The organism is Bradyrhizobium sp. 27S5 (genome assembly GCF_037217225.1).
Taxonomy (GTDB): domain Bacteria; phylum Pseudomonadota; class Alphaproteobacteria; order Rhizobiales; family Xanthobacteraceae; genus Bradyrhizobium; species Bradyrhizobium septentrionale.
On sequence record NZ_CP147714.1, the window covers coordinates 3034281 to 3090222 of the forward strand.

At 63.2% G+C, this 55942-nt stretch carries 55 protein-coding genes and 1 pseudogene (2 of these 56 only partly in view); 34 read left to right on the forward strand and 22 right to left on the reverse strand.

The window, feature by feature from the left end:
• Window positions 1-37: the beginning of a DUF3604 domain-containing protein gene (locus WDM24_RS14045; protein WP_338831654.1), read on the reverse strand. The gene continues 590 nt to the left of window position 1, outside the view; 37 of the gene's 627 nt are visible here — the first part of the coding sequence; its start codon is at window positions 35-37; the stop codon falls past the left edge of the window.
• Window positions 38-581: 544 nt separating this feature from the next.
• On the opposite strand from WDM24_RS14045, the gene WDM24_RS14050 reads away from it, so the two are divergent.
• Entirely contained in the window at window positions 582-1907 is a 1326-nt protein-coding gene (locus tag WDM24_RS14050; RefSeq protein ID WP_338698746.1) for a TAXI family TRAP transporter solute-binding subunit, read from the forward strand.
• Between the two features lie 54 nt (window positions 1908-1961).
• The gene (locus WDM24_RS14055) at window positions 1962-2375 is read left to right on the forward strand and encodes a hypothetical protein (protein WP_338831655.1); all 414 of its coding nucleotides are present in this window, start codon (window positions 1962-1964) and stop codon (window positions 2373-2375) included.
• A gap of 79 nt (window positions 2376-2454) precedes the next feature.
• Here the strand turns inward: WDM24_RS14055 and WDM24_RS14060 are convergent, their stop codons facing one another.
• On the reverse strand, window positions 2455-3141 hold the full coding sequence (locus WDM24_RS14060) for a Crp/Fnr family transcriptional regulator (protein WP_338831656.1): 687 nt from the start codon (window positions 3139-3141) through the stop codon (window positions 2455-2457).
• 655 nt (window positions 3142-3796) lie between these two features.
• On the opposite strand from WDM24_RS14060, the gene WDM24_RS14065 reads away from it, so the two are divergent.
• Window positions 3797-4000, forward strand: a complete 204-nt coding sequence (locus WDM24_RS14065; RefSeq protein ID WP_166293854.1) for a hypothetical protein — start codon at window positions 3797-3799, stop codon at window positions 3998-4000.
• Window positions 4001-4085: 85 nt separating this feature from the next.
• Complete coding sequence (locus WDM24_RS14070; protein WP_338831658.1) at window positions 4086-5531, forward strand: PAS domain S-box protein; 1446 nt, start codon at window positions 4086-4088, stop codon at window positions 5529-5531.
• A 146-nt stretch (window positions 5532-5677) separates the two neighbouring features.
• Here the strand turns inward: WDM24_RS14070 and WDM24_RS14075 are convergent, their stop codons facing one another.
• A complete protein-coding gene (locus WDM24_RS14075) occupies window positions 5678-6193 on the reverse strand; it encodes a nuclear transport factor 2 family protein (RefSeq protein WP_338831659.1) in 516 nt (171 codons plus the stop codon).
• A 113-nt stretch (window positions 6194-6306) separates the two neighbouring features.
• Between WDM24_RS14075 and WDM24_RS14080 the strand changes: the two genes are divergently transcribed.
• Both WDM24_RS14080 and WDM24_RS14085 read left to right on the forward strand, forming a co-directional pair.
• Window positions 6307-6813 carry a helix-turn-helix domain-containing protein gene (locus tag WDM24_RS14080; protein ID WP_338831661.1) on the forward strand — a complete coding sequence of 169 codons (507 nt, stop codon included), beginning with the start codon at window positions 6307-6309 and terminating at the stop codon, window positions 6811-6813.
• Between the two features lie 302 nt (window positions 6814-7115).
• Entirely contained in the window at window positions 7116-8078 is a 963-nt protein-coding gene (locus WDM24_RS14085; protein ID WP_338829190.1) for an IS110 family transposase, read from the forward strand.
• Window positions 8079-8308: 230 nt separating this feature from the next.
• On the opposite strand, the gene WDM24_RS14090 is transcribed toward WDM24_RS14085, so the two are convergent.
• The 9 genes from WDM24_RS14090 to WDM24_RS14130 all read right to left on the reverse strand — a co-directional run bounded on the left by WDM24_RS14090 (window position 8309) and on the right by WDM24_RS14130 (window position 17776).
• Window positions 8309-9277: a zinc-binding dehydrogenase gene (locus tag WDM24_RS14090; protein WP_338831662.1), complete on the reverse strand. Its 969-nt coding sequence runs from the start codon at window positions 9275-9277 to the stop codon at window positions 8309-8311.
• A 151-nt stretch (window positions 9278-9428) separates the two neighbouring features.
• Window positions 9429-10424, reverse strand: coding sequence for a nitronate monooxygenase family protein (locus WDM24_RS14095; RefSeq protein WP_338831664.1), 996 nt, complete (start codon window positions 10422-10424; stop codon window positions 9429-9431).
• Window positions 10425-10771: 347 nt separating this feature from the next.
• Window positions 10772-11206 carry a CBS domain-containing protein gene (locus WDM24_RS14100; protein WP_029082332.1) on the reverse strand — a complete coding sequence of 145 codons (435 nt, stop codon included), beginning with the start codon at window positions 11204-11206 and terminating at the stop codon, window positions 10772-10774.
• A 282-nt stretch (window positions 11207-11488) separates the two neighbouring features.
• Window positions 11489-12805 (reverse strand): oxalate/formate MFS antiporter, encoded by a 1317-nt coding sequence (gene oxlT, locus WDM24_RS14105; protein WP_029082331.1) that lies wholly within the window; start codon window positions 12803-12805, stop codon window positions 11489-11491.
• Between the two features lie 245 nt (window positions 12806-13050).
• Window positions 13051-14334, reverse strand: a complete 1284-nt coding sequence (gene oxlT, locus WDM24_RS14110) for an oxalate/formate MFS antiporter (protein ID WP_338831666.1) — start codon at window positions 14332-14334, stop codon at window positions 13051-13053.
• A 264-nt stretch (window positions 14335-14598) separates the two neighbouring features.
• The gene (locus tag WDM24_RS14115) at window positions 14599-14736 is read right to left on the reverse strand and encodes a hypothetical protein (RefSeq protein ID WP_166293866.1); all 138 of its coding nucleotides are present in this window, start codon (window positions 14734-14736) and stop codon (window positions 14599-14601) included.
• Between the two features lie 187 nt (window positions 14737-14923).
• Window positions 14924-15292, reverse strand: a complete 369-nt coding sequence (locus tag WDM24_RS14120) for an autotransporter outer membrane beta-barrel domain-containing protein (protein ID WP_338831667.1) — start codon at window positions 15290-15292, stop codon at window positions 14924-14926.
• Between the two features lie 78 nt (window positions 15293-15370).
• Window positions 15371-16666: a DUF892 family protein gene (locus WDM24_RS14125; RefSeq protein ID WP_338698778.1), complete on the reverse strand. Its 1296-nt coding sequence runs from the start codon at window positions 16664-16666 to the stop codon at window positions 15371-15373.
• A gap of 102 nt (window positions 16667-16768) precedes the next feature.
• On the reverse strand, window positions 16769-17776 hold the full coding sequence (locus WDM24_RS14130; protein WP_338831668.1) for an alpha/beta hydrolase: 1008 nt from the start codon (window positions 17774-17776) through the stop codon (window positions 16769-16771).
• A gap of 398 nt (window positions 17777-18174) precedes the next feature.
• Here WDM24_RS14130 and WDM24_RS14135 point away from each other — a divergent pair, with 398 nt between their 5' ends.
• From WDM24_RS14135 to WDM24_RS14150, 4 genes are all read left to right on the forward strand, one after another.
• The gene (locus tag WDM24_RS14135; protein WP_312022801.1) at window positions 18175-18408 is read left to right on the forward strand and encodes a DUF3551 domain-containing protein; all 234 of its coding nucleotides are present in this window, start codon (window positions 18175-18177) and stop codon (window positions 18406-18408) included.
• Window positions 18409-18576: 168 nt separating this feature from the next.
• Window positions 18577-18729: a hypothetical protein gene (locus WDM24_RS14140; protein WP_166293873.1), complete on the forward strand. Its 153-nt coding sequence runs from the start codon at window positions 18577-18579 to the stop codon at window positions 18727-18729.
• Between the two features lie 80 nt (window positions 18730-18809).
• Window positions 18810-19136: a hypothetical protein gene (locus WDM24_RS14145; RefSeq protein WP_338831670.1), complete on the forward strand. Its 327-nt coding sequence runs from the start codon at window positions 18810-18812 to the stop codon at window positions 19134-19136.
• Window positions 19137-19161: 25 nt separating this feature from the next.
• Entirely contained in the window at window positions 19162-19782 is a 621-nt protein-coding gene (locus tag WDM24_RS14150) for a general stress protein (protein ID WP_338831672.1), read from the forward strand.
• Window positions 19783-20041: 259 nt separating this feature from the next.
• Here WDM24_RS14150 and WDM24_RS14155 read toward each other — a convergent pair whose 3' ends face one another.
• Window positions 20042-20215 (reverse strand): DUF2147 domain-containing protein, encoded by a 174-nt coding sequence (locus WDM24_RS14155; RefSeq protein ID WP_338831674.1) that lies wholly within the window; start codon window positions 20213-20215, stop codon window positions 20042-20044.
• Window positions 20216-20606: 391 nt separating this feature from the next.
• Here WDM24_RS14155 and WDM24_RS14160 point away from each other — a divergent pair, with 391 nt between their 5' ends.
• Complete coding sequence (locus WDM24_RS14160; protein WP_338831675.1) at window positions 20607-23210, forward strand: MASE1 domain-containing protein; 2604 nt, start codon at window positions 20607-20609, stop codon at window positions 23208-23210.
• 124 nt (window positions 23211-23334) lie between these two features.
• Here the strand turns inward: WDM24_RS14160 and frc are convergent, their stop codons facing one another.
• The 3 genes from frc to WDM24_RS14175 form a co-directional block, all read right to left on the reverse strand.
• On the reverse strand, window positions 23335-24612 hold the full coding sequence (gene frc, locus WDM24_RS14165; protein WP_166293877.1) for a formyl-CoA transferase: 1278 nt from the start codon (window positions 24610-24612) through the stop codon (window positions 23335-23337).
• A 65-nt stretch (window positions 24613-24677) separates the two neighbouring features.
• Window positions 24678-26408 (reverse strand): oxalyl-CoA decarboxylase, encoded by a 1731-nt coding sequence (oxc, locus tag WDM24_RS14170; RefSeq protein ID WP_338831676.1) that lies wholly within the window; start codon window positions 26406-26408, stop codon window positions 24678-24680.
• A gap of 72 nt (window positions 26409-26480) precedes the next feature.
• Complete coding sequence (locus tag WDM24_RS14175; protein ID WP_050387017.1) at window positions 26481-27176, reverse strand: GntR family transcriptional regulator; 696 nt, start codon at window positions 27174-27176, stop codon at window positions 26481-26483.
• 217 nt (window positions 27177-27393) lie between these two features.
• Between WDM24_RS14175 and WDM24_RS14180 the strand changes: the two genes are divergently transcribed.
• From WDM24_RS14180 to WDM24_RS14210, 7 genes and pseudogenes are all read left to right on the forward strand, one after another.
• Window positions 27394-29523: an acetate--CoA ligase family protein gene (locus WDM24_RS14180; protein ID WP_338831677.1), complete on the forward strand. Its 2130-nt coding sequence runs from the start codon at window positions 27394-27396 to the stop codon at window positions 29521-29523.
• 270 nt (window positions 29524-29793) lie between these two features.
• Entirely contained in the window at window positions 29794-30591 is a 798-nt protein-coding gene (locus WDM24_RS14185) for a fatty acid hydroxylase family protein (RefSeq protein WP_338698792.1), read from the forward strand.
• Window positions 30578-30955 carry a hypothetical protein gene (locus tag WDM24_RS14190; protein WP_166293883.1) on the forward strand — a complete coding sequence of 126 codons (378 nt, stop codon included), beginning with the start codon at window positions 30578-30580 and terminating at the stop codon, window positions 30953-30955. The genes WDM24_RS14185 and WDM24_RS14190 overlap by 14 nt, the downstream gene beginning before the upstream one ends.
• A gap of 12 nt (window positions 30956-30967) precedes the next feature.
• Window positions 30968-31165 carry a hypothetical protein gene (locus tag WDM24_RS14195; protein ID WP_338698793.1) on the forward strand — a complete coding sequence of 66 codons (198 nt, stop codon included), beginning with the start codon at window positions 30968-30970 and terminating at the stop codon, window positions 31163-31165.
• Between the two features lie 28 nt (window positions 31166-31193).
• Window positions 31194-31502 carry a DUF6166 domain-containing protein gene (locus tag WDM24_RS14200; protein WP_338698794.1) on the forward strand — a complete coding sequence of 103 codons (309 nt, stop codon included), beginning with the start codon at window positions 31194-31196 and terminating at the stop codon, window positions 31500-31502.
• Window positions 31503-31538: 36 nt separating this feature from the next.
• Window positions 31539-32648, forward strand: coding sequence for a Zn-dependent alcohol dehydrogenase (locus WDM24_RS14205; RefSeq protein WP_338831678.1), 1110 nt, complete (start codon window positions 31539-31541; stop codon window positions 32646-32648).
• Between the two features lie 69 nt (window positions 32649-32717).
• A pseudogene (locus tag WDM24_RS14210) lies at window positions 32718-33493 on the forward strand (IS5 family transposase).
• Between the two features lie 123 nt (window positions 33494-33616).
• Here WDM24_RS14210 and WDM24_RS14215 read toward each other — a convergent pair.
• Entirely contained in the window at window positions 33617-34375 is a 759-nt protein-coding gene (locus WDM24_RS14215; RefSeq protein ID WP_338831679.1) for a GntR family transcriptional regulator, read from the reverse strand.
• Window positions 34376-34491: 116 nt separating this feature from the next.
• The gene (locus WDM24_RS14220) at window positions 34492-35904 is read right to left on the reverse strand and encodes an MFS transporter (protein WP_338831680.1); all 1413 of its coding nucleotides are present in this window, start codon (window positions 35902-35904) and stop codon (window positions 34492-34494) included.
• 365 nt (window positions 35905-36269) lie between these two features.
• Here WDM24_RS14220 and WDM24_RS14225 point away from each other — a divergent pair, with 365 nt between their 5' ends.
• From WDM24_RS14225 to WDM24_RS14240, 4 genes are all read left to right on the forward strand, one after another.
• The gene (locus WDM24_RS14225; protein WP_166293897.1) at window positions 36270-36677 is read left to right on the forward strand and encodes a hypothetical protein; all 408 of its coding nucleotides are present in this window, start codon (window positions 36270-36272) and stop codon (window positions 36675-36677) included.
• A gap of 153 nt (window positions 36678-36830) precedes the next feature.
• On the forward strand, window positions 36831-37604 hold the full coding sequence (locus tag WDM24_RS14230; RefSeq protein ID WP_338831681.1) for an NYN domain-containing protein: 774 nt from the start codon (window positions 36831-36833) through the stop codon (window positions 37602-37604).
• A gap of 208 nt (window positions 37605-37812) precedes the next feature.
• Entirely contained in the window at window positions 37813-38202 is a 390-nt protein-coding gene (locus WDM24_RS14235; protein WP_166203874.1) for a DUF1236 domain-containing protein, read from the forward strand.
• A gap of 193 nt (window positions 38203-38395) precedes the next feature.
• Window positions 38396-39457, forward strand: a complete 1062-nt coding sequence (locus WDM24_RS14240; protein ID WP_338831682.1) for a 2-dehydropantoate 2-reductase — start codon at window positions 38396-38398, stop codon at window positions 39455-39457.
• A gap of 140 nt (window positions 39458-39597) precedes the next feature.
• Here WDM24_RS14240 and WDM24_RS14245 read toward each other — a convergent pair whose 3' ends face one another.
• Window positions 39598-40200, reverse strand: coding sequence for a thiamine pyrophosphate-dependent enzyme (locus tag WDM24_RS14245; RefSeq protein ID WP_338831683.1), 603 nt, complete (start codon window positions 40198-40200; stop codon window positions 39598-39600).
• An 8-nt stretch (window positions 40201-40208) separates the two neighbouring features.
• Entirely contained in the window at window positions 40209-40757 is a 549-nt protein-coding gene (locus tag WDM24_RS14250; RefSeq protein ID WP_029082310.1) for a thiamine pyrophosphate-binding protein, read from the reverse strand.
• Window positions 40758-40930: 173 nt separating this feature from the next.
• Here WDM24_RS14250 and WDM24_RS14255 point away from each other — a divergent pair, with 173 nt between their 5' ends.
• The 4 genes from WDM24_RS14255 to WDM24_RS14270 all read left to right on the forward strand — a co-directional run bounded on the left by WDM24_RS14255 (window position 40931) and on the right by WDM24_RS14270 (window position 44660).
• Window positions 40931-41896, forward strand: coding sequence for a tripartite tricarboxylate transporter substrate binding protein (locus WDM24_RS14255; RefSeq protein WP_338831684.1), 966 nt, complete (start codon window positions 40931-40933; stop codon window positions 41894-41896).
• A gap of 4 nt (window positions 41897-41900) precedes the next feature.
• Window positions 41901-42797, forward strand: a complete 897-nt coding sequence (locus WDM24_RS14260) for an amidohydrolase family protein (RefSeq protein WP_338831685.1) — start codon at window positions 41901-41903, stop codon at window positions 42795-42797.
• Between the two features lie 15 nt (window positions 42798-42812).
• A complete protein-coding gene (locus WDM24_RS14265; protein ID WP_338831686.1) occupies window positions 42813-43862 on the forward strand; it encodes a hydroxyacid dehydrogenase in 1050 nt (349 codons plus the stop codon).
• 582 nt (window positions 43863-44444) lie between these two features.
• Window positions 44445-44660, forward strand: coding sequence for a hypothetical protein (locus tag WDM24_RS14270; RefSeq protein WP_029082305.1), 216 nt, complete (start codon window positions 44445-44447; stop codon window positions 44658-44660).
• A gap of 333 nt (window positions 44661-44993) precedes the next feature.
• Here the strand turns inward: WDM24_RS14270 and ilvD are convergent, their stop codons facing one another.
• The gene (gene ilvD, locus WDM24_RS14275; RefSeq protein WP_338831687.1) at window positions 44994-46838 is read right to left on the reverse strand and encodes a dihydroxy-acid dehydratase; all 1845 of its coding nucleotides are present in this window, start codon (window positions 46836-46838) and stop codon (window positions 44994-44996) included.
• Window positions 46839-47054: 216 nt separating this feature from the next.
• Between ilvD and WDM24_RS14280 the strand changes: the two genes are divergently transcribed.
• Genes WDM24_RS14280 through WDM24_RS14290 form a run of 3 tightly spaced genes read left to right on the forward strand, consistent with a single transcriptional unit; the run spans window position 47055 to window position 49012 of the window.
• A complete protein-coding gene (locus WDM24_RS14280; protein ID WP_166293918.1) occupies window positions 47055-47612 on the forward strand; it encodes a carboxymuconolactone decarboxylase family protein in 558 nt (185 codons plus the stop codon).
• Between the two features lie 4 nt (window positions 47613-47616).
• Entirely contained in the window at window positions 47617-48468 is an 852-nt protein-coding gene (locus WDM24_RS14285; RefSeq protein ID WP_166293920.1) for an SDR family NAD(P)-dependent oxidoreductase, read from the forward strand.
• Window positions 48469-48484: 16 nt separating this feature from the next.
• A complete protein-coding gene (locus WDM24_RS14290; protein WP_338831688.1) occupies window positions 48485-49012 on the forward strand; it encodes a VOC family protein in 528 nt (175 codons plus the stop codon).
• Window positions 49013-49017: 5 nt separating this feature from the next.
• Here the strand turns inward: WDM24_RS14290 and WDM24_RS14295 are convergent, their stop codons facing one another.
• On the reverse strand, window positions 49018-50013 hold the full coding sequence (locus tag WDM24_RS14295) for a LysR family transcriptional regulator (protein ID WP_338831689.1): 996 nt from the start codon (window positions 50011-50013) through the stop codon (window positions 49018-49020).
• Between the two features lie 91 nt (window positions 50014-50104).
• On the opposite strand from WDM24_RS14295, the gene WDM24_RS14300 reads away from it, so the two are divergent.
• From WDM24_RS14300 to WDM24_RS14320, 5 genes are all read left to right on the forward strand, one after another.
• A complete protein-coding gene (locus WDM24_RS14300; RefSeq protein ID WP_224741713.1) occupies window positions 50105-51130 on the forward strand; it encodes an ABC transporter permease in 1026 nt (341 codons plus the stop codon).
• Window positions 51131-51227: 97 nt separating this feature from the next.
• Window positions 51228-52250, forward strand: coding sequence for a sugar ABC transporter substrate-binding protein (locus WDM24_RS14305; RefSeq protein WP_338831690.1), 1023 nt, complete (start codon window positions 51228-51230; stop codon window positions 52248-52250).
• A gap of 159 nt (window positions 52251-52409) precedes the next feature.
• On the forward strand, window positions 52410-54548 hold the full coding sequence (locus WDM24_RS14310; protein ID WP_338831692.1) for an ABC transporter permease: 2139 nt from the start codon (window positions 52410-52412) through the stop codon (window positions 54546-54548).
• Window positions 54548-55669, forward strand: a complete 1122-nt coding sequence (locus WDM24_RS14315; protein WP_338831693.1) for a hypothetical protein — start codon at window positions 54548-54550, stop codon at window positions 55667-55669. The genes WDM24_RS14310 and WDM24_RS14315 overlap by 1 nt, the downstream gene beginning before the upstream one ends.
• Window positions 55666-55942, forward strand: the 5' portion of a protein-coding gene (locus tag WDM24_RS14320; RefSeq protein ID WP_338831694.1) for a sugar ABC transporter ATP-binding protein. Its footprint extends 1262 nt past the window's final position; 277 of the gene's 1539 nt are visible here — the first part of the coding sequence; its start codon is at window positions 55666-55668; its stop codon lies off the right edge, out of view. The genes WDM24_RS14315 and WDM24_RS14320 overlap by 4 nt, the downstream gene beginning before the upstream one ends.

A 55942-nucleotide genomic window follows, 5' to 3' on the forward strand; every position in this document is an offset into this window, starting at 1 on the left:
CGCTACCCAACGACGCAATCCGGCCACTGCGGTTCATGTCGGCGCTCCCTGTCAGCTCAATTGAATTCTAAAGCGATGGATCGCCGCGGCCGGCATTCCATCTCATGGCGCACGACGCGAAGATAGAAGCGGGATCTTTGGAATTAGATGCAATTAAGACAATTGGCAGAGGAGACCTTGACTACTTCCACGAGCGTGAAGCTTAGCACAAAACTCAAAGACCAGCCACGCAGCGCTGCTGCTGGCTTGCGATCATGCTAATTTGCTGATGATTTCATATGTCGTCAACGTTGGCACAAACTGCATAGCGCGCCGAAGGTCGCCTCGCCACTGGCGTTCACCGGTTCAGGCCCGGCACGATAAGCTTTACTTCGTCACCATCCTGCGTGTCGGCGTCACCGTGCTGGCGGGCGCCGTTGGCGAAATCGAGAACGTGCCGTCGGCGTTCCCGCCGACGGTCAGATTGCCCGCACACGCGTGATTGGCCTTCTCGCTTCGATTCTTGTGTGGGTCAGCTCGTATACAGCGTATCTTTGAGGCGGGAGCGATTGCACATCGCTCGACCAAACGGAGAGGCAACAGTGAATCTAACGTCGATCAGATTGCCGCTCTGGCTTCGTTTCGTCCTGATTGCGGGGGTTGTCATCCTTGCTGCCGGTGCAGGTCTCTTTGGCTACCGGTACTATACGCGTCCCGTAACCCTGACTGTGGCGGTCGGCTCGATCGACGGTGAAGCTGCCAAGGCAATGTCGACGATCGCGAGCCGGCTGGTCACGATCAACGCGCCGGTGCGGCTGACAGTCATCGACACCGGGACGGCGCTGGCAGCGGCCAAGACATTCGCTTCGGGCAAGGCCGATCTCGCTGTCGTTCGCGGCGATGTCGGTGATTTGTCGCAAGCGCAGGCCGTTGTTGTCGTCAGCCACGTCGTAGCGCTGGTGATTGCGCCGCCGGGCTCGTCAATCGAGGACATGGCCGGGCTCAAGGGCCATAGTGTTGGTGTGATTTCAGCAGAAACAAACTCCAAGCTCGTGGATGTCTTGAGCAATGAATATGGCCTGGTTCGTGCCAAGGTGTTCAAGGACGTTGCACTGGCAGACGCCCGGCGCGCGCTTCAATCGAAGGAGATCAGCGCTCTCCTCGTCGTGATTCCACTGTCACAAAAATATTTGTCGCTGGTGCGAGGATTCTTCCAGCAGGGTCCCAAAACGTTGCCGGTGCTCATATCAATCGGATCCGCCGGGGCGATCGCGGAAGCCGACCGCGCCTACGAGAGCTTTGACGTGCCAAAGGGCACGTTGCGCGGAGCCCCGCCGGTTCCTGACGACGATCTGACGACGCTGAGAACCGCATTATATCTGGTTGCAAACAAGAAGCTCGGTTCTGATCTGGTCACCAGCCTGACCCAGACGATCATGAACGTGCGCAGGGACCTCATGGTCGAGCAGCCGATCTTTGCGCAAATTGCGGCTCCCAGCACAGACGCGGATGCCTACCTCGCGCTCCATCCGGGAGCCGCCGCCTTCTACAACGGGACCCAGCAGAGCTTCATGGATGAATACGGCAACTGGATCTATCTGACGCCGATGATCTTGGGCGGCATGGCCACGGTGCTCGCGGCGGCCTGGAAATTTCTGGGAATCGGGCCATTCGCAAATGATGGTCCGCTCGACGCGTTGTATGCCCTGGTTCGGCGGATACGGAGTGCAGATAGCGAGGCCGAACTCGGTACGATCGAAGACGAGATTGACGATATCTTGCGGGCGCAACGCGCCAAGGCTGCGGCTGGCGACGAGAGTGCCGTGGATGCCGCAACCCTGAATGTCGCAGCGCACCGTCTGGAGAACTTGATTCACGATCGCCGGCAGATTCTCGCGAATGGACTCACGGTCGCTCGCAACGGGTAGCGGTCTGGTCGATCGAGCGTGCGCGACGCTATTTGCGATTTGGAAGGTCGGCTGATGGCCGGTCTTGTTGGCAAACCGCGTCGATGGATCGGTATGTCCAAAGTTCAGGTTTGGCAGGAAGGCAACACGGGTGTTTCTGCTATAGTTCGACATTCGAACGGGCGGCGGGTGTCTGCTTTAAGGGTTGAAATCATGCACAAAGCACCTGGATCACTACTGTTGGCCATCGGTCTTGTTCTTTTTAGTCCCCAGGCGCGGGCGCAGCAGATTCCGGCCGAAACGCCTCAGGGAATGCTGGCGGCCCAGATTCGCACACAAGGCTTCACCTGCGAGAAGCCGCTCGGTGCAAAGAAGAATACGAGATTGTCTCGACCAGATCGCGACGTCTGGGTTCTCAAATGCAGCAATGCCAAGTACAGGATTACGCGTGCCCCTGACATGGCGGCGAAGGTCGAACGGCTCCCTTAGCGAATGACCTTCTCTTGTCCTTTACGGAAAAGCCGGACCGGCCGGATCGAGTCCGCTCAGGCTCGCGCAATCGTGCGATCTATTGGGCGGGTTCTTCGTCTCTTTCCAGCTGAGGTTTTTCATACAGGACCGCGTTCAACAAGGAACGATGCACCTCGATCTTTCCGTTGTAGCTGATCAATCCCAGCTTGCGAAATTTGTTCAGGAAGTAGCTCACCCGGGATCGGGTCGTTCCGATCATCTCCGCCAAGGTTGCTTGATTGATCGAAGCATCGATTGGTGTTGGCTTTCCATCTTTTCCGAAATTGGCCAGCAGAAGAAGAAGGCGTGCGAGCCGCTTCTCGCTCGAATTGAACAGCTGGTCGATCAAGTCTTCTTCAATGCGATTGCTCCTGGTCACCAGGTAGGTCACGAAAAGTTCTGAAAATCGTGGCTCCTTGCGGAGCGCCGCCATCATCGCCTTCCGCGTGATTGAGGTGATAAGGCACCCCTCCATCGCCCTTGCGGTTCCCACGCGGACCGCCTGACCGTTCAGGCAGCCCTCGCCAAAAAACTGCGCAGCATCCAATATGCCGACGACGGCTTCCTTGCCTTGCTCGGAAACGACGGTCACCTTGACCTTGCCCGATTGGACGTAAAAGACCTTATCGGCCTCTTCGCCCTGGGCGTAGATGATCCGGCCTTTACGGTACTTCAATATCGTCTTGCCGGTCCCGACTTTGGCGAGAAAAGCCTGAGGATCGAACTGTCGCTTTGCAGGCTTCACAAGCCCCTCCTTCGGACCAGCGATCTCTAAATATTAAAACTGGTGTGTTGTGGTCAATATTGACCAGCGGACCAGTTTCCAAGGGGAGAAAATCACCCGGTCGGTGGCCGGTGTCCGGCAATGTAGTGGGCGCCCGCCCGATCCAGAGATGGTGCCCGCATGCTCGGCCTTCGCACGTTTCCAACCGGTCCGCCGCTGAGCGCCATCGAGCGCCCGCGCTGTCCGCTCTGCCAGACCCGCACGCGGCTGGCCTGCATTGCGTCGGGCGCAGTGGGTTACCAAGTCCGCACTTTCGAGTGCCCCAAGTGTGATCGTGCCCAGCGAACCTTGGTGGTCAGCGACCCCTTGAGCGGCGACGGCCGAGGGTGGCTTAGCGGCCACCTTAAATCCCCGGACTAGATTTTGGCAATCTCAATGGGAGATTAAAAATGGCCGATCAAACAGCTCCATCGCCACCCCGGTTCCAGTCGAACCCACGATGCCAGCGATGTGCGGGCGCCACCGTGGTGCAGCGCATTATGCCTTCGCGACCTGGGCATGAGCATTGGACGCTGCGCTGCAAAAGCTGCGGCCACGTCCATCAAATGCAGGTTGTATCGGGCCCGTCCCAACCCGAACCGCTCGACTGGTTTGAGGGAAATTCGGGATCACCGACATGAACCTCAAAAGGCGTAACAGGACGAAGACCACATTTCTGACGGCCGACCATCTGGACGAGCAGGCAGATGCGCGCGCCAGTGAGGCGAAGCAATTGCCGGAAGGCGAGGCGAGACAGAATGCGCTTCGTAACGCCGCACAGTTGAGGGTGTATGCCTTCATGAAGCGCGCGCTTGCACCACAAGCCGTCAAATCGAAGTAACAGATGCGGATCGGGAGAGTTGCGGCATGTCGGGTTCCGGCTCCGGGATAAACCAAATCACCAATCCGACTTGGATTACACCACAATGAGCAATGTACCTTCCGACGCGCGACGCTTCCGTCAGCGCGAACCCGTGAGAACCTCCAACGAGGTGGATGCAATTGCGAACGCTGCCGGCGTCGTCCTTGGTATGCGCGATGAGGAACCGGCCTTCGAACTGCCCGGGCGGTTGTTCGAGCAACTGCCGTTTGCCGTTTATGTTTGTGACCGGGATGGTCTTGTCGTTCGATACAACCGCCGTGCTGCGGAACTATGGGGCCGATTGCCGAAACTCGGCGATCCCGAGGAACGGTTTTGTGGATCGTATCGAATGTTTCGCCCCGACGGCAGTCTGCTCCTGCACCATCAATGCCCCATGGCCGATGTTCTGCGCACCGGTGTATCCGTGCGCCAGCAGGAAGTTCACATTGAGCGACCTGACGGTTCTCGCGGCATCGCGCTCGTTGACATCGAGGCAGTCAAGGACCGTGAGGGGAACATTGTCGGCGCCATCAACTGCTTCCAGGACATAACGGAGCGCAAACGCGGCGAGGAGGCCGCGCTAAGGCTCGCCGCTATCATCGAATCAAGCAACGATGCGATCGTCGGCAAGGACCTCAATGGCACCATCACGAGCTGGAACGGCGGCGCGGAACGCATTTTTGGCTACCTCGCCGAGGAAATCATCGGCCAGCCGATTACGATTCTGATTCCGCCAGATCGTCAGGAAGAGGAAACAGTGATCATGGGGCGAGTCCGGCGCGGTCAGCGCGTCGAACACTATGAAACTGTTCGGCAATGCAAGCATGGGCGCTTGATCGACATGTCCCTGAGCGTTTCGCCGGTCAGAAATGCTCAAGGCGCGGTCGTCGGCGCATCGAAAATCGCGCGCAACATCACCGAGCACAAGCGAAGCCAGGCGCAGGTCGTCAATCTCGCGCACGAGGCCGAGCATCGAACGAAGAACATCCTGGCCACCGTGTTGGCGACGGTGCGACTTTCCCATTCAGCTACGTCTGACGATCTCAAGGAACTGATCGAGGGGCGCATTGGAGCGTTGGCAAAGGTCCATACGCTGTTCGTGGAATCCCGCTGGGCGGGAGCCGAGCTTCACCGCCTGGTCACGCAAGAGCTTCTGGCTTACAGCGGGGAGAGAGGGGCGCGTGTGCGAATTGACGGCCCAGCCGTCATGCTGGAGCCGAGTACGGCTCAGACTGCTGCAATTTCCTTGCACGAGCTCGCGACCAACTCAGCAAAATACGGATCACTATCGGCGGCGGCTGGTTACGTTGAAATCACGTGGTCCCTTACGGCAGGCGGAAGGCTCAGCCTGCGCTGGGTCGAATCGGGTGGGCCAACCGTCACGCCGCCGACGCACCGCGGGTTCGGCACCCGCATTGTGGAAAACATGATCGGGCAACTCAAGGGTGAGGTGCGTTTTGATTGGCGCGCAAACGGGCTCAGGTGCGAAATCGCCTTGCCGCTTGCATAGGCCGGCCCGCGACGTGCCGTCACGGTGCAAGGATGGGTAGGGCGCACCGAAACCCATCATCTCATCGCGCTGCCGCTTGATCGGTATCGCTTCCGCCTTCGCTCTTCGAGCTACGGCGGACAAGTCGCTCCACCCATCCTGCGCGACTACTTCAACTGCGTGTTTGCGATCGGCATGATCGAGGCGACGTGCCAGCCGTTTGCATCGTGAATCAACGTCTGGCTGATCAGAAACTTGTTGTCTTGCGACGGCTGGCCTGGGAGGCCCCGCGTGAAAACGATCGGAACGAGGATCTGCATGACGTCGTCCGAGATCGCGGTGGCGCGAAATTGCGACATGTCGGGCTCGAGATGCCATGTGCCCTGGTAGTATTCCCTGAAGCGATCGGCGACGGCGTCGGGCCCTCTGGTCTCGACGCCTCGCCCGTACCAAAGCATGTCGGGCGAATTCCACAGCATGGCCTTCACGTCGCTGACGTCATGGGCATTTTGCGCAGCGACGAATTTGGCAAAGAACGCGCGTGCCTCGGCTTCACCGGCGGCGGCGGATACACGTCCGCCCGGGATGGTCGCCAATGCGATGAGGAGAAGCGCGGCGCTGACCGAGCGGCGGCGCAGGATGGCCGAGAGGTTGTGAGGCATGGTGTGCGGGCTCTTATTCATGACAAACATCATGATTGTATTCATGATGAGTGTCATGTATAGAGTCAAGCGGGTTCGGAGACGCGCACATGAAAGTGAGCAAGGAACAGGTCGCAGAGCACCGCGCACGGATTTTGGCCGTCGCCGCCAGCCTGTTTCGGCAGCGAGGCTTCGACTATGTCACCGTCGCTGATGTCATGAAGGAGGCGGGCCTGACGCACGGCGCCTTTTACGGACACTTTCCATCCAAGGAGGCGCTGGTCGCGGAAGCGGTTGGGCAAGCGCTGCCACCGGCTCCGGATACGGCCAGGCCGCGCCGCTCGGCGGCGGAATTTGCCAACGGCTATCTCAGCGTCAAGCACCGCGACAACCGCGCCACCTCTTGCCTGTTCTCAAGCCTGGGAACGGAAGCCGCGCGAGGGTCCGCCGATCTCCGGCAGAAAATGACGGCAGCCGTCCGCAGCCGGATCGATCATCTCACTGTTGATGCCGAAGGCGACGTGCCGAAGGAGAAACGGCGCGCAGCAATTGCCGCATGGTCGGCCATGGTCGGCGCGATGGTGCTTGCCCGTTTGGTCGACGATGAGAAACTCTCAAAGGAAATCCTGAGCGAGACGCGGGCGTCTCTTCCTTTCGCATAAGGAACAGGACCGTAGGATGGGTAGAGCGTAGCGAAACCCATCATCTCACCGCGCGGATATAATTGATGGGTATCGCTGCGCTCCACCCATCCTTGTATTAGCGCGCTGGGTTAGACTGGCCTCGTTCCGTGAGGAATGGCCCAGCTCGGGTAGCCGCCCGGGCTGGGCCGCTGATCGATCGGATCGTTACCCATCGAAGCCTTGAGGGCTGTCGTTCGTAGCAAGATCGCGATCGGCACTTCATCGGGACCCGCATGGTTGAACGAACTTTAGGTTCGCATCACAAGGGAGGGTCGAGGAAGATGGCCAAGCGTACCACAATCTGTGCCGGGATCGATACCGGCAAGCGCAAGCTCGACGTGGCGCTCGACGGCAACTCGGAGCAGCTGCAGGTGGAGAACACGGCAGAAGGTCACAAGGCGCTGCTGGAGTGGCTTGGGCGGCGCAAGGTCAAGCGGGTTGGGATCGAGGCGAGCGGTGGCTATGAGCAAGCCGTCGTCGCCGAGTTACGGCGCATGCGGTTTGTCGTCGTGGTGTTCCAGCCGGCGCAAGTGCGTGCCTATGCCAAATACCGCGGGCAACGTGCCAAGAACGATCGGATCGACGCGGCTCTGATCGCCGCCTGCGCCGCTGCGGTCAACAAGATCCACCCGGCCCCTGACGCAAGATTATCGCCCTTGGCCGGGCAGCTGACACTGATCGATCAGATCGGAGAGGATATCACGCGGTTCAAGAACCGGCTCGAGAGCTGTCGCGATGCGCGTATCCAAAAGCTCTGGAAGGAAGATATCGTCCGCCTGGCCAAGCGCGAACGCGTCGAGTTCAAGGCTTTGGTGGCAGCGATCCGCGAACATCACGATCTCGCTGCCCGGCTCGATCTGATCTACAGCGTCGGCGGGGCCGGGCTGCCGACTGCGGTCGCCATTCTGGTGCGCATGCCGGAGATCGGCCAAATCAGCCGCGAGCAGGCCGCAGCTCTTGCGGGCCTTGCGCCTTATGATGACGACAGCGGAGAGCATATTGGCGCTCGTCACATCATCGGTGGACGCAAGCGCCTGCGAGAGGCGCTCTATGCTGCAGCGCTGGCGGCGTCGTTCCGCTGGAATCCGCAGCTCATCGCCCTTTACAAGCGACTGATCGCCGCCGGTAAGGGTCACAAGCGCGCGCTAATCGCCTGCGCCAGGAAGCTGCTCGTCTTCATCAACGCCGTAGTGGCCCGAGGCACCCCTTGGCAAGCTGACATGTCAGCTGTTCCAGCAGCCTGAAGCGTTTCTTTGTTCGACCGGGGCGCCGTTTCTTCGTCCCGACCTGCCGTCACCAGGACGTCGCGCACAGCGGCCGTCAAGGATGGCCGTCGCTCAAATGCCACCACATCCTCACCCTCAACAGGCCACGCCTTGATGGCCGCGAGCACGGCGTCAGCATCAACGGCGATCGGACAATTCAATCGCACACAACCGAAAGAGCTAATGGTTGCTACGCACTGGTGCCTTCGCTAGAGCGTCACCACGATCTTGCCGAGGTGGTTGTTCGCTTCCATGTGCGCGAACGCCTTGCCGATGTCGGCGAATTTGTAGACCTGGTCGATCGGCAGCTGCAGTTTTCGCGACTCCACCGCGGGCCAGATGTCCTTGCGCACCTCGTCGAAGATCTCGCGGATCTCCTCGATCGAGCGGGTGCGGAAGGTGACGCCGATATACTGGATGCGGCGCGCCGCATGCAGGTCGAAGTTGAAGTCGCCATGGGTGCCGCCGAGCCGGCCGACATTGACGATGCGGCCCTTGACCTTGGTCGCCTTGAGATTCTGGTTCGCGACGGGTCCCGAGACCTGATCGACGATCAAATCGACGCCTTCGCCGGAGGTCGCCTGCAACACCTGATCGACCCAGCCGGGATCCTTGGAATCGACCGCGAGATCGGCGCCGAATTCCTTTAGCCGCCCGCGGCGCATCGGATCGGTCGAGGATCCGACCACGAGCTTGGCGCCCTTCAGCTTGGCGATCTGCATCGCCATCAGGCCGACGCCGGAGCTCGCACCCTGGATCAGCACGGTCTGGCCCGGCTGCAGTGCGCCGTTGGTGACCACCGCATTGTGCATGGTGGCGAGCGCGACGGGCAGGGTGGCGGCCTCGTCGAAATTCATGTTCGAGGGGCTGCGGAACAGCCTGCCGTGATCGGCGAGCGTGTACTCGGCGAACGCTGCGCCGCCGGAGCCCATGATCTTGTCGCCGACCTTGACGCCTTTGGCGTCGGGGCCGAGCTCGGCGACCTCGCCGGCCCATTCCATGCCGAGCACGGTGCCGACGCCGCCAGCCGCGCCATGGACGTGGCCCTTGGTCATGCCGAGATCGGCGCGGTTCAGCCCGCAGGCATGGACCTTGACCAGCACCTGGGTGCCCTTCGGCACGGGTTTTGCGACGTCGGTGATCTCCGGGCCATTGGCTCCGTATACATAAGCTTTCATGAGGTCATTCCTGCTGTCTAACGCGAGATTGGTACCGTCATCCTGAGGTGCGAGCGGAGCGAGCCTCGAAGGATGCACGGCCCGGCCGGTGGCCGTCGACCCTTCGAGACGCGCTTCGCGCTCCTCAGGGTGACGGATCACTACTGGACGCCTATTCCGCGGCCTGGCGCTTGGCGCCGGACATCATGACTTCCAGCCGCTCGCGGATGATCGCTTCCGCCTCGTGGACGATGCGCGAGATCAGTTCGCCGCAGGACGGGATGTCGTGGATCAGGCCCTGCACCTGGCCGGCCGACCAGATGCCTTCGTCGGCATCGCCGGTCGAATAGACCATCTTGCCGCGGGCGCCGGCGACCAGCTCGCGGACGTCCTCGAACTTGGCGCCTTCTTTCTCCATCTGCACGACCTTGGTCGAGATCGCATTCCTGGCGACGCGCGAGGTGTTGCGCATGGTGCGGAAGATCAGCTCGGTCTCGCGCTCGTCATTGGCGACGATGCGTTCCTTGACGAGCTGATGGATCGGGCTCTCCTTGGTGCACATGAAGCGCGTGCCCATGTTGATGCCTTCGGCGCCGAGCGCCAGCGCAGCCACGAGGCCGCGCGCGTCACCGAAGCCGCCGGAGGCGATCATCGGGATCTTCACCTTGTCGGCGGCGGCAGGAATCAGGATCAGGCCGGGGGTGTCGTCCTCGCCGGGATGTCCGGCGCATTCAAAGCCGTCGATCGAGATCGCGTCGGCGCCCATCCGCTCGGCGGACAGCGCGTGGCGGACGCTGGTGCATTTGTGCAGCACCTTGACGCCGTGCCTCTTGAACTCGTCGACATGTTCCTGCGGCTTGTTGCCGGCGGTCTCGACGATCTTGATGCCGCTCTCGATGATGGCCTGGCGATACTCGGCGTAGGGCGGCGGCTTGATCGCGGGCAGGATGGTCAGGTTGACGCCGAACGGCTTGTCGGTCAGCTCGCGGCAGCGCGCGATTTCCTTGCGCAGATCGTCCGGCGTCGGCTGGGTCAGCGCCGTGATCATGCCGAGCGCGCCGGCATTGGCGACGGCGGCAACGAGCTCCGCGCGCCCGACCCATTGCATGCCGCCCTGCACGATCGGGTGGTCGACGCCGAACATCTCGGTGAAACGTGTCTTGATCATTCTGCCCTCGGTTTCCGCTGGAATTTTCCGCGACGCGGACGGCCGCGCACGGTTTGTTTTTGATGTCGAGCGGAAGGATGCAGTCCTGACCGGCAAATGTCTACCGGCCGCCGGCGGCGCGCCCATGCGGAAATGAAGGGGCGCGCAGCGGTCAGGTGAGGGCGGGCTCGAAGCTTTCGGTCAATTGCTCAGGCGCTGGTGTTCGACACGCAGCGCCTCGAGCTATTTCCGTTCCGATTGAATCGGAACCGAGCTCTCGATTCATCTTGACGCGTTTTCTTCACGCGAACCGGTATTCACTTCGCTCGAAAACGCTCTGTTGAGAGCGACGACAACGGAGATGCGCGCTACGCCGGCACAGCCTGTTTCATCGACGCGGCGGTCTCCTCGTCGAACGCGGCTGCGATGTCGCGCATGCTGACGACGCCGATCAGGCTGTAATTGTCGATCACCGGCACGTGGCGGATGTGGTGCTTGGTCATGAGATGACGGATGTGCTCGAGCGTGTCGCTCGAGGTGCACGACACCAGCTGCTGCACCGAGACGAACTGCGACACCTTCATGCTGGCGCCGGCTGCGCCGTGCTCGGCGACCGCGCGCACCACGTCGCGCTCGGTGAACATGCCGACGGCGGTGTTGCCTTCGGTGCGAACGACATCCTTGACCACCAGCGCGCTGATATTGCTGGCGCGCATCAGTTGCGCGGCGATCGCAACCGTCTCGTTCATGCGAACCGTGGCGACGCGAGGGGTTTTCTTGCGCAGGATATCTCCGACTTGCATGGCAACCTCCTTGGGTTATCGTTGACAGGATTCTGGTATACAAAATACCAATTGTCAACGTGGCCACGGCAGAAATCTACCACCAGGAAATCGCTGAGATAGGCAGGGACGCTGACATTTCGGACGATTATGAACTGCGATGAGTGACCGGACCTTCGGCTACCCCGGCTCATTGGTATCTGGCATGCCTGACTGCGCCAAAAGAAAGAGGCGCACCGAAGTGCGCCTCTGTCAGTTCGGGAGGAAGTCTCGAAATCAGGCCCGTCAAATCAGGCCGTCACATCAAGCGGTCTTGGCGCTCGTCGCGGTTTCGGTCGCGGCGGCAGCCTCGTTGCCGTGGATGAAGGCGCGGCGCATCGGCTTGACCACGAACAGCGCCATCAGCGCCGCGGTGGCATTGAGCGCGACCGCGATCACGAACACCGCCTGCCAACCATAGCTGGCGGCGACGATGCTGGCGGCCGGCACCAGCAGCGCGGCGGTGCCCTTTGCCGTGTACAGCATGCCGTTGTTGGTGGTCGCGAACTTCGAGCCGAAGGTGTCGCCGCAGGTCGCCGGGAATAGCGAGTAGATCTCGCCGAACACCCCGAAATAGACCGCGGTTGCCAGCACGAACACCAGCGGGTTGTGGCCCCAGGTGGAGAGCGTCAGCAGCATCAGCGCGCCGGTACCGAACGCGATGAACATGGTGTGCTCGCGGCCGATATTGTCGGAGACCCAACCGAAGAACGGCCGTCCGAAACCGTCGAAGATGCGGTCGAGCGAGATCGCAAAGGTCAGCGCCGCCATCTGGAAGCCGGCGAGCGTCACCGGCGTGTTGGCGATCTTGTAGTCGTGCGCGATCGGCGCGATCTGCGCCGCCGCCATCAGGCCGCCGGAGGCGACCATCACGAACACCAGATACATCACCCAGAAGATCGGGCTGCGCAGCACTTGCGGCGGCGTGAAGTCGATCTTGGTCTGCGGCAGATTGAGCTGCTTCTTCTTCGGCGGGATCGTGACCGCAGGCTTCTGGATGAAGAAGGCGAGCAGGAACACGATCAGGCCTTGCCCGATGCCGAAATCGAAGAACGCGGCCTGATAGCCGCTCGAGGCGATCATGTTGGCGATCGGCACCACGGTCAGCGCCGCGCCGGCGCCGAACCCTGCGGCCGTTGCGCCCGCGGCAAGGCCGCGGCGATCGGGAAACCATTTCAGCGCATTGCCGACGCAGGTGCCGTACACCGAGCCGGCGCCGATGCCGCCGATCACCGCCGCGGCGTAGAGCATGGTGAGTGAATCAGCGTACGAGTTCAGCACCCAGGACAGCGTGATCATGACGCCGCCGAACATGATGACGATCCGCGGGCCGTATTTGTCGACGAACCAGGCCTCGACCGGCACCAGCCAGGTCTCGGTCACCACGAAGATCGTGAAGGCAAACTGGATCGCCGCGCGGCCCCAATGATGCGTGCCGTCGATCGGGTCGACGAACAGCGTCCAGCCGTATTGCAGGTTCGCGATCATCGCCATGCAGACGATGCCCATCACGAGCTGCAGCCAGCGGAAGCCACTGGACGAAGGTTGATCTTGTGTGACGGCAGTATTGCTGGAAACCATCAAGTCCTCCCGAGCGCGCTGGTCTTGTGACCGAGTGTCGCAATTATTGTGGCGTATCGTCGCAAGCGCTCGGCGGAAGTTGGTATACTATATTCCAGAAAGCAAGCCCATCTTTCTGCTGCGTCGCAGCAAATCTTGCATACGGAGCCGGAACCGGCATCCATTTCGCTCGAAAATGCTCTGGAAGAAATGAAAACGCCCGGCTTTTGGCCGGGCGCTTTCGTCAGCAGGAGTGAGGTCGTTGTTCAGGCCATAGCCGATTTCGCGACCACGATCTTTCGCCACGGTTTGAGCAGCGCGATCGCCAGCAGCGAGGCGAGGATGTTGGCGCCTGCCGCGATGATGAACACGCTGTCCCAACTGCCCGACGACTGCTGCATGTAGTTGGCGATCGGCACCAGCAGCGCCGCCGTGCCTTTCGCGGTGTAGAGCAGCCCCGCATTGGTAGTGGCGAACTTGCTGCCGAACGTGTCGGTGCAGGTCGAGGGGAACAGCGAGTAGATCTCGCCCCAGGCAAAGAACACGAAGCCCGAGAGCAGCACGAACCACACCGGATCGTGTCCCCAGAGGTAGAGCATCCAGATGCCGAAGCCTTCCATGCCGAAGGCGATGAACATCGTGTTCTCGCGGCCGATCATGTCGGAGATCCAGCCGAAGAACGGACGCGTCAGGCCGTTGAGGACGCGGTCGATGGTCGCCGCGAAGGTCACGGCCGTCATCGTCACCGCCATCAGCGTCACCGGCACGCTGTCGACCTTCCAGTCGACCGCGATCGGCTTTAGGTTCGCCGTCACCATCAACCCGCCGGCGCCGACGATCACGAACATGAAGTACATCAGCCAGAAAATCGGCTGCCGCAGCACTTCGGTCGGCTGATAGTTGCGCCGGGTCTGGATGATGTTGGCATTGGCCACGACCGCCGGCACCTGTCCGGCCTTTGGCGCCAGCAGGAAGAAGGAGAGCAGCACGATGATGATGCCCTGGCCGAGACCGAAATAGAGGAAGGTGGTCTGGAAGCCGGAATCCTTGATCATCGCCTGGATCGGCGCGACCGTCAGCGCCGAGCCCGCGCCGAAGCCGGCGGCGGTGATGCCGGCGGCAAGTCCGCGCTTGTCGGGAAACCATTTCAGCGCATTGCCGACGCAGGTGCCGTAGACGCCGCCGGCGCCGATGCCGGCGACGATCATGCCGAGATAGTAGCCGTTCAGCGTGGTCGCCTGCGCGTTGATCGCCCATCCGATCGCGCAGAGGATGCCGCCGACCAGGACGACGATGCGCGGACCGTATTTATCGACGAACCAGCCCTCGACCGGCACCAGCCAGGTCTCGAACAGCACAAAGAGCGTAAAGGCCCACTGGATCGATGCGCGATCCCATCCAAACTTCTTCTGGATGTCGGGGACGAAGAACGTCCACCCGTATTGATAGTTTGCGATCATCACCATCGCGGCGACGCCGATCGCGAGTTGCGTCCAACGATATGTGTCGCTGACACGCACGGCCGCCGGGGCCGCAGTTGCCTGAACCATGTCCGCCAATTGATCCTCCCAGTGCGCCCTTGTCGTTGCTTATGGCGCGCGACCGGCATCTTGGTATCTGATATGCCAAGGTTCAAGCTGTCGCAGCGGTAACGCGCGCTTATGCCGCACGGGACTCCGTGGGCATCGCGGGACAGTAATTCAGCGCGCAAAGAAAATGGCCCCGAAAATCGGGGCCATTGGTCGAAGGTTCAATGTCAGGTCGGGTTTCGCGACGAAAGCCGCATCCGGTGGAGAGTGCCGGAAAACCTTTGCCTAGAGGCCGAAGCGCGGCAGGTCGCCATTGCGGTTGGAGATCTCCGCGCTCTTCATCAGCAGGCGGTCGATCGAGGCCAGCAGGCGGCTGAACAGGGTGGAGGAGGGCGCGAGCGCGAAAGCGGTGGTCTTGGACATTGGTGTCCCCTTTGGCTGGAAGCCAGCAACGGGCCGGCTCATCATCTGCAGTCAAATTATGTATACCAGATGCCAGACACAACGGACTTGTTTGCATAGCAGCATTCATGACTGTGCATTGCAGCAAAACCGGCTGATTGGCATCCCAGGTTGAGGACGCCGCGGACCGAATCCGGACCCCTAAGGGTCAGAATCTCCAGCTAAAATTGGCCTTTACCAAGTGATCCTGCACCCGGCCGGCGAGCTGACCGACATAGGCGATGCCGAGGCTGGCCTGCGGCGTGACCTTGAGGTCGAGCCCGCCTTCGACCAGCGCCGCATTGCGCGCCAGCGGCACACCGGCCACGCTGAAACCGGTTCCCAGGTTCTGGAACGCGAGCGCCGCCGTCGGGGTCACGTCGCCGAAGGCGTATTGCCAGGCCACCGAGGCGCGCGGCGTCAGCTGCATGCCGGGGGCGAGCGCGAGATTGCTGGCAAAGCTCGCGGGAATACGATTCCGCCGCTGTGCAAGCTCGGCCTCGACGGCTGAAGCGGGGCGAACAGGTCGTTTTTCCATGGCGTGTCGACGACGGCGAACGAAGCAAGGTGGCGCCGTGGGGCCACCTTGCTTCAATATCAATACTCTGAAGATGATCTAGCCCGCGGTGGGCTCATCTTCGGACAAGGTCTGCTCAATAGCGGCGGGCATTTTCGCAACCGACATCAGTGAGCGCGCGACCTGATTGAGCAGCTGATCCGCGTTCTCCTCTTCCGCCAACGTCTTCGAGAGCAGCGCGACGACAGCACCGTACCGCAATTGCTGCGCGAGGTTGCGGGCAGTCGTGTAACCCGCGATTTCGTAGTGCTCGACACGCTGTGCCGCGCCGATCAGCGCAAGATCCGCGGCTGCATCGTCCTTTTTGGCGCTCTCCTTGATCACTTCGCCGCCCTCTTCGACAAGTCCCTGCATACCCTTGCAGGGCTTGGCGCGCGGCTTCTTGCCTAGCAACCCGAAGCACTCGTCGAGACGGTCGACCTGCGCTTCGGTTTCGGCCAGATGAATTGTGAAGAGCTCGCGGAGCTGGTCATAGCGTGCCGCCTCGATCATCTCAGGCAACGCCTTTGTCAGTTGTTTCTCGGCATGCAGGAGATCCCGCAGCTGATCGATCAACAGATCGTCGAAGCCAACGAAAGCTTCGGACGGGGAACTCTCGGCAACGATGGAAGGTGTCGCGCCGGGATCGCCGCTCTGGAGGGCCGGTGATTCCATGAAAACCCAAGCATCACCCTCGTTCCAGGGACCTCGGGTGTCGATTTCACCGTTGTCGCCGGAACCGGTCGAATCGTTGAAGAACTGGTCGACAAGGCCTGGCGTAGGAGCGATACGGCCGATGCTGAACGTGGGCTTGCCCATACTCTCAAGCGCAAGCGCGAACGCCTTCATATGAGTGATTTCCCGCGTCATCAAGAACTGCAACGCATCCTTGGTGCCGGCGTCATCACAGAAATTGATCAGTCGTTCATAGACGATCTTGGCGCGCGCTTCTGCAGCGATGTTGCTGCGCAGATCAACGTCAAGCTCGCCCGTGATCTTGAGATAGTCGGCCGTCCAGGCGTTGCCTTGCGAGTTGAACAGATTGACGCCGCCCCCTCCGGCAATCGCGATCAAGGGATCGGCTTCCGCCGCTTCGCGATCGAACTTCGAGGGCTTCAGATGCAGGCGTGCGAGGGAGCCGACGACTTCGAGGTGGCTCAATTCCTCGGTTCCAATATCCATCAAGAGATCCTTGCGATCCGGATCTTCGCAATTGAGGCCCTGAATGGAGTATTGCATGGCGGCCGCCAGCTCGCCGTTGGCGCCGCCGAACTGTTCCAGCAGCATATTGCCGAACCGAGGATCGGGTTCATCGACCCGGACCGTGAACATGAGCTTTTTGACGTGATGGTACATTGAAAGACCTTTGATTGGCAGGGAAAGCTCGAGGCCAACTGGACGCTGTGTTGAACGTTCCTAATTCCACTCGCGCCGCAATCAGTTCTGCTCAGAACGTTTTCAATGCAGCGTTTCCGCTGCGGCTTCGTCGACCGCAGCCATCAAGTCGGCCGTATCCGACTGCTGGATCATATGGCCGGCTCTCGGGAGGCGGTGCATTTTGCTGTGCTTGATCTCGTCATGCAGCCTGCCGGACTGCTCGTCGATGTCGATGAGGCGATCATCCTCGCCTGCCAGGATGACGACCGGCATGGCCAGTTCACCGTAGGTCTTCGCGGACAGGATCGCCGCAGGAACCATTAGCGCAGCCTCGGCGGCACTGGCGCGAAGGTGCGATGGGCGCACGGCCAATGATTTTGGAAAGCCGTCGAATTTTTGAGGGACGGATTTCGGTCCGAAGAGCTGCCGTAGCATGGCAGGCCACATGATACGGCTGAGGATCGGGGAAATTGTGTGACTGAGGATATCACCGAAACCAGGTATCGCCGGCCCGGTCATCGCCATGATCGCGTCGGTGCGCGCCGTCGGGAAATAGTATCCCGATGCCAGTATGAGGGCTTCGACCATTGAGGGATGCTTGCTTGCCAAGGCGACTGCAACGGAAGCTCCCCAGGAATGTCCGAGCACGATCGCCTTTTCGACGCCAAGGTGCGCAAGCGCGTCCCTGAAGAGATCAGCCTGAGCGGCGGGGGTCCATACGACATTTCGGGGCCTCAGGCTGTAGCCGAAGCCCGGGCGATCGAACACGATAACGCGATAGTGCTTGGCTGCGAGATCGATGAGACCACTTGTCTCAAAATCCTGAATCATGCTGCCATTGCCATGAAGCAGGACCAGAGGCCGGCCGGACCCGCGTTCGACATAGTGCAGGCGGACACCGTCGATTTCGATGAAACGTCCTTGTGGCGGATGATCGCGTTGCGCCTTGTCGGCAAGTCGTTGATTGACGACCGCAACGGCAGCCATCAAGCCGATCGTGGCGACTACGGTGGACGCGATCGGATATTCCTTCAGAGCACGAAAGGTGCTGGTTGCTAGCGATGGCGAACGTTTTTTCAGTATGCGCATGTGATACTTCCGCTGGACGGAGCCAGCTGTTCGAGACGGGGAGGGGGCGTCGCCGGATTAACGTCCTGGTCTGATCACGACCTTGATGACGCCGGCTTCTTTGTCCCGGAGTTTCATGTGCATCCCGGAGGCGTTTCGAGGCCGGCCGGATGGGGCACCCACAAAGCTGGGATCGATTTGGTCCTCAACGATCTCGTAGCCAACAACGTTGCGGCCTTGAACTCATCGAGGACAGTTCCGGTGGTGCCATGGCGGTCATGTCGTGCAGACGCAACAGGAGGCGCAACCATATGTTCCTAGCACTGCGAAGAGCTGCGGCACGGCAGGATTAGGAACGAACCTCGCAAGGCCCGATTGGGATTCCATAGGACGATTTGACTGAGCAACGGGAGACGGCCGTGCGCAAGCTTGTAGTCTTGATGTTACTTACGGCCGGCGCGGGCGTGCTCGATGGCGCGGGACCTGCGGATGCCCAGGAATATCGCTGGTGTCTTCAGGGAAAGCAGACCGGTTATCCGGGCGACTGCAACTATCAGACGCGGGCACAATGCATGGCATCGGCGTCCGGCCGCGATGCCGGATGTGGCATCAATCCGCGTGCGGCTTTCGCGCGGCAACGTCGGCCTAACTGATGCTCGACCGGAATTAGCCAAAGTTCCCACGCCGCGGGCTGGCACTGCTCGGCAGCGATATCGAGCTTTCTCTGAGCACAACGGAAGGCTCGCTGCGGCTCTTCCTTCGCTTCCTGTTCGCGCAAGCTAACGGTCAAGCCCATCCCTTCGAACGCGGGATTCAATGTCATGGATCGAGACAAGAGCGGACGTATCGTTGAGACTTCACTCGAAGCGCGCCAGGGCGAGCTCGGTCGCGGCATGTTGATGCTGCTGGCCGTAAGCCTGGCGCTTGCAGGGCTCATCATGGCGGGCACGTGGTTGATATTTTTCGGAGCTTGATCGCAGGCAAGCAGCGCGGCGATGGAGGAACTAATGCGCCGACGCGGGCTTGGCTCATTCCTCACACCTTGGAGATAACTATGAAACGCCCGTTCCTTTTCGTTTGCATTTCTTTATTGGCGGCTGCCACGGCGTTGCCGGCCTCAGCGCAAAATCCACCGACGCAGTCCGGACCGAACAACAACGCGGTCAACAGTGCCGGTCAGAACAACTCCGACGCTCCTGTCGCGGGTCGCAACAGTTTCACCGAAGGACAAGCCAAATCGAAGATCGAGGATGCTGGCTACGCCAACGTCACCGAACTGAAGAAGGACGACAACGGCGTTTGGCGCGGCCAGGCCAGCAAAGGCGGATCGGCCACTGCGGTAAGCGTCGACTTTCAAGGCAACGTCAATTCAGCCAAGTAATTCGGCCAAGTAAGAAGGGTACAAAATGACCATTACGATTTCTCGTCTTTACGACAAATACAATGACGCCCAGCAGGCTGTTCGACGCCTCGAGGCTGCCGGCGTGCCGCATTCGGACATCAGCATCATTGCCAACAATTCGGATAGCTGGTTCAGCACCGACAAGAAGGTCGATCGTGACCGCGATGGTGTCGACGATCGCGCCGAAGGTGCCGGCAAGGGCGCTGGCATCGGTGCGGGCCTGGGTGGCGCCGCCGGTCTTCTTGCCGGCCTCGGCTTGCTCGCGATCCCTGGTCTTGGGCCCGTTGTCGCAGCCGGCTGGCTGGCCGCGACTGCTGTTGGTGCTGCCGCGGGAGCAGCTACGGGCGGAATTGTCGGAGCGCTCACGGAGGCCGGCGTTTCAAGAGAGGACGCGGGCACCTACGCGGAAGGAGTCCGTCGCGGAGGTACGCTCGTGTCGGCGCGCGTAGCGGACGCGGAGCGGTCTCGCCTTGAGACGATACTCGACGAGTCGTCCGTCAACTTGCGTGACCGGAGTGCCGCCTGGCAAAAGGCCGGGTGGAAATCGTTCGATCCTACCAGCCAGCCCTACGGCGCCAAAGAGATTCGCGAGGAGCGGCAGCGCTACGGTGGGTCACTGCGCTAAAAACATTGCGACGGCTTGCTCTGGCAAGCCGTCGCTTATTCCATAAAGATCCCTTCAAGCGGCGGCCAGGCGTCCAGGCGACGCCGCACACGGTGCTTCGCCGGTGCCGAACGAGCCGGGACGTGAGCCGGCTCGTTGCGCGCATTCGCCTGACGGCGCGGCAGCACTGCCGTCATAAAGAAGGCCGCCGGATGCGGCGGCCTCGAGTGACTGGGTTTGCTTTTCTTCTTGGCCGATGAAGGGGCGGGGCCAATTCCCTTCACCGCGTCCAGTCTTCGCCGGCGCACAGCGTTCCCATGCAGCCGCGAACATTCAGCGTGCCCGACGAGACCATCGTCACCGAGCTCTCATAGGTCTTGCCGTCATCGGCGTTGTAGATCCTGCCGGCCCATTTGTTCGGGCCTGCGGGCTGCAGTTTGATGAAGAGCGACATCCCGGCCGGGACCGCTGTGCCGGATCGGCATTCTTGTCGTCGGGCTGCGGCTTGCCGGTGGCCTTGTCGGTCGGCTCCTTCAGCAAGACGACCCGGCCGCACAGCGCGCTGCCGCCGCTTCTGATCCGAAGCGGTCATTAAAGCGGCAGCGAGAGTTCTTGCGCCAACCGGGAAAATGATTGCTGATGATCTCACCGACACGCAGCGGGATCGGGCCGATTCGTATTCCGGATGCCGCTGTGCCTTGCGTACCGCCGCTGTTAGGTCAATGGTGCTGCCCGATGGCCCCTCGTTCGGAAGTTGCCTGCCGCCTCTCTACGCACGATCGTGCGGCCATGTTTTGGTCAAAACTGCATCCGCATTCTTGAGATGCCCACTGCAAAGGCTCGCGATGGAAAGGGCAGGGTTCGCCAAGGCCAAGATTTTCGCTTTTGGCGACGCGCGGAGCGTTGCCACCTACGCGGCCGAAATCCTGATAGTTGCCGCGATTTATGGTGGCCTTGCCGAATCCGCGCGATTGCTTCCGGCGATCAATCCAACCGCGACACCGCTATGGCCACCAACCGGGCTTGCGCTCGCGCTGGTCCTGCTGCGCGGCTACCGGATCTGGCCCGCGATCCTGGTGGGGGCCGTCTCTCCTTGCCTGATGGCCGACCGATCGCTCCTGGAGTTCGGCGCCGCCGGGATCGGCAGCCTCCTTGCTGCATTTGCCGGGACATGGCTGATCGGCCGCTGGTCGAACGGTGGCCAGACGTTTGCCACCCCGTCGGGTGTCGCAAAGTTTGCGATCATTTGCTTTGCGCCGACCACGATAATCAGTTCAACCATCGCCTTGGTCGGCGTCACGCTCGCCAACGAATCGAGCTTGTCCGATTCCGTCGTCGCCGGGTTGACCTGGTGGCTTGCGGACGCTGCTGCGGCCCTGGTGATTGCTCCGGTGATCGTGCTCTGGGCGACGATGCCCTTACGCATTTTTTCCAAATGGAACCTGTTGGCATCGATCACGGTCGCTGCCCTCGCGGGCATCATCGGGCTCGTTGCTTACAGCCCGCTCATCGGGAGCGACCTCGTTAGCAACGACCTCGACGTGTTGCTGCCGCATCGGAGCCTTCTGGGCTTTCTGGTCTTACTGCCCTTGATCTGGGCCAGCCTGCGCGGCGGTCGATGCACCGTGGCGACGGCTGCGTTGATTTTCATCGGAGTGGCCGTGTGGGGATTCTCGGCGGGGAATGATCCATTTCCGAAAATGGATCCGAATGGAGCGCTGCTATCCTTGCTCGTGCTTTCGATCAGCGTATCGGCGCCTCCGCTTGCCCTGGCCGCGGCAATCGCGACGCGCCAGACCAGGGAAGCCCATTTGCTTTCCGTCCAGGACGAACTGAGCAGTCAGCTTGAACGGAAGGCCTTGGCGCTCGACAACATCAGACGGCACTTCCAAACCCTTATCGAGGGCGTTGTCGACTATGCAATTTTTGCGCTTGATAGAGAAGGACACGTTACGAGTTGGAACAGCACCGCTCAAAAGATCACCGGTTACACCTCGGAAGAAATCATAGGCAAGCACTTCGGGATATTTTATCGGCCGGATGAACGCCGCGCGGGTTCACCGACACACGCGCTGGAGTCGGCAATCCAAGGAGGCAAGTACGACGTAGAGGGTTGGCGTATCAGAAAGAATGGCACGCCGTTTTTCATCACGGGCTCGGTCTCCTCGAGCCGTGATGACGCAGGAAATCTGATCGGTTTCATCAGTATCCTGCGCGACGCGACCGAGCGACGCGACGCGGAGGAGAAGCTGGTCCAGGCGCGCGAACAGCTCGCGATGTCCCAGAAAATGGAGGCAATCGGCAAGCTGACTGGCGGGATTGCACACGACTTCAACAATCTATTGATGATCATCGGAGGCAGTGCCCAGATATTTCAACGCCTGCTCGATCCAAAACTGCCAAAAGCAATCGAAGCCATACAAACCGCAGCCAAACGCGGCGAAAGTCTCACGCGTCAATTGTTGACATTCTCTCGTCACCAGCATCTCAGCCCGACGGTCGTTGATCTGAATGCGTCCATCAAGAACATGAGGACCATGATCGAGAGCTCGTTGCGTGGCAACATCGTGTACAACGAGAATGTTGGCGACGGTGTTGCGCCGGTCAAGGTTGACCTCGCCGAACTGGAACTTGCGATCGTCAACATCGCCGTCAATGCGCGAGACGCAATGACAAGCGGCGGCACATTCACGTTATCCGTCCACGCGGTGACCGCAGATCAGGACACCGGCGGCGATCGCCGTGGCAAGGCCTTCTTTGCGATAACACTGGGCGATACGGGCACCGGTATTCCGCCGAATCTTCTGTCCAAGATGTTCGATCCATTTTTCACGACCAAAGAGGTCGGCAAGGGGACCGGGCTCGGTTTGTCCCAGGTTTATGGTTTTGCGCACCAGGCGGGCGGAACGGTGACGGCAGACAGCAAGGTTGGACAGGGAACAACGATTACAATCTATTTGCCGTCCTGTGCAGACGAGCAAATCACCAGCAAAGAGCTCGCCGCTGCCCGGGCAAAGCCGAGGCAGCCGCAGCGGCAGACGGTTCTCGTTGTCGACGACAGCCCCGAAGTGGCGGATGTGACATCCTCGCTGTTCGAGCATCTGGGTTATGAAACCATCTATCGAGATTCAGCCGAAGCGGCATTGAAACTGCTCGATACAGGTACAAAGATCGATCTCGTCTTCAGCGATATCGTCATGCCGGGGACCATCGATGGCGTCGGGCTCGCGAGAGAAGTTCGGTCGCGTTATCCCGGTTTGCCGATAGCCCTTACAACCGGTTATAGCGATGCCGCGAAAGCAGCTCCGTCGAGTCTAAGAATACTTCGCAAGCCGTTCGATACCGAGGCACTGAGAGATTTTATCCAGGATCTTGCGCCGCCGAGATCAGCGCGATCGTCCGGCATACCCTTGGCGTCAGGCACGACTGACGCTGTGCGCAGAAGTTGACCGGTCGCACCATCGCGGGCGGATCTCATTGAGGTCCGCTATCGACGCGGAGAGCGGGCGACCACCCCAAACAAAAATGGCCGCGGTTGCCCGCGGCCATTCGTCGTTTGATCGAGTGCAGCCGTTACTCCGCCGCCTGCTTGCGCGGCGGATCGAGCGCGCCGGAATCGTGGATATCGGCGACCTGGTGATCGGAGAAGCCGAGCACCTCGCGCAGGATCTCGTCGGTGTGCTCGCCCAGCAGCGGCGAACGGGCGACTTCGCTCGGCGAATCCGACAGCTTGATCGGGTTGCCGACCGAGATGTACTTGCCGCGGGTCGGATGATCGACCTCGACCACGGTGCCGGTCGCGCGCAGCGACTGGTCTTCCGCGATCTCCTTCATCGACAGGATCGGGCCGCAGGGGATGTCGTCCTTGTTGAGGATCTCCATCGCCTCGAATTTTGTCTTCGTCATCGTCCACTGTTCGATGCGACCGAAGATCTCGTTCAGGCGGGGCAGGCGGGCCGGCGGCTTGGCGTAGTTCGGATCGGTCTTCCAGGTCGGCTCGCCGATCACGTCGCAGATCTTCTCCCAGACCGGGGCCTGGGTGATGAAGTAGATGTAGGCGTTCGGGTCGGTCTCCCAGCCCTTGCACTTCAGGATGCGGCCGGGCTGGCCGCCGCCGGAATCGTTGCCGGCGCGCGGCACCGCGTCGCCGAATGGAATGCCTTCGCCGAACTGGCTGTATTCCTTGAGCGGGCCATGAGCGAGACGCTGCTGGTCGCGCAGCTTGACGCGTGCCAGGTTCAACACGCCGTCCTGCATCGCCGCGGTGACGCGCTGGCCCTGGCCGGAGTGGGTGCGCTGATAGAGCGCGGTGACGATGCCGAGCGCGAGATGCAGCCCGGTGCCGCTGTCGCCGATCTGCGCGCCGGTGACCAGCGGCAGGCCGTCGCGGAAGCCGGTGGTCGAGGCGGCGCCGCCGGTGCACTGCGCGACGTTCTCGTAGACCTTGCAATCCTCATACGGGCCGGGGCCGAAACCCTTGATCGAGGCGACGATCATCTTGGGGTTGATGGCGTGGATCTTCTCCCAGGGGAAGCCCATGCGATCGAGCACGCCGGGGCCGAAATTCTCGACCAGCACGTCGCACTGCTTGATCAGCGCGGTCAACACTTCCTTGCCCTTCGGGTTCTTGGTGTCGAGCGTGATCGAGCGCTTGTTGTGGTTCAGCATGGTGAAATACAGGCTGTCCACGTTCGGAATGTCCTGCAGCTGGCCGCGCGTGATGTCGCCGACGCCGGGACGCTCGACCTTGATCACGTCGGCGCCGAACCAGGCCAGCAATTGCGTGCAGGTCGGACCCGACTGGACGTGGGTGAAATCGAGAATGCGAACGCCCTTGAGCGCCTTGGTCATATCTTTTGCTCCGTGTACTCTGGTCTACCCCTGCACCCGCAGGGAAAATGGGTTGAAGGGGTGGCTTACTTTTTCTTCAGAACGCTCTGAGGATTGAGGTTGCCGATGCGGCCGCTCTCCGAGCCCGCCGCTGGATCGATCACCGCGTTGATCAGCGTCGGCTTGCCGGAATCCAGCGCCGCGTTGACCGCGCGCTTCAGCTCGTCGGGGGAGGTGGCGTTGACGCCGACGCCGCCGAACGCTTCCATCATCTTGTCGTAGCGCGAGCCCTTGACGAACACGGTGGTCGCCGGATCGTCGCCGGCAACGTTGACGTCGGTGCCGCGATAGATGCCGTCATTGTTGAAGATCACGACGCAGATCGGCAGCTTGTAGCGGCAGATGGTCTCGACCTCCATGCCCGAGAAACCGAACGCGCTGTCGCCTTCGACCGCGAGCACGGGCAGGCCGGTCTCGACCGCAGCCGCGATCGAATAGCCCATGCCGATGCCCATCACGCCCCAGGTGCCGACGTCGAGCCGCTTGCGCGGCTTGTGCATGTCGACGACGCCGCGGGCGAGGTCGAGCGTGTTGGCGCCCTCGTTGACGAAGATGGTGTCCGGGCGTTCCGCGATGATGGCGCGCAGCGCGCCGAGCGCGCCGTGATAATCCATCGGCGAGGCGTTGCTCATCAGCTTCGGCGCCATCTTGGCGACGTTGTCGTCACGCTTCTTCGCCACGGTGGCGAGCCAGTCGCTCGGTGCGGCCGACCAGTTCGCGCCCATGGCGTCGAGGAACGCGGACACGCAGGAGCCGATATCGCCGACCACGGGGGCGACGATCTCGACGTTGGAATCCATTTCCTTCGGCTCGATATCGACCTGGATGAACTTCTTCGGGGCTTCGCCCCAGGTCTTGCCCTTCCCGTGCGAGAGCAGCCAGTTGAGTCGGGCGCCGATCAGCATCACGACGTCGGCGTCCTTCAACACCGTCGAGCGCGCAGCACCTGCGCATTGCGGATGCAGATCGGGCAGCAGGCCCTTGGCCATGCTCATCGGCAGGAACGGCACGCCGCTCTTCTCGACGAAATTCTTGATCGCCTCGTCGGCCTGCGCATAGGCCGCGCCCTTGCCGAGGATGATCAGCGGACGTTTTGCGTTCTTCAAAACGTCGAGCGCGCGCTTGACGGATGACGGGGAGGGGATCTGCTCCGGCGCCGCATCGATCACCTTGACCAGCGATTTCTGGCCGGCGTCGGCGTTCATCACCTGCGAGAACAGTTTTGCGGGGAGGTCGAGATAGACGCCGCCCGGGCGGCCCGACACCGCGGCGCGGATCGCGCGCGCCAGCCCAATGCCGATGTCCTGGGCGTGCAGCACGCGGAACGCCGCCTTGCACAGCGGCTTGGCGATCGCGAGCTGGTCCATCTCCTCATAGTCGCCCTGCTGCAGGTCGACGATCTCGCGCTCGGACGAGCCGGAGACCAGGATCATCGGGAAGCAGTTGGTGGTGGCGTGGGCGAGTGCCGTAAGACCGTTGAGGAAGCCGGGCGCCGACACCGTCAGGCAGACGCCGGGACGCTTGGTCAGGAAGCCGGCGATCGAGGCCGCATAGCCGGCGTTCTGCTCGTGGCGGAACGACAGCACGCGAATGCCCGCCGCCTGGGCCATGCGGCCCAGGTCCGTGATCGGGATACCCGGCACACCATAGACGGTGTCGATGCCGTTGAGCTTGAGCGCGTCGATGACGAGATGGAAGCCATCGGTCAGCTCTTGCTCGGTGCCCGGTGCCTCGGACTTCGTAGCGGTATTCAGCATCGGCATCGTCTCCCTGGTCGTTCTTGTTCGGACGATCTGAATGTCGTCTGAAGCGTGTGTGAACTCTAAGTCTTAGGTGAATAGTTCCTGGCCGTGCGCCTCGACGTAAGCCGCCAAGCCAAGCGTGTGATCGCGGGCGCGCTTTTCCGCGAGTTCGGTGTCGCGCGCCTCAAGTGCCTCGATGATCCCGAGATGCTCGGGCAGCGAGGTCGCAGTGCGGTCCTTGCGGCCGATCGTGAGCTGGCGATAGCCGCGCACATGCAGCAGCAGGTCGTTGGTGAGGTCGACCAGCACAGGTGATTCCGACAGCGAGATCAGCGCCTGATGGAAGGCGATGTTGGCCTTGGAATATTCCTCGACGTGATCCTGCGGCAGGCGATCGTCGCTGAAGTCCTTGAAGAAGTCGCGCAGCGCCGAGATGTCCTTCTTGCGCGCGGTGGTCGTGATCAGGCGCGCCGCCATGCTCTCCAGCGCCGCCCAGGCGCGGATCATGTCGACGATCTCCGCCTTGGTGCGGCGGACCACGACGATGCCGCGGCGCGGCACGGTCTTCACGAAGCCGTCCTGCTCGAGCATCGCGATCGCTTCGCGGATCGGCGTGCGGCTGACGCCGAGGCGCTCGGACAATGCGCGCTCGTCGAGCATCACCGGCTCCGGCGTCGCGTAGATGTCCATCTTCAGGATCGCTTCCTTCAAGGCCTCATAGGCCTTGTTCTTGAAGCTCGTCTCCGGCGCGATCCGGACGATGGCGATATCTGTGTCAGCCATGTTGGGTGACGCCTTGGTCTGTTTCGGTTCAGGCACGACTCGTCTCCTCCTCTTGGAGACGTCTTCTTAGCAGAAGAAACTACCCTAGATTTTTGGCATGCCAAATACCAGAATGTCAAGCTGCCTATATTTTTCGATATTTTTCGACATCAAGCGACCTTGACAATTACGTTTTTGGCATACCAAATGCCACGAAATCTGTCCCAGGAGGAAGCCAATGTCAAATTCTAAGGATGCGGTCCGCAAAATTCTCGATGCGGTCAAGGCCGACAAGCGCACGAGTCTCACCGCGCCCGAAGGCAAGGTGGTGTGCGATGCCTACGGCATTCCGGTGCCGAAGGAGGGCGTTGCCAAGTCGGCGGCCGAGGCCGCCCGGATCGCTTCCGACATGGGTTTCCCGGTCGTGATGAAGATCGTCTCGCCCGACATCCTCCACAAGACCGAGGCGGGCGGCGTGGTGGTCGGCGTCAAGAGCGCCGCGGACGCCGAGAAGAGCTACGAGACCATTCTCGCCAACGCCAGGAAATACAAGGCCGATGCCAAGATCGAGGGCATCCAGGTGCAGCAGATGCTGGGCGGCGGCACCGAGGTGATCGTCGGCTCGATCACCGACGGCTCGTTCGGCAAGCTGGTCGCCTTCGGCCTCGGCGGCGTGCTGGTCGAAATCCTCAAGGACATCACCTTCCGCCTCGCGCCCGCGACCAAGGACGATGCGCTGTCGATGCTCGACGGCATCCAGGCCCATGAGATGCTGAAGGGCGTGCGCGGCGGCGAGCCGGTCAATCGCGAGGCGCTGGCCGACGTCATCGTCAAGGTGTCGCAGCTGGTCAGCGATTTCCCCGAGATCGTCGAGCTCGACCTCAATCCGGTGTTCGCCACCAGCAAGAACGCGATCGCGGCCGACGTCCGCATCGTCGTCGACTTCGACTACAAGCCGCGCCCGGCGCCGCGCCCGACCGAGGAGATCGTCGCGGCGATGAGCCGCATCATGCAGCCGAAGGGCGTTGCCGTGATCGGCGCCTCCGCCGAGGACGGCAAGATCGGCAACTCGGTGATGAAGAACCTCATCAACGGCGGCTACAAGGGCGAGATCTACCCGATCCACCCCAAGGCCGAGGAAATTCTCGGCTACAAGGCCTACAAGAGCGTCAAGGACGTATCAGGCGTGATCGACACGGCGGTGTTCGCGATCCCCGCGAAATTCGTCGCCAGCGCACTCGCCGAATGCGGCGAGAAGAAAATCCCCGGTGCGGTGCTGATTCCGTCGGGCTTTGCCGAGGCCGGTGCGCCCGAGCTGCAAGCCGAGATCGTCGAGGTCGGCAAGAAGTACGACATCCGCCTGATGGGGCCGAACATCTACGGCTTCTATTATACCCCGGCCAATCTCTGCGCGACGTTCTGCACCGCCTACGACGTCAAGGGCCACGCCGCGCTGTCGTCGCAGTCGGGCGGCATCGGCATGGCGATCATCGGCTTCTCGCGTTCGGCCAAGATGGGCGTGTCGGCGATCGTCGGCCTCGGCAACAAGTCCGACATCGACGAGGACGATCTGCTCGCCTTCTTCGAGCAGGATCCCAACACCAACCTGATCGCGCAGCACTGCGAGGACCTGAAGGACGGTCGCGCCTTTGCGGAGGCCGCCAAGCGCGTCTCCAAGAAGAAGCCGGTGGTGGTGCTCAAGGCCGGCCGCACCTCGGCCGGCGCCAAGGCTGCCTCGTCGCACACCGGCGCGCTGGCCGGTAACGACAAGATCTATGAGGACGTGTTCAAGCAGTCGGGCGTGATCCGCGCCCGCAGCCTGCGGCAATTGCTGGAATTCGCCCGCGGCGTGCCGGTGCTGCCGACGCCGAAGGGCGAGAACATCCTGATCATCACCGGCGCCGGCGGCTCCGGCGTGCTCCTTTCCGACTCCGTGGTCGACAACGGCCTGTCGCTGATGTCGATGCCGCCGGATCTCGATGCGGCGTTCCGCAAGTTCATCCCGCCGTTCGGCGCGGCCGGCAATCCTGTGGATATCACCGGCGGCGAGCCGCCGATCACCTATGTCAACACGGTGAAGCTCGGCCTGTCGGATGAGCGCATCCACGCGCTGATCCTCGGCTACTGGCACACGATCGTGACACCGCCGATGGTGTTCGCGCGCAACATGGTTGAGGTGAAGAAGGAGATGGAGGCGAAGGGCTTCGTCAAGCCGATCGTCGCCTCGCTCGCCGGCGACGTCGAGGTCGAGGAAGCTGCCGAATATCTCTACCAGAACGGCATTCCGGCCTACGCCTATTCGACCGAACTGCCGGTCGAGGTGCTGGGCGCCAAATACAAGTGGGCGCGCGGCGCGGGCCTGCTGTGATCGTCTGATCCATCGAAGACCACAGGCCGCCTCGGACATCGTCCGGGGCGGCCTTTTTATTGGGTCACCCCGTCCGCAACTTGCCGCCGAGATGAGCGGGAAAGCGCGGCATCGGCCCGATCCAAAACCAGCCCAGGCTTCCTGCTCCGTCTAGCGGGGGTTCCGCGCGCCATCCCTTATCCCGATCGCGTTCGGCCCAGCAAGGCAGCTTGCCTTTCGCATCTGATGTGCTACTGATATGTCAGATGAAGGATGATGGAGGGAGCCGCGATGGAGTTGGCTGCAACAGGGATGACCGACCGCCAGCGCAAATATCGCGCGACCTACCGCGAGCGCGTGGTGGGCTGGTACAATGGCTGGCTGCACGTCGTGCTGATCTACACGATCGGCTTCACGGCGCTGTACGTCTACCTGGCCAATGTGCATGACGTGAAGTGGTGGGAATACCTCACCATTCCGGCGGTCTTCCTGATTGCAAACTTCTTCGAATGGGCGGTGCATCGCTTCGTCATGCACCGGCCGTCGAACGTGCCGCTGCTGCGCGCGATCTACAGCCGCCACACGCTGATGCACCATCAGTTCTTCACCGAAGAGGAAATGCGCTTTGCCGATCATCACGACTGGCGCGTCACCTTCTTCCCTCCCTATGCGCTCGTGGTGTTTACCCTGATGTCGATCCCGCCGGCGATCGTCGCCGGCCTCGTGATCTCGGCCAATACCGGCTGGCTGCTGATCACCACGACGACCTCGATGTACCTGATCTACGAATTCATGCACTTCTGCTGCCACGTCGAGGAAAATGCCTTCGTGCGCAACATGCCTTTCGTCAACACCATCCGCCGGCATCATACCGCCCATCACAACCAGTCGATCATGATGGAGCGGAACATGAACCTGACCTTCCCGGTAATGGATTGCCTGTTGGGCACCTCCGATCTCAATCGCGGCCTGCTCGGCCACATCTTCAACGGCTACAGCACGCGCTACGTGAAGACCGACATGCGACGGACGGCGAGGACGCCGCGGGTCGTGGCGAAGGAGCGATCGGTGCCGCATGCCGCAGCTTGAACCCAATCTCGCCGGCCTCGCCTGGTTCGGTCTGCTGTGGAGCGTGTGCTGCATCGGCTTCCTGCAACTGGCCGGGATGTATCCACTGCGCGGACGCGCCGTTCTGCCGGTGACGGTGACGACGATATTGTGGGTGACGCTGCTCGCCGGCACGCTGGCATTCGCCCTGGTCGAGCTGCGCTGGACCACGGTCGTTGTCGTAGGCGGCGTGCTGTTCCTGTTCCTGCCCGGGCTGTTTCAGGCGCTGCCGGAATGGTGGCGTAACGGACGGGCGGGATTGCGCCTGTCCTGCTGCGCCATGATTGCGGCGCTTGCGCTGCTCGTCGGCGTGGCTGCACCGTCTTTTCACATCTGGATGACCTAGAGGGAGGTCTCGATGCCAAGCCACATCAAGCTCATGCTGTCGCTGGCGTGCCTTGCCACGGCGGCCGGTGGATACTTTTTCATGGTCTATCTGGGACAGCGGGGACCGAGCTTCGCCGTTGCTTTCCTCGGCGTGTTTGCCACGGTCGCGATGTGGATCTTCCCCGAGGTCGTCAAGAAGGACCTCAAGATGCGTCCGCCGGGATCCTGATATGATGCGGCAGCACAGGGAGGAGCCGATGGCGAGCTATACCGGGGACCGCACCATCGACGGCATTTCCGTGCTGGTCGACGGCGCGCCGCTGTCTGCGCATTACGACCAGCTTCGGCTCACCGAACACGGTTTTGAATGGAGCTATGAGGGGCCGGAGCCAGCACAACTGGCCTTCGCGCTGCTCTATGATCATCTGCACGACGCCGCCGCTGCGAAGGCGCTGCACGAAGCGTTCATGCGGCGCGTCGTCGCCAATTTCGACAATGAATGGGAACTTTCCTCCGCCGATCTCGACGAGGCGGTCGCGGCGCTGCGGTCCGGGCGGACGGCCTAACCCCACGCTGATTTTTCCGACAGAGAGCCTTTCGAGATGACCCTGACCTGTCGCGCGGCGGTGCTGCATCAAAGCGGAACGCCGCTTTCGGTCGAGCGCGTTTCGCTTGCACCACCCATGCCGACCGACGTCGTGGTGAAGGTGCGTGCCGCGGGGCTCTGCCACACCGATCTGGAGGTGATCGACGGATCGCTGCGCTATCCCTTGCCGATGATCCTCGGGCACGAGGCGGCCGGCGTGGTCGAGGAGGTCGGCAGCGCGGTGCGTGACGTGCGCGCCGGCGATCACGTGATCCTGTCCTGGAACCCGCATTGCGGGCACTGCTTTCACTGCGACCGTGGGCAGCCGATCCTGTGCGAGACCTATCTCGCCAGGGGCGCGGAAGGCGTGCATTTCGACGGCGCGTCGAAGGCGCAGCTCGCGGGCGGCAGCGGCCTGGCGCATCTGATGTTCCTCGGCGCGTTCTCGGAATATGTCGTGCTGCCGGCGCAGCAGGCGATCGTGGTGCCAAAGGACATCCCGTTCGATCGCGCGTGCCTGATCGGCTGCGGCGTCATGACCGGCGTTGGCGCCGCGCTGAACGTCGCCGACATCGGCCATGGCGATACCGTGATGGTCACCGGCTGCAGCGCGGTCGGGCTGGCAGCGGTGCAGGGCGCCCGGCTCGCCGGCGCCGGTGCGATCATCGCGGTCGACCTCGATGATGCAAAGCTTGGGCTGGCGCGAACGCTCGGCGCGACGCAGGTCGTCAACGCGGCGCGCGAGGACCCGGTCCAGTTCGCAAAGGAGGCGACGCGCGGGCGGGGCGCTGACGTCATTCTCGAGGCGGCGGGCCATCCGCTGGCGTTTCGGCAGACCGCGGAGGCGGTGCGGCCGGGGGGTGAGGTGATCTGGCTCGGCAAGATCGACGTCACGCAAGATGTGAGTTTCCGCTGGGGGGCGTTGATGGGCGAGAAGCGATTTCGCCGCTCGAGCTACGGCGGGGCGCGGCCACGGCGCGACTTCCCTTTGCTGGCGCAGGCCTATCTCGACGGCCGGCTCAAGCTCGACGAACTGATCACCGGCCGCTGCACCCTCGACGGCATCAATGATGGCTTCGAGGCGTTGCGGCGCGGCCGCTCGATCCGGACGGTCGTCGAGTTCTAGGTGGTGTGGACTCTAAGGATTCCCTTTTAGGAGCAAATCAGATTCAAGGCTGCTTTTGGGGAGGCCGCCTTGGGTGTGATGGACCGTTTGGTATTGAGCGACGCGGCGTGGGAGCGGATAGCGCCGCTGATCATAGGGCGCCCCGATCAGAAGGGCTCCACCGGGCGCGACAACCGGATGTTCGTGGAAGGTGTGCTGTGGATCGTGCGTACGGGGTCTCCCTGGCGCGATCTTCCGGAGGTGTTTGGGGACTGGAACAGCGTGTTCCGGCGCTTCAGTCGATGGAGCATCAAGGGTGTTTGGTGGCGGATCTTCGAGGCGATGTCCGATGATCCGGACTTCGAATATCTGATCGTCGATTCCACCATTGTTCGGGCGCATCAGCACGCCGCCGGCGCCAAAAAGGGGGGTCTGAAGATCAAGCGGAAGATCAAGCGATCGGCCGCTCGCGCGGCGGCCTGAGCACCAAGATACACATGGCCGTCCGCGGCTTGGGATGTCCGGTGCGGTTCACGCTTACCGCAGGTCAGAAGGGCGATGCACCGCAAGCCGCCGCATTGATCGAAGGCTTATCCGCCGAGGTCGTCATGGCCGACACGGCCTATGACGCCGACCACTTGCGCCAAGCCGTCGCCGCCAAAGGCGCGCTCGCCGTGATCCCCAACAACCCGTCACGGGCGCTCAAATATCCACTCGACAAGCATTTCTATGCCCAGCGCCATCTCGTCGAGTGCTGCTTCTCAAAGCTCAAGCAGTTCCGCCGCGTTGCAACCCGCTTCGAAAAGACCGCCCGAAATTACCTGGCCGTCGTCACTCTCGCAGCCATCGTCTTATGGATGCGATAAGTGTCCACACCACCTAGAGCACGATCCGGAAAAGTGGAATCCGGTTTTCCGAAGAGATCATGCTCAAACAAAGAGATGAGATCATGATGCGATTCCATGCAATCGCATCATGATCCAAAGCTCTCACAGCGTCGAACGTGCAAAACTTTCGATGTAGTCGATCAGGCTGTCGGACGCTGCGCCAGCGGCGTCGACGCGGCGCTCGGCGACGGCTTCGGCGACGTCGGCATGCAGCCGCGCCGCGAGCGGCAGATCGGCCGCTTCCTTGTAATGCTGGTACCAGAATCGGCGCGACAGGCCGTGCATCAGGCCCATGGCGCGGGTGGCGAACTCGTTGCGTGATGCCGCGGAGATCAGTGTGTTGAACTGGTGATCCAGCCGCATGAACAGCAGATCGTCGGATTTTTCCGCCGCGCGCCGCATGCCGGCGGCGATCTCGGAGAACTGCGCGCGCTGCTCGCTGGTGGCGCGCTCGGCGGCGCCGCGCGCCATCAGCCGTTCCAGCTCGCGCCGGACCTCGAGCAGGCGGAGCTGGGCCCGCAGGTCGATCTCGGACACCAGCACGCCGCGACGGGCCAGGATGTTGACGAGGCCGTCGCGCGACAGCCGCTGCAACGCCTCGCGGATCGGGGTACGGCCGATGTCGAGCCGCTTGGCGAGCACGAGCTCGGAGAGCGCGGTGCCGGGCGGCAGTTGCAGGGTCACGATCAGCTCTTCCAGCTCGGCATAGGCGCGATCGGTGAGGGTGACGTCGCCTTGCGGGAGTGGGGCCTGCGCGGCAGCGCGCGGCTTATCGGCGGCGGCGGACGATCGCCGCGCCGGCCGGCGGCTTCCGGCTGCGCGCGCGCGCACCGTGCTGGATCGCTTGTTCGAATCGGCCATCGGGGTCACGCGTGCTGCTGTACAGCAGATATCTCACATGCCCCGATGGCACTGACAAGGCCAGTCGATCAGCGCTACGCCGAATCCGGCCGTATGCAGCGAACAGCAGCGCATCATCAGTGCGAAATGCTCTCCAGCGTCCGGCCGCGGGTTTCCTCGCCGAGCAACAGCACCGCCAGCGCCGCCACCACGAACGCGCCGGCGCCCAGTGCGAACACGCCGCTCTGTCCCGCCGCAGGCAGGATCACGCCGATCACATAAGGGCCGATCAGTGAGCCGATTCGGCCGACCGCGGAGGCAAAACCGGTGCCGGTGGCACGGACATGGGTCGGGTACAGTTCAGGCGTATAGGCGTAGAGCGCCGACCACATGCCGAACAGGAAGAACTGCATGCAGAGGCCGGCAATGATGAGCTGGGTCTGGTCCGCCGCCGAGCCGTAGAAGTGGCAGGCGATCGCGCCGCAGAGCAGGTTCATCACCAGCGTCGCCTTTCGGCCCCAGGATTCGACCAGCCACGCCGAGACCAGGAAGCCGGGGATGCCCGCGAGCGAAATCAGGATCGTGTAGAACACCGATTTGGTGATCGGGAATCCCTTGGCCTGCAGCAACGCGCCGAGCCACGTGGTCAGACCGTAGAAGCCGAGCAGCGCGAAGAACCACAAGGTCCACAACATCGTGGTCCGCTTGGCGTAGATGCCTGAAAACAGCGTCCTCAGGCCCGTCACTTCGGACGCGGGAGCGGCGGCCTGGCGCACGACCGGCGGCAGTTCCTTGCTGCCGAGACGATCGCGGACCCTGCTTTCAATGTCGCGCACGGTCGCTTCGGCCCGCTCGGAATAGCCGTGGGAAGCCAGCCAGCGCGGCGATTCCGGAACGTAGCGTCGCACCACAAGCACGAAGACGGCCGGGATCGCCTGCAAGATGAAGACCCAGCGCCAGTCGGCGGCCTGCAGCACGAAGTAGGTCAGCAGGCCCGACGCGATGAAGCCGAGCGGCCAAAACCCTTCGAGGAAAGCGATGTAGCGGCCGCGGTTCTTGGCCGGCATGATCTCCGAGACCATCGACTGCGCGACCGGAAACTCCATGCCCATTCCGAAGCCGAGCAGCAGGCGGGATGCGCCGAGCGCGGTCGCCGTCGTGGAAAGGCCGCAGCACAGGCTGCCCAATCCCCAGAAGATCATGCTGACCTGGAAGACGCGGGCGCGGCCGAAACGGTCGGCAAGCAGGCCGGCGGAGGCGGCGCCTGCGAACATGCCGAGGAAGCTCATGCTGGACAGCAGCCCGGTTTCCGCCGTCGACAGGCCGAAGGTCTGTCGGATCGAGCCGAGCACGAAAGTCAGCGCGGCCAGGTCCATGCTGTCGAAGAACCATGCGGTTGCGATGATTCCGAAGATCCAGCGTTGATAGGAGGTCAGCGGCAGGCGCTCGAGCCGTGCCGCGATGTCGGCGACCTGCTGCGCTTGCGCGGTGCGCGCGACGGCGGCCGGAGCCCGGCTACCGGCCGATGCGGTGACGTCGGAAACGGTCATGGCTGTCCTCCCCAGGTGGACGTTGCTGGGCTCTTGTCGGCCCGTCCATGAAATGTCACACGGATAGCAGTGATATGTCAATTGGTGATCAGTGCGGAATTGGCGATGCGAACTCGGCTGCGGTGCCAGATGCGGCCGCGGACAAATCGGCGCGCGGCACGGGCCTGCTGTGATCTGGTCGACAATCGGTGCCGCTTCGGAGGCCCTCCGGAGCGGCATCGCCACCCGGTTAACGGCATCCGAGAAATCGGGGGCTAACGGATAATCCGGCTTTAACGGGGGGCCGATTAACGTCTCGTGGTTGCACGTGCGCGATACCCCGGAAGGTATCCGATGGCGCGTCCGGAGGAGGCGTTTTCCCTACCATGTCAATTCAGCTCGATTCGGATTTTGAGAACGACGATCGCGCGAGGGCGCAGATCGACGCGGCGGTGAGCTATCTGCTCAGGGACGCGACCGGCGTGGCGCGCGACCATGCCGTCGAGGCCATCGTCGAACTGGTTCGCGATATCGCAAGCCGGCCGCCCGGTCTCGACATGGCATCGCGGCAGCCGCTCATGAGCGGCGTCGCCTACAAGGATTATGTGATCGATGCCTACCGGCGCGATGTCGATCGCTGGCGCGCCACCATCCGCCGGTCGAACGGCAAGAAGATCCGGATCGCCTTTCCGCCCTCGGTGCGCGACGACGCAACGACGACGGCCGATGCGATCACCGCCGAGAAGGCCATCGAGTTCGCCCGCCGGGCGATCGATATGGGCGAAGTGATCTGATCCGCACCGCCTGATGGCTGCCGTCGCCGCGAAAATCCACCCGACGGCCGCCAAGCCTATGCTTGGGACGCGCGATGTGCTCCGATGCGACGGCCGCGCCGGTTCCGCAACCGGCCGAATCGTCGATCCATCGCTTCCCAGCCGAGACAAGCCATGCCTTCCGAACTGCGTTCGCCCCGACTCGCCGTCCTGATCGACGCCGACAATGCATCTGCAAGGATCGCCGACGCGCTGTTCGAAGAGATCGCCAAGATCGGCGAGGCCAGCGTTCGCCGAATCTACGGCGACTTCTCCAATCCGCGATCCAAGGGCTGGGCCGACGTGCTGTCCAAGCACGCCATCATCCCCCAGCAGCAGTTCGCCTATACGACCGGAAAGAATGCGTCCGACATCACCTTGGTCATCGACGCCATGGACCTGCTGCACAGCGGCCGGTTCGATGGATTTTGCCTGGTGTCTTCAGACAGCGATTTCACCCGTCTGGCCGCCCGCATCCGCGAGCATGGCATCGACGTGTTCGGGTTCGGCGAGCAGAAGACGCCGGAGAGTTTTCGGCAGGCCTGCCGCAGGTTCGTCTATACCGAGAATTTGCGCGGCGGGGTGACGAGCAATCAGGATGCGGCCATGCGTGCCCAGCCGTTGCAGCCGCCTGACGCCGCGACGTCCATCCTCAAGAAGGTCATCGGCCAGATGGCGAGCGAGGACGGCTGGGTGACGCTTGGCGAGGTCGGACGGCAGCTCGCCAATCTGGCGTCGGATTTCGATCAAAGGACCTACGGCTTCCGCACCCTGGGCGAGCTGGTGCGCAGGACAAACGCTTTCGAGATCGAGTCCAAGGGTGGGACGATGCGAATCCGCGTCAAGCCGGCGGCTGCACCGCAGCCAAGACCGCCAAGACGGCGAGCCGTGCGAAAACCTGCGGAATGAGCGGCCCGCGCTTGCTGTGCTCCGCCTCAATCTGAACCGATCATGAGTGCCGCTCGGACATCATCCGAAGCGGCATTTTCATGTGCGCAGGAACTGAAGGGAATTGCGCGCGGAACCGCAGTCTGCGCGAAAGTTGCGCTGTTGGAACTGGAACGTTCTCACTGCTCGCGATGTTGAGGGGCAGCTCACAACTCGGAGGAGAAGAATGATGAACAAGCGTTTTGCTGTTTCCCTTGTCGCTGCTGCGTCGCTGCTAGCGTCCGGTTCGGCCTTCGCTCAGTCCACGACTGCAGCGGGCGCCGCGAATGGTGCGCGGACCGGTGGTGAAATCGCAGGTCCCGTCGGCGAGATCGTCGGCGGCACAGTTGGTGCTGCGGTCGGCGCCGGCCTCGAGATTCCGAATGCGGTGATCGGATCGATTCCGCGCGGCGAGCCTTCGGTGGTGGTGCGCGAACGCGTCGTGGTCGGCGAGCCGCTGCCGGATACGGTCGTGCTGCACCCCGTGCCGCGCTACGCCGAATATCACTATGCGATCGTCAACGATCACCGCGTGATCGTGGATTCCCGCACCCGCAGGGTGGTGAGGGTCATTGACTGATCGCGCCCGGATTTCTGACTGTCGACATCCTCGCGGGCGCATCGCCCGCGGGGATTCGTTTGTCCCATGAATACGGGCATGGCACAGGCCCGCTTTTTACATGCAGCGAGCGGTTGGCCTGACGGCCTGATCCCCTAGACTGGCTCCAACGAGCGGGCGCGGCCAGCGTCCGCCAAGAGCAGGGGATGGAAACATGGGTCGGAAGATCGCGATCGTCGGCGCGGGTGCGGTCGGCGGCTACGCCGGTGCGCATATGGTGCAGGCGGGTGAGGATGTCACCTTCATCGATCCCTGGCCCGAGCATGTCGAGCACATGCGCAAGCACGGACTGCGGGTCACGCACGCGATGGACGTTGCCGAATTCTCGGTGCCGGTGCGCGCGCTGCACGTCACCGACGCGCAGCAACTGGCGAAGGAAAAGCCGGTCGACATCGCCTTCGTCTGCATGAAATCGTACGACACGGCCTGGGCGACGATGCTGATCCGGCAATATCTGGCGGCGGATGGTTACGTCGTGTCGCTGCAGAACTGCATGAACGAGGAGACGATCGCCGGCATTGTCGGCTGGGGCAAGACGCTCGGCTGCATCGCGAGCAGCATCACCGTCAATCTGCCCGAGCCCGGCCATATTCACCGCGGCGCCGGTAAGGGCGGGGCTGCGCACACCGTGTTTCGCGCCGGCGAGGTGCATGGCCGCATCACCGCTCGGGCGGAAGAGGTTTGCCGTCTCGTCGGCTATTCCGACAGCGCAAAAGTCACGGGCAATCTGTGGGGCGAGCGCTGGTCGAAACTGGTCGCCAATGTGATGGGCAACGGGCTGTCGGCCTGCACCGGCCTGCCCGGCGGTGAGGTGCTGCAAAGCGAACCGCTGCGCCGCTTTTCAACCCGGCTCGGCAGCGAGGCGATCCGGGTCGGGCAGGCGCAGGGCTATCAGCTGGAAGAAATCCTGCATCTGCCGCCCGAGACGATCGCGCGGGCCGGCGAGGGCGATGAGGCCGCGAGGCGCGCCTGCGACGAGCAACGCTTCAAGGATGCCAAGCGCACCTCATCGGCGCAGCGCCCCTCGATGGGCCAGGACATGCAGAAGGGCCGCCGCACCGAGATCGAATTCCTGAACGGCCTCGTGGTGCGCGACGGCGAGAAACTCGGCATCGCCTGTGCGGCCAATGCCGCGCTGACCGACATCGTGAAGCGCGTCGAACGCGGCGAGCTCGCGCCGGATCCGCGGCACATCACCGAGCTGCGGATGAATTGAGAGATGGGCTCCATGCCTCAGCGCTGACTGCCGTCATTGCGAGGAGCGAAGCGACGAAGCAATCCATCTCCCCATGTGTGCGGAGAGATGGATTGCTTCGCGTCGCTCGCAATGTCGGGGGAGATATCGTGGCAGATTGCCTACAGCAGCTGCCTCACCCCCATGCCGCTCATGAACCGCTCGCGGATCTGGACGGGGTCGCGGCGGGTGGTGCCGGTGCCGGGCTTGTCGTCGATGCGGACGCCGATCAGTGACGGGCCTGAGGCCTGTTTCGACTGCTCGATCAGGCGCTCGAAATCGTCCTCGTCGGCGGCCCACGAGCTGTTGGCAAGGCCGCTGGCGAGCGCGAGCCCGACGATATCGGCAGGGCCGGCGGCAGGCGTCGGCTGCGCGCCCGTGATCTGGTAGATGCCGTTGTCCATCACCACCATCGTCAAGTTCTTCGGCGCCAGGGTCGCGATCGTCGAGAGGCAGCCGAGTTGCATCAACAGCGAGCCGTCGCCTTCGAGCGCGAACACGCGCCGGTTCGGCTGCGCCAGCGCGACGCCGAGCGCGATCGGGAACGCAAGTCCCATGCTGCCCAGCATATAGAAATTCTGCGGGCGGTGGCCGGCGGCCCACAGGTCGAAATTGGTGTTGCCGATGCCGCCGATCACGGCCTCGTCCTTCAATTTGGCGACGAGGCGCTGGGTGAGGTCGAAGCGGTTCATCACCTTGGTGTTGCGCGCTTGGGTGTTGGTCATGGCGGCGCTCACTTGTCGAAGGTTTTGCCGCCGGTCAACAGCGGCGAGAGGATCAGCGCCACCGGCGCCTGGGTGGCGACGGCCTGCTTGATCGAGCGGTCGGCGATGAATTCGAGCTCGTCGAGCCGGGTGATGGTGTGGTGCTCCATCGCCAGCGAATCCAGCACCGGGCGCATCGTGCGGCAGACCAGCGCCTGGCCGTAATTGAATTCGCCGAGCGTGCCGCGCTCGGAGACGAACATGATCAGCGGGATCTGGTAGGGCACCGCGAGCGAGGCCAGCACATTGGCGAGCGTCGCAAAGCCCGAGGTCTGCATCAGCACCGCGCCGCGCATCCCGGCCATCCAGGCGCCGGAGACGATGCCGACGGCCTCTTCCTCGCGGGCGGTCGGAAATGTCGTGAAATAGGGATCGGCGTGCAGGTTCTTGATCAGCGTGGTCAGCACCCGGTCGGGCACATAGGGCACCAGCTTGATCTCGTTCCGCTTCAGCGTCTGCAGCACGATGCCGTGCCAGGTCGCCTTGTCCTGAGGCGAGGCTTGTTCCGCGGCCGCCATCCCATTCTCCCTGTTCGCGCGCGACGCTTAAGGCCGCTTGCGACACGCAACTTGACGCCGTGCATGCGATTGTCAACATGCCGCGGCCGCAACGCGATCTGCGGAATTCGGCCATCCCAGCGCCGAACCAACGTGCGATAGAGACGGTAACGATAAAGGGACGGGAGGCGTCGATGGCCGGATGGGTCTGGCGGACCGCCATTGCGGCAGCGGCCATGGTGATGGCCGGCCTTGCGTCCGCGCAGCCGTTCCCGGCAAAGGCCGTTCACATTCTCGTCCCATATCCGCCCGGTGGCGGCGTCGATGTGCTGACGCGGACGCTGGCCGAAGCGGTGTCAAAATCCTGGACGCAGTCGATCGTAGTCGAGAATCGGCCGGGCGCCGGTGGGGTGATCGCCTCGCAGGCGATCGCGACCTCCGCGCCCGATGGCTACAACCTGATCATGGTGGCGAGCGGCCACGCCACCAATCCTTTCCTCTACCCAAAACTGCCCTACGACACGTTCAAGGACTTTTCGCCGATCTCGCTGCTCGCGTCATCGCCGAACGTGCTGCTGGTGCGCGCGGACTCGCCGTTCAAGTCGGTCGGCGACGTCATCGCTGCGGCGAAGGCAAAGCCGGGTAGCCTGTCCTTCGCCCATGCCGGCAACGGCACCTCGACCCATCTGGCCGGCGAGCTGCTCAAGAGCCTTGCGAAGATCGATCTCAACGCGATCCCCTACAAGGGCGGCGCGCCCGCAATCAACGATCTGCTTGGCGGACAAATCCCGATGTCGTTCAACAACGGGCCGGAATCGGTCGGGCAGTTGCAGGCCGGCACGGTTCGCGCGCTGGCGGTGACGACGGCGTCGCGTGCGCCGTTCCTGCCAGACGTGCCGAGCATGTCGGAGACCGTGCCGGGCTACGACACCGAAGTGTGGTGGGGCCTGATCGGCCCTGGCGGTATGCCCGCCGATCTCGTCGCAAAAATATCGCACGATTTCGTCGCGGCGGTGAACACCGAGGCCGTGAAGGAGCGTCTCGGCAAGCTCGGCGCGATCCCGATCGGCTCGACGCCGGAGATATTCGTCGCCACGATCAAGGCCGACTACGACAAATGGGGGCCGATCATCAAGGCCGCCGGCATGAAGGCGGAGTGAGCCGATGGCCGCGTCAGAGATTCCCGCCTGCCTGCCGCCGCTTCCGGTGACGCCGCCTAGGGAAAGGTTGCCGGCGAAGGCCTGCGATACCCATGCGCATGTATTCGGGCCGGCGGACCGCTTTCCCTATGCGGGAGATCGCAGCTACACGCCGCCGGACGCGCCGCTTGCGACCTATCTCGGCATGCTCGATGCGCTCGGCTTCAGCCGCGGCGTGCTGGTGCAGGGCAGCGCGCATGGCCGCGACAACTCGGCGATGCTGGATGCGCTACAGCGCGAGCCCGCGCGGCTGCGCGGCGTCGCGGTGGCCGATGCCGATGTCGCGGCGGGCACGCTGCGGCAATGGCACGTGCTCGGCGTGCGCGGCCTGCGCTTCAACCATTTCTTCCGCGGTGGACAGCTGCACTATCGCGGCGGCGTTCCGCTCGGCGTCGCCGAGATCCACGCGGCTGTGATGGCCGAGCTCGGCTGGCATCTGCAGCTCTGGATCGATGTGAAGGACTTGCCTGACACGATCCCGACGCTGAAGACGCTCGGGCTGCCGGTCGTGGTCGATCACATGGGCCGCACCGATGCGCGCGCCGGCGTCAACACCGAGGGCTTTCAGAGCCTGCTGCGCGCGGTCGGTGAAGGCTGGTGCTGGGCGAAACTGTCCGGCGCGCATCGCTTGAGCCTCAGGGCGCCGGATTATCCGGATGCGCGGCCGTTCCACGAGGCGCTGGTCGCGGCCAACTCCGAGCGGCTGGTGTGGGGCGGCGACTGGCCGCATCCGCGGGTCGAGGGCGAGATGCCCGACGCCGGCCATCTGCTCACGCTGTTCCAGGAATGGACGCCGGATGCGGCGGCCCGGCATCGCATCCTCGTCGACAATCCCGCAAAACTCTATGGCTTCCCAAACTGAGAGCTGTCCGAAGACATGACCGTCAACAACAAGCGCGTGTTCTACGTCAAATACCTCGCCCATGAGATCTACGTCGATATCCTGAAGAAGCGGCCTGACGTCCGGCTCGACCGTCTCGAGAACGACACACCGGAGACGCAGTTCGCGCCGGTTCTCGCCGACGCGCATGCCTATCAGATCGGCGCGGCGCGCGATGAGCTGGCACCGCATTTCCATGCCCATGCCGAGCTGTTGAACCGCGCGCCGAACTTGCTGATCGTGTCCTCGAACGGCGCCGGTTTCGATCCTGTCGATGTCGAGGCCTGCACCGCGGCGGGCGTGCTTGTCGTCAACCAGTCCGGCGGCAATGCCAATTCGGTCGCCGAGCACGCGCTCGGCATGATGCTGACGCTGTCGAAGCGCATCATCCAGTCCGACCGCCGGCTGCGCCGCGAGGCCAATGTCAACCGCAACGACCTGATCGGCAACGAGCTGAAGGACAAGACCGTCGGCATCGTCGGCCTCGGCAATGTCGGCCGCCGCATCGCCGAGCTGTGCAAGGGCCTGCTGCACATGAAGGTGATCGCCTACGATCCGTATCTCACGGCGGAAGAGATGGCGAAGCGGGGCGGCGAGAAGGTCGAGCTCGACGATCTCTTGCGCCGCGCCGATTTCGTCTCGATCTCCTGCCCGCTGGACAGCAAGAGCAGAAGCATGATCGGCGCGCGCGAATTCGCGCTGATGCAGCCGCACGCGTATTTCGTCACCACCGCGCGCGGCTTCATCCATGACGAGAAGGCCTTGGAAGACGCGCTGCGCGAAAAACGCATCGCCGGTGCCGGCCTCGACGTCTGGTCCAAGGAACCGCCGCCACCGGATCATCCGCTGCTGCAGTTCGACAACGTGCTGGCAAGCCCGCACACGGCCGGCGTCACCCGGGAGGCGCGCATCAACATGGGCCGGATCGCCGCCGAGCAGATCCTCGATGCGCTCGACGGCAAGCGCCCGCCGCGCATCATCAATCCCGAGGTGTGGCCGGTCTACGCGAGACGGTTCGAGAAGGCGTTCGGGTTTATGCCGGGGTAGGTGATCCGCGGCATCGGCGCTTGATGTCTCCACGTCCACCGGCCGTGGGCTCCCTCTCCCGCCTGCGGGGGAGGGGGTGGGGGCTCTCTCCGCGAGTCGCATCGTGGAGAGAGCCCCCACCCGGATCGCATCTGCGATGCGATCCGACCTCCCCCGCAAGCGGGAGAGGTGGAGCGTGCCGTGCGGCCAAAAAAACCGTCGGAGAAAATCTCCTTCGCCGGAACCTCGATCGGGACAACAAACCCACTGTCAAACCACCGCTCCGCAACGCGTCCGTTGTTATTTTCCCTGAGATATCGACGGCTTAGGGCGAAATCCCCATTTTCTAGGTGTGCCCGACCATTCCGGGCGCGGAAGGAAAATGTGCCATGCGACAGGTCCAGTCATACCTCCGTGCAGCTCCGGCCAGGATCGGCCGCCGCATTGCGCAGATCGTCGCGATCGCTGCCGCCAGCCTGCCGCAGGCCGGCGCGTAAGTTTTCCACCGTGCGCCGCAACCGCGCGCCGAATTAACTCAACACCGCCTCGCGTCAGTGCTAGCACGTGAACCCCGGGCTCTGCCCCCGCAGCAGGGAGGGTTCCATGTCACGCTTCGTCGTTCATTTCATGAAGGACGTGCTCGGCGGCAATGGCCGCCAGCGCGAGGTCTGTCAGGGCGCGCTCGAGATCGACGCCTCGAGCGAAGGCCAGGCCACCGAGATGGCCAAGCTCAAATTCTGTCAGGAGCAGGCGCTGTGCGACTGGTCGCTGCACGCCGACCGCATCCGGATCGAAGCGGCCGACTTGCAAGTGACCTGACGCTAGTTCGCGATCAGCCGCATTCGCTCTGCGCTCCCTCTCCCGCTTGCGGGGGAGGGCAATCGCATATGCGTCTGTTGCAGAAGTCCGCAAATGCCGTATGCGATAGTCCCGGGGCGAGGGGCGTCTGCACGATTTCTGGATAATCGAAGAATACCGCTGAGTTGCCCGTCGAGTCAAGTTGCCGTGTCCGCCGGCAGCCGCCGGCTACTTTGCATGGGGTTGTTTTCGATATTTTGGCAGTGCGCCCTGCGACGACCTCTCCCGCAAGCGGGAGAGGTGCAGCTGGTCTGCCGCGAGACCGGAGCCAAACGCGGCCAAGCTCGTCGCTTGTTACTCCGGCAGGATGCGAACGGCACCCTTCGCCGCGCTGCTCGCGAACGCCGCATAGGCCTTCAGCGCGGTCGAGACGGCGCGCTTGCGCGGCGCCGCCGGCTTCCATGCCGCATTGCCCTTGGCTTCCATCGCTGCGCGGCGGCGCTTCAGTTCGGCATCGTCGACCCTGAGGTTGACCTTGCGGTTCGGGATGTCGAACTCGATGACATCGCCTTCCTCGACCAGGCCGATCAGGCCGCCCTCGGCGGCTTCCGGCGAGACGTGGCCGATCGACAGGCCCGACGATCCGCCGGAGAAGCGGCCGTCGGTGATCAGCGCGCAGGCCTTTCCGAGGCCCTTCGACTTCAGATAGCTGGTCGGGTAGAGCATCTCCTGCATGCCCGGGCCGCCGCGCGGCCCCTCATAGCGGATCAGCACGACATCGCCGGCCTTCACCTTGTTGCCCAGGATGGCGTCGACCGACGCGTCCTGGCTCTCGAAGATGCGGGCCGGACCGGAGAATTTCAGGATGCTCTCGTCGACGCCGGCGGTCTTCACGATGCAGCCGTCTTCGGCGAGATTGCCGAACAGCACGGCGAGCCCGCCGTCCTTGGAATAGGCGTGCTCGGCGTTGCGGATGACACCCTTGGCGCGGTCGAGATCGACCTCGTCGAAGCGGCGATCCTGGCTGAACGCCTCCTGGGTCGGCACGCCGCCGGGCGCGGCCATGTAGAAATTGCGGACCTTGTCGCTTGATGTGCGCACCACGTCCCAGTGATTCAGCGCATCGTCGAGCGTCGCGGCATGCACGGTCGGGCCGTCGGTGGTGAGCAGCCTGGCGCGGTCGAGCTCGCCGAGGATCGCCATGATGCCGCCGGCGTGATGCACGTCCTCCATGTGGACGTCCTGCACCGAGGGCGCGACCTTGCAGAGCACCGGCACCTTGCGCGACAGACGATCGATGTCGGTCATCGTGAACGGCACCTCGCCCTCGCGCGCGGCGGCGAGCAGATGCAGCACGGTGTTGGTCGAGCCGCCCATCGCGATGTCGAGCGTCATCGCGTTCTCGAACGACTTGAAGTTGGCGATATTGCGCGGCAGCACCTTGGCGTCGTCCTGCTCGTAATAGCGGCGGGCGAGATCGACGATCAGATGGCCGGCCTCGACGAACAGGCTCTTGCGGTCGGCATGGGTCGCCAGCACCGAGCCGTTGCCGGGCAGCGCGAGGCCGAGCGCCTCGGTCAGGCAGTTCATCGAGTTTGCGGTGAACATGCCGGAGCAGGAGCCGCAGGTCGGGCAGGCCGAGCGCTCGATCACCTCGACCTCTTCGTCCGACACGTTGGAGTCGGCGGCCGCCACCATCGCGTCGATCAGGTCGACCGCGCGCTTCTTGCCCTTGAGCAGGATCTTGCCCGATTCCATCGGGCCGCCCGAGACGAACACGGTCGGGATGTTGAGCCGCAGCGTCGCCATCAGCATGCCGGGCGTGATCTTGTCGCAGTTCGAGATGCAGACCATCGCGTCGGCGCAATGCGCATTGACCATGTATTCGACGCTGTCGGCGATCAGTTCACGCGAGGGCAGGCTGTAGAGCATGCCGTCATGGCCCATCGCGATGCCGTCATCGACCGCGATGGTGTTGAACTCTTTTGCCACGCCGCCGGCCTTCTCGATCTCGCGCGCGACGAGCTGGCCGAGGTTCTGCAGATGCACGTGTCCCGGCACGAACTGGGTGAAGGAGTTGACCACCGCGATGATCGGCTTGCCGAAATCCTCGTTCTTCATGCCGGTGGCGCGCCAGAGGCCGCGAGCACCCGCCATGTTGCGGCCGTGGGTGGTGGTGCGGGAGCGATAGGCGGGCATCGTAAATCCTTGGGCTATGGGCATTTTTTAGGGGAGATGGGGTCCTTATGCCTGCCCGGGCCTGCGGATTCAAGCGCTGAACCGCATGGCAGAACCCCGCTATTCGGACCATTCCGACGGGCCAGCTTGATCTCAGCCGGCCCCGCGCATTAGCTGGACGGACCGGGAAGCCGGACAGCAAGACAATGAACAAGAACAACCAAAAGGGAGAGACGCGTGGCAAGGCTGCCCCTGATTGATCCGGAGACGACCGGCGGAGACATCCGCGCCGCGTTCGACCGAATGCCGGTCAAGCTCAACATCTTCCGCATGATGGCCCATGCCGAGGCCAATGCGATTCCCGTGATGCGGCTCGGCAATTCGATCCTGCACAAGCAGAAGCTGTCGGCGGTCAACCGCGAGCTTCTGATCCTGCAGGCCGCGCAGCTCGAGGGCGGCGCCTATGAGTGGCGCCAGCATGTGCCGATCGCGCTCGGCGTCGGCGTGACGCAGGCGCAGATCGATGCGGTGGAGCGCGGCAATTACGACGATGCTGCACTTGATGCGGCCGAGCGCGCGCTGCTCGGCTTCGGCCGCGAGGTGGTCGAGAAGGTGCGCGTCAGCGATGCCGCCTTTACCGCTGTGCGCAAACACTTCAGCGACCAGGAAATCGTCGAGGCGATCGTCGCGGTCGGCTTCTACATGATGATGGCGCGGCTGACGGAGGCGACCGAGACCGATCTCGATCCGGCCGCCGGCATGGCCGTCTACGAGGGCGGCAAGAAGCGGAGCTGATGAGATGTCGGACACGTCACAAGACTCCAAGCCGGAGCGCTATGTCCGTCCCCTGAGCGCGGAATCGTCAGGCATCGCGCCGGGCAGGGGACGTCTCAACGGACGCCGCATTCTGGTGGTCGGCGGCGGCCAACGCGTGTTCGATGCCGCGACCGATCCGATCGGCAACGGCCGCGCCATGAGCCTGCTGTTCGCGCGCGAGGGCGCGCATGTCGCGGTCGCCGACCTCAATCGCGCCTCCGCCGAGGATACGGTCGCGCGTATTGCCGATGACGGCGGCCGCGCGTTCGCGATCGCCGCCGACGTCACCAACGAGGCCGATGTCATCAGGATGATCGACGAGGCGCACCGCGCCATGGGCGGGCTCGACGGCATGGTGCTGAACATCGGCACTTTCGGCAAGACCGGGCTCGACAATGTCAGCGCCGAGGAGTGGAACAGGATCTACGACGTCAACGTCCGCGGCCCGATGCTGTGCTGCCGCGCTGCCTTGCCGAAATTCGCGGACGGCGGCGCGATCGTCTTCATCTCCTCGATCGCGGCACTGAAGGCGGGATCGCAGATGGCGGTCTATGATTCCTCCAAGGCTGCGCTCGGCGGTCTGATGCGCAACATCGCGCATGCCGGTGCGCGGCGCGGCATCCGCGCCAATCTGGTCTATCCCGGGCTGGTCGACACCCCGAACGGCCGCGAGGCCGGCGCCGGCCGGCCATCGCGCGGCAAGGGGCATGTCCCGTTCGGCCGTCAGGCCACGGCGTGGGAGATCGCCTACGCCGTGCTGTTCTTCATGTCGGATGAAAGCGTCTACGTCACCGCGCAGACGCTGGCGGTGGACAGCGGGCTCAGCGGTTTGTGAGCGGCGGGGAGGGCGCATGAGTGCATTGTTCGGCAAGGTCTGTCAGAACGGCTACGTCGTTCGCGACATCGATGCGGCGCTGAAGTTCTGGACCGAGACGCTGCGGGTCGGGCCATTCTTCCTGATCCCCTCGGTCAGGGTCGACTGGTTCCGCTATCGCGGCGTGGACTCCGCGGTCGAGATGTCGATCGCGCTGGCCAATTCCGGAGATCTGCAGATCGAGCTGATCCAACAGCGCAACGACGCGCCGTCGATGTATCTGGATTTTCTGGCGCGCCACGGCGAGGGCCTGCAGCACATGTCGTACTGGAGCACGGACTACCAGTCGCTCTACGAGCGCGCCATCGCGGCAGGCTTCACGATCGGTCATGAAGGCCAGATAGGCGGCCCCAACGGACGCTTCGCCTATTTCGACACCGCCGGCCACGCCGGCACCGTGATCGAGATCTCAGACATCTCGGGATCGAAGGGGCGGTTCTTCGAGAAGATCAGGACCGTGGCCGCGACTTGGGACGGCTCGGACCCAATCCGCGTGGTGGGCTGACGCGGCTATTCCGCGGCGAGGCTGGTCGGCACCGGGATGCCGACCTTGGGGCGCGTCTTCGCCAGGCGCCGGTTCTTCTTGCTGAAACGGCTGCCGGCCAGCAGCGAAGCGGCGGCGCGAAGTTGCTCGCGCAGCCATTGATTGGTGGTGTCGCCCTCGGCGGTGGCATGCCAGTAGAGATAATTGACGTGCGGGCTGATCGGGAACGGGCAGGGGAAGCACTGCAACAGCCCGGGATCCTCCAGCACGGAGGCGGCGCTTTCCGACGCGGTCAGCAGCATGTTGCTGCGGCTCACGACATGGCAGGCGGTCGCGAAATTCTGGCAGGTCAGGCGAACGGTACGCGTCAGGCCGAGGCGCTGGAACTGGAAATCCTCGAACGACAGGCCGCTGCGCCGCGACGTCACGCAAACATGCTCCATGCGCAGATACGCCTTCTTGTCGAGCCTTGTGCCGAGTTCGGGATGGCCGCGCCGCGCGAACACCGCGATATGTTCGGTCAGGATCTGCTCGCGCCGCACCTCCGTCGAGAGCGGCAGCAGCGTATCGATCGCGACGTCCAGCGTGCCGGCGGCAAGCTCGCGCTCCAGATTGTTGCGCTCGCTGCGCACGGTCGCGATCTCGACCAGCGGCGCCACCGTGCTGATCCGGTTGATCAGCGCGCTCAGCATCGGCGCCTCGAGATTGTTGCGCAGACCGATCACGAACCGCTTCGGCGTCTTCGCCGGATCGAAGCGGTGGGTGTGGGTCAGCGTCGTCTCAAGGCCGTTGAGTGCCTGGCGCACCGTGGTGATGATCTGGCGTGCAAGCGGCGTCGGCGTCATCACGTGGTTGCGGCGCACGAACAGCGGATCGTTGAACATCGCGCGCAGCCGGCCCAGCGCATGGCTCACCGCGGGCTGCGTCAGATTGAGGCGAAAGCAGGCCCGGCTGACGCCGCCCTCGGAATAGATCGCGTCGAACACGACGAACAGGTTCAGGTCGACGTCGCGTACATGCATGGAAATGATCTACCCGTATCCGTCGAATGCATTTGACGAATACTAGTCGGCACTCTTAAAGTCTCAAGCAAAATAATACCTGGAGGAAACGATGAGCGTGCAATCGCCATCGCGCGGCGTTGCTGTCCCTGCGGCATCATCTCGCTCGGGCACAATGTTCGCAAAGCCGAGCCAGGAGCAGATCGTGCTCCTGATCACGATCGCGCTTCTGGTCGTGTTCGGCCTGACGCTGAACGGCTTTGCCACCGTCTCCAACCTCCTGAATCTGTTGCGGAGTATCTCCATCCTCGGCGTGCTCGGCCTCGGCATGGGGCTGATCGTGATCAGCCGCGGCATCGACCTCTCCGAGGTCGCGATCATGGCGGGTTCCTGGGCGATCGCGCTGATCGAGATGCAGAACGGCATGCCTGTTTTCACGGCAGTGCTGCTGGCGCTGGCGATCGCGGTGCTGATCGGCGTCGTCAACGGCGTGATGGTCGCCTTCGTCGAGGCGCCGGCGCTGTTCGTGACGCTGGCCGCGGGCTTCGTGATCTATGGCCTCGCGTTCTGGATCGCGCCGGCCTGGGTGGTCTATGCGCCGAAGGATGCGCCGGGCCTGATGTATCTCGGCGCCGGACGGCTGTTCGGCATCCCGGTTCCGATCCTGGTGTTCGCGGTCTGCGCGATCGCGATGCATCTGTTCCTGTCGCGCACCTCGATCGGCCGCTTCATCTATGCGCAGGGCGACAATCCGGAGGCCGCACGGCTGACCGGCGTCCCGCTGCGGCCGCTGATTGTGCTCGAGCACGTGCTGGTTGCACTGCTCGCCTGGATTGCAGGCCTGGTCTGGGTCGGCACCACCGGCAGCATGCAGATGGCGATCACCCAGGGCACCATGATCTTCGACGTCGTGCTGGTCGTCGTGATCGGCGGCATCAGCCTGATCGGCGGCCGCGGCAGCGTGTTCAGCGTCGTGGTCGGCTGCGTCCTGATCGGCACGCTGCTCAACGCCTTCACCATCATGGACGTCAACAGCGAGGTACAGAACATCGTCAAGGGCGTGGTGCTGCTGGCCGCCATCGTGCTGGACAATTGGCTGCATCCCCGTGACGAGGAGACCGCGCGGCAGGGCGACTAAAGGAAGGCGACTGAAGCAAGACGACTGAGCGCGCCCCTCGCGCCAATCAATCAGAACAATTCGCAATCAATCAAAAGAATTTTGTGTGGAGGAGACGATGAAGACGACCAAGTTCTGGACGATCCTGCTCGCCGGCGCGACGCTGGCCGCGATGCCGTTTGCGGCATCCGCGCAGGAGGAAGGCACCAAGACCGCGCGCGAGCTGCGCGCCGTCTACGACAAGGCGCTGCAGGGCAAGACGATCGCCTATCTGCCGATCGCGCTCGGCGTGCCGCTGTCCGACGAATGGGGCCGGGTGGTGCAGGAAGAGGCCGAGTGGCGCGGCATGAAATACGTCGTGCGCGATCCCAACAACAACCCCTCGGCGATGCAGCAGGTGCTGACCGCGCTGGTCGACCAGAAGCCCGACGTGCTGATCGTGCAGAATCCGAGCGTCACGCTGTTGATGAAGGACCTCAAGCGCGCCGAAAGCCAGGGCACGCATGTGATCCAGATCAACATGTCCTCGAACTACAAGTCCGGTGCCTTTGTCGGCGCCGACTGGCGCGAGATCGGCAAGATGCTCGCGAGCGAAACCGTGAAGGCCTGCGGCACCGGCTCCGGCAAGTCGGGCAAGGTCCAGATCGTGCAGGGGGAACTGACCGCGGCCGCCAGCGTCGACCAGGTCGGCGGCATCATGGAGGTCCTGAACAAGGATCCCAACATCAAGGTGGTCTCGAACCAGGCCGCCAACTGGGACGCCAACACCGCGCTCAATGTCACCGCAACCGTGATCCAGCAGCATCCTGACCTGTGCGCCTCGATCGGCTTCTGGGGCATCATGGAGTCGGGCGCGGCGCAGGCGATCCGCAACGCCGGCAAGATCGACGACGTCAAGGTGTTCGCCTCGGGTGAAGGCTCGCAGCTCGATTGCGACCAGGTCAATTCGGGCAATTTCTACAAGTTCCTGAGCTACAAGGCGACCGAGCAGGGCCATGACCTGATGTTCGCCGCCGAAACCCTGCTGGTATCCGGCGAGAAGCCGGGCGGGCGCAATCTCGTCTACTACACGCGGCCGATCTGGCTCGACAAGTCGAACGCCTCGGGCGCCAACTGCTTCGCGCTACCCAAGAAAAACTAACAAGGCGCGAGACAGCCGGCGCGGGGGGCATTCCCGCGCCGGCTGTATCACAAGCATGATCCGGAAAAGTGGAAGCCGGTTTTCCGAAAGATCATGCTCAATAAGAGAACGAGATCACGATGGGAGTTCTCACATCATGATCGAGGGAGTGCTTTGACGATGTCGATGGCTGTCGATTCCTTTGCCGCATCGGTGCGGCGGTTCTCACCCCGGCTCTTGCTGTCCGAGCTGTTGCTCAAGCAGTGGTTCGAGCCGGTGGTTCCCTTCACCGTGATGATCGGGCTGTGGACCTATTTCGCACTCACCATTCCCGACTACGCCTCGGTGCAGAACTCGGTCTCGCTGCTGCGGCTGTTCGCCGAATTCGGCTTTGTCGCGCTCGCGATGGGCTTCTGCCTGGTCACCGGCGGCATCGATCTTTCCGTCGGCGCGATCTTCGCGCTGTGCAATTTCGCCGCGCTGTATTTCCTGCTGGTGCGCGAATGGCCGGTTGGGCTGGCCATTCCGGCGACGCTTCTGGTCGGCGCGCTGCTCGGCAGCATCAACGGCTTCCTGATCGGCTTCCTGAAGACGCGGCCGTTCCTGACCACGCTGGTGACGCTGATCATCCTGCGCGCCTCGGTCAATCTGCTCAACACCAGCTACGCCCAGGTGTTCGCGACCAACTCGGTCGAGAGCGACGCCTGGGACTTCGTCGGCGGTGGCAGCGTGCTCGGCATTCCCATCAATGCGGCGACGCTGTTTGTGGTGCTTTTGATCTGCCACATCTTCCTGTCGCGCTCGCGCTATGGCTGGCATCTCACCGCGATCGGCGCCAGCCGCAAGGCGGCGCGCCACGCCGGCATCCGCGTCCGACTGATGCTGTTCATGACCTATGTGCTGTCCGGCACGCTGTGCGCGGCGAGCGGCATCTTCTACGCCGCGCGTCAGGCCTCGACGGATTCCACCACCGGCGTCGGCTGGGAGTTCCAGGCGCTGACCGCCGCGGTGCTCGGCGGCGTCTCGCTGGCCGGCGGCAAAGGCACGGTGTGGCGGGCCATGATCGGCGCGTTGATCATCTTCCTGCTGACCAATGGCCTCGTACGCATGGGCATCCCGGGCTATGTCACCTCGGCGGTGACCGGCATGATCCTGCTCGCCGCCGTTGGCATCGACGTCAAATGGTCGAAGAACCGCGGCAAGGCGATCCAGAAGATCTATGTCAACCCGGCCTTCGTGCCGCTCGCCTCGGCGCCGGCGGTGCAGCCCGGCGCGACATCGCCCTACGCGCAGAACGACCGGCTGATCAACGCGCAGGCGATCGGCGTCGACCAGGTCGAGGGGCCCGAGGATGTCATCCTCGACCGCCAGGGCCGGCTCTACGGGTCGACCCGCGACGGCAACGTGATCCGCTTCTCCGGGCCCGACTTCAAGACCCGCGAGGTGTTCGCCCATATCGGCGGGCGGCCGCTCGGCATGCAGTTCGATCGCGACGAGAATCTGATCGTCGCGGTCGCCGGCATGGGCGTCTACGGCGTCGCGCCAGATGGCGGCATCTTCAAGGTCACCGACGAGACCAACCGTACCTGGTACAAGCTGAACGACGATTCCCGGCTGCGCATGGCCGACGACCTCGACATCGCGCCCGACGGCAAGATCTATTTCAGCGACTGCACCACGCGCTACGAGATGACCACCAACACCCTCGACATTCTCGAGGGCCGGCCGAACGGTCGCGTGGTCTGCTACGACCCGGCGACCAAGACCACGCGCACCGTGATCAACCACTTCTATTTCCCGAACGGGATCTGCGTCTCGCATGACGGCAAGTCGATCCTGATCGCCTCGACCTCGCTGTGCAAGGTCTTCCGCTACTGGATCGATGGGCCGAACAAGGGCAAGACCGAAGTGCTGATGGACGAATTGCCGGGCAACCCCGACAACATCAACCGCGCCTCCGATGGTACGTACTGGCTGGCGCTGGTCGGTATCCGCACGCCCACCTTCGATCTCGCCGCGCGAAAACCCGGCTTCCGCCTTCGCATGGTCAAGCAGGTGCCGACCGACGAGTGGCTGGCGCCGGCGCTCAACCATGGCTGTGTGCTGAAGTTCAACGAGCAGGGCGAGGCGCTGGAGTCGTGGTGGGACCCGACAGGCATCTCGCATTCAACGTTGACCTCGATGCGCGAGCACGAGGGCTATCTCTATCTCGGCGGGCTCGAGAACAACCGGATCGGCCGCATCAAGCTCGACGGCGTCGACGACAGCTGGACCGGCTACGATGCGTATTGGGGCGCAAAGAGCAGGGTGGCGACGTAATGGGATTTTTCGATCATCTGCTGCGCGATATCAGAAGCGTCATCGACCGCGACGGCGGCCAGAACGCGATCCCGCCGCTCGACGGCGCGATGAGCCCGAACGACCGGCTCGACACCGCCGTGCCGATTGGCGAGCCGCTGCCCGGCATCGACGATGTGATCGCGGCCGGCGACGGCGCGGTCTATGTCTCCGCCGGAAGGCAGGTGCTGAAGCTCAGTGGCAACGATCTCTCGACCCGCACTGTTGTCGCCGAGTTCGAGGACGATGCCGGCGGGCTCGCATTGCATCCGGACGGCCGCCTGCTGGTCTGCGTCGCGGGCAGGGGGCTAGCCGCGATCGATCCGGCAAAGCCCGATCCGCGCTGGCTGGAGGCTGCCGGCGGCAGCGCGCTGACCGGGCTGTTATCGGTCACGGCGGCGCCCGATGGCCGTATCTATGCCGTCGAAGGCAGCACCGGCCGCCGCCCAGGCGAGTGGCGGCATGATTTGATGGAAAAGCGCGCCAATGGTCGCCTGATCAGCTGCGGCGCCGGCCTCGACAATCCGCAGGTGCTGCTGCGCGAACTGGCCTATCCCTATGGCGTCAGCGTTTCGGACGACCGCAAGAGCCTGTGGCTCACGGAGAGCTGGGCGCATCGGCTCAGCCGCTTCGCGCTTGGCGGCGACACCCTTGGCGCCCGGGAGATTGTCGCCGCCAACATGGCGGGCTATCCGGCGCGGCTGCATCCGGACGGCCATGGCGGGCTGCTGCTCGGCATGTTCGCGCGCCGCACCCATCTGATCGAGTTCGTGCTCAAGGAAGACGATTTCCGCGAGGAGATGATGGCGACGATGCCGCCGGATTACTGGGTGGCGCCGGCGCTCACCGGCGGCAGCGATTGCCTGGAGCCGATGCAGATCGGCAGCGTCAAGGCGCTCGGCATCCAGAAGCCCTGGGCGCCGCCGCGCTCCTATGGCCTGCTGGCGCATCTCGACGCCGATGGCGAGGCCAGCGACAGCCTGCACAGCCGCGCCGGCGGCCGCTTCCACGGCATCACCGCGGCCTGCGCGACGCCCTCGGGCGTCGTGATCGCCGCGCGCGGCGCGGGACGGCTGCTGCGCTATACGGGAGAGCTGCGATGAATGACGGCGTGATGCAGGCCACGACCGCGCCCCAGTCCGCAACCCGCGAGCCGGTGCTGCGGATCACCAGCGGCTCGAAAATCTATGGCGGCGTTCACGCCATCGAGGGCGTCAATTTCGATCTCTATCCCGGCGAGGTGCATGCGCTGGTCGGCGAGAACGGCGCCGGCAAGTCGACGCTGTGCAAGGCGATCGCGGGCGCGATCAATCTCACCTCCGGCGACTATCTGCTCGACGGGAGGCCTGCCAATTTCGAGCAGCCGCGCGACGCGC

What these genes read in the sequence shown, in the direction of transcription:
- WDM24_RS14055 (WP_338831655.1), top strand. Translation starts at nt 1,962, where the DNA reads ATGGCCGGTCTTGTTGGCAAACCGCGTCGATGGATCGGTATGTCCAAA.
- WDM24_RS14065 (WP_166293854.1), top strand. Translation starts at nt 3,797, where the DNA reads ATGAACCTCAAAAGGCGTAACAGGACGAAGACCACATTTCTGACGGCC.
- WDM24_RS14070 (WP_338831658.1), top strand. Translation starts at nt 4,086, where the DNA reads ATGAGCAATGTACCTTCCGACGCGCGACGCTTCCGTCAGCGCGAACCC.
- WDM24_RS14075 (WP_338831659.1), bottom strand. Translation starts at nt 6,193, where the DNA reads ATGAATAAGAGCCCGCACACCATGCCTCACAACCTCTCGGCCATCCTG.
- WDM24_RS14085 (WP_338829190.1), top strand. Translation starts at nt 7,116, where the DNA reads ATGGCCAAGCGTACCACAATCTGTGCCGGGATCGATACCGGCAAGCGC.
- WDM24_RS14090 (WP_338831662.1), bottom strand. Translation starts at nt 9,277, where the DNA reads ATGAAAGCTTATGTATACGGAGCCAATGGCCCGGAGATCACCGACGTC.
- WDM24_RS14095 (WP_338831664.1), bottom strand. Translation starts at nt 10,424, where the DNA reads ATGATCAAGACACGTTTCACCGAGATGTTCGGCGTCGACCACCCGATC.
- WDM24_RS14100 (WP_029082332.1), bottom strand. Translation starts at nt 11,206, where the DNA reads ATGCAAGTCGGAGATATCCTGCGCAAGAAAACCCCTCGCGTCGCCACG.
- oxlT (WP_029082331.1), bottom strand. Translation starts at nt 12,805, where the DNA reads ATGGTTTCCAGCAATACTGCCGTCACACAAGATCAACCTTCGTCCAGT.
- oxlT (WP_338831666.1), bottom strand. Translation starts at nt 14,334, where the DNA reads ATGGTTCAGGCAACTGCGGCCCCGGCGGCCGTGCGTGTCAGCGACACA.
- WDM24_RS14115 (WP_166293866.1), bottom strand. Translation starts at nt 14,736, where the DNA reads ATGTCCAAGACCACCGCTTTCGCGCTCGCGCCCTCCTCCACCCTGTTC.
- WDM24_RS14120 (WP_338831667.1), bottom strand. Translation starts at nt 15,292, where the DNA reads ATGGAAAAACGACCTGTTCGCCCCGCTTCAGCCGTCGAGGCCGAGCTT.
- WDM24_RS14125 (WP_338698778.1), bottom strand. Translation starts at nt 16,666, where the DNA reads ATGTACCATCACGTCAAAAAGCTCATGTTCACGGTCCGGGTCGATGAA.
- WDM24_RS14130 (WP_338831668.1), bottom strand. Translation starts at nt 17,776, where the DNA reads ATGCGCATACTGAAAAAACGTTCGCCATCGCTAGCAACCAGCACCTTT.
- WDM24_RS14140 (WP_166293873.1), top strand. Translation starts at nt 18,577, where the DNA reads ATGGATCGAGACAAGAGCGGACGTATCGTTGAGACTTCACTCGAAGCG.
- WDM24_RS14145 (WP_338831670.1), top strand. Translation starts at nt 18,810, where the DNA reads ATGAAACGCCCGTTCCTTTTCGTTTGCATTTCTTTATTGGCGGCTGCC.
- WDM24_RS14150 (WP_338831672.1), top strand. Translation starts at nt 19,162, where the DNA reads ATGACCATTACGATTTCTCGTCTTTACGACAAATACAATGACGCCCAG.
- WDM24_RS14155 (WP_338831674.1), bottom strand. Translation starts at nt 20,215, where the DNA reads ATGTCGCTCTTCATCAAACTGCAGCCCGCAGGCCCGAACAAATGGGCC.
- WDM24_RS14160 (WP_338831675.1), top strand. Translation starts at nt 20,607, where the DNA reads ATGGAAAGGGCAGGGTTCGCCAAGGCCAAGATTTTCGCTTTTGGCGAC.
- frc (WP_166293877.1), bottom strand. Translation starts at nt 24,612, where the DNA reads ATGACCAAGGCGCTCAAGGGCGTTCGCATTCTCGATTTCACCCACGTC.
- oxc (WP_338831676.1), bottom strand. Translation starts at nt 26,408, where the DNA reads ATGCTGAATACCGCTACGAAGTCCGAGGCACCGGGCACCGAGCAAGAG.
- WDM24_RS14175 (WP_050387017.1), bottom strand. Translation starts at nt 27,176, where the DNA reads ATGGCTGACACAGATATCGCCATCGTCCGGATCGCGCCGGAGACGAGC.
- WDM24_RS14180 (WP_338831677.1), top strand. Translation starts at nt 27,394, where the DNA reads ATGTCAAATTCTAAGGATGCGGTCCGCAAAATTCTCGATGCGGTCAAG.
- WDM24_RS14185 (WP_338698792.1), top strand. Translation starts at nt 29,794, where the DNA reads ATGGAGTTGGCTGCAACAGGGATGACCGACCGCCAGCGCAAATATCGC.
- WDM24_RS14190 (WP_166293883.1), top strand. Translation starts at nt 30,578, where the DNA reads ATGCCGCAGCTTGAACCCAATCTCGCCGGCCTCGCCTGGTTCGGTCTG.
- WDM24_RS14195 (WP_338698793.1), top strand. Translation starts at nt 30,968, where the DNA reads ATGCCAAGCCACATCAAGCTCATGCTGTCGCTGGCGTGCCTTGCCACG.
- WDM24_RS14200 (WP_338698794.1), top strand. Translation starts at nt 31,194, where the DNA reads ATGGCGAGCTATACCGGGGACCGCACCATCGACGGCATTTCCGTGCTG.
- WDM24_RS14205 (WP_338831678.1), top strand. Translation starts at nt 31,539, where the DNA reads ATGACCCTGACCTGTCGCGCGGCGGTGCTGCATCAAAGCGGAACGCCG.
- WDM24_RS14215 (WP_338831679.1), bottom strand. Translation starts at nt 34,375, where the DNA reads ATGGCCGATTCGAACAAGCGATCCAGCACGGTGCGCGCGCGCGCAGCC.
- WDM24_RS14220 (WP_338831680.1), bottom strand. Translation starts at nt 35,904, where the DNA reads ATGACCGTTTCCGACGTCACCGCATCGGCCGGTAGCCGGGCTCCGGCC.
- WDM24_RS14225 (WP_166293897.1), top strand. Translation starts at nt 36,270, where the DNA reads ATGTCAATTCAGCTCGATTCGGATTTTGAGAACGACGATCGCGCGAGG.
- WDM24_RS14230 (WP_338831681.1), top strand. Translation starts at nt 36,831, where the DNA reads ATGCCTTCCGAACTGCGTTCGCCCCGACTCGCCGTCCTGATCGACGCC.
- WDM24_RS14235 (WP_166203874.1), top strand. Translation starts at nt 37,813, where the DNA reads ATGAACAAGCGTTTTGCTGTTTCCCTTGTCGCTGCTGCGTCGCTGCTA.
- WDM24_RS14240 (WP_338831682.1), top strand. Translation starts at nt 38,396, where the DNA reads ATGGGTCGGAAGATCGCGATCGTCGGCGCGGGTGCGGTCGGCGGCTAC.
- WDM24_RS14245 (WP_338831683.1), bottom strand. Translation starts at nt 40,200, where the DNA reads ATGACCAACACCCAAGCGCGCAACACCAAGGTGATGAACCGCTTCGAC.
- WDM24_RS14250 (WP_029082310.1), bottom strand. Translation starts at nt 40,757, where the DNA reads ATGGCGGCCGCGGAACAAGCCTCGCCTCAGGACAAGGCGACCTGGCAC.
- WDM24_RS14255 (WP_338831684.1), top strand. Translation starts at nt 40,931, where the DNA reads ATGGCCGGATGGGTCTGGCGGACCGCCATTGCGGCAGCGGCCATGGTG.
- WDM24_RS14260 (WP_338831685.1), top strand. Translation starts at nt 41,901, where the DNA reads ATGGCCGCGTCAGAGATTCCCGCCTGCCTGCCGCCGCTTCCGGTGACG.
- WDM24_RS14265 (WP_338831686.1), top strand. Translation starts at nt 42,813, where the DNA reads ATGACCGTCAACAACAAGCGCGTGTTCTACGTCAAATACCTCGCCCAT.
- WDM24_RS14270 (WP_029082305.1), top strand. Translation starts at nt 44,445, where the DNA reads ATGTCACGCTTCGTCGTTCATTTCATGAAGGACGTGCTCGGCGGCAAT.
- ilvD (WP_338831687.1), bottom strand. Translation starts at nt 46,838, where the DNA reads ATGCCCGCCTATCGCTCCCGCACCACCACCCACGGCCGCAACATGGCG.
- WDM24_RS14285 (WP_166293920.1), top strand. Translation starts at nt 47,617, where the DNA reads ATGTCGGACACGTCACAAGACTCCAAGCCGGAGCGCTATGTCCGTCCC.
- WDM24_RS14290 (WP_338831688.1), top strand. Translation starts at nt 48,485, where the DNA reads ATGAGTGCATTGTTCGGCAAGGTCTGTCAGAACGGCTACGTCGTTCGC.
- WDM24_RS14295 (WP_338831689.1), bottom strand. Translation starts at nt 50,013, where the DNA reads ATGCATGTACGCGACGTCGACCTGAACCTGTTCGTCGTGTTCGACGCG.
- WDM24_RS14300 (WP_224741713.1), top strand. Translation starts at nt 50,105, where the DNA reads ATGAGCGTGCAATCGCCATCGCGCGGCGTTGCTGTCCCTGCGGCATCA.
- WDM24_RS14305 (WP_338831690.1), top strand. Translation starts at nt 51,228, where the DNA reads ATGAAGACGACCAAGTTCTGGACGATCCTGCTCGCCGGCGCGACGCTG.
- WDM24_RS14310 (WP_338831692.1), top strand. Translation starts at nt 52,410, where the DNA reads ATGTCGATGGCTGTCGATTCCTTTGCCGCATCGGTGCGGCGGTTCTCA.
- WDM24_RS14315 (WP_338831693.1), top strand. Translation starts at nt 54,548, where the DNA reads ATGGGATTTTTCGATCATCTGCTGCGCGATATCAGAAGCGTCATCGAC.